At 65.5% G+C, this 47,205-nt stretch carries 43 protein-coding genes; 23 read left to right on the top strand and 20 right to left on the bottom strand.

Annotation, left to right across the window (positions count from 1 at the left end; all coding sequences use genetic code 11):
* The 4 genes from ACREB4_RS17930 to ACREB4_RS17915 form a co-directional block, all read right to left on the bottom strand.
* Window positions 1-1,317 (bottom strand): TonB-dependent receptor plug domain-containing protein (locus tag ACREB4_RS17930; RefSeq protein ID WP_431589606.1); only part of this gene is annotated, 1,317 nt, incomplete at its 3' end.
* A gap of 146 nt (window positions 1,318-1,463) precedes the next feature.
* Complete coding sequence (gene ybiB, locus ACREB4_RS17925) at window positions 1,464-2,399, bottom strand: DNA-binding protein YbiB (protein WP_431589605.1); 936 nt, start codon at window positions 2,397-2,399, stop codon at window positions 1,464-1,466.
* Window positions 2,400-2,447: 48 nt separating this feature from the next.
* Complete coding sequence (locus tag ACREB4_RS17920) at window positions 2,448-5,303, bottom strand: molybdopterin-dependent oxidoreductase (protein ID WP_431589604.1); 2,856 nt, start codon at window positions 5,301-5,303, stop codon at window positions 2,448-2,450.
* Window positions 5,304-5,381: 78 nt separating this feature from the next.
* On the bottom strand, window positions 5,382-6,122 hold the full coding sequence (locus ACREB4_RS17915; protein WP_431589603.1) for a type IV pili methyl-accepting chemotaxis transducer N-terminal domain-containing protein: 741 nt from the start codon (window positions 6,120-6,122) through the stop codon (window positions 5,382-5,384).
* Between the two features lie 305 nt (window positions 6,123-6,427).
* Between ACREB4_RS17915 and ACREB4_RS17910 the strand changes: the two genes are divergently transcribed.
* The 5 genes from ACREB4_RS17910 to ACREB4_RS17890 all read left to right on the top strand — a co-directional run bounded on the left by ACREB4_RS17910 (window position 6,428) and on the right by ACREB4_RS17890 (window position 10,970).
* Window positions 6,428-8,164 carry a protein kinase domain-containing protein gene (locus tag ACREB4_RS17910; RefSeq protein ID WP_431589602.1) on the top strand — a complete coding sequence of 579 codons (1,737 nt, stop codon included), beginning with the start codon at window positions 6,428-6,430 and terminating at the stop codon, window positions 8,162-8,164.
* Between the two features lie 63 nt (window positions 8,165-8,227).
* Window positions 8,228-8,797, top strand: a complete 570-nt coding sequence (gene dcd, locus ACREB4_RS17905; RefSeq protein WP_431589601.1) for a dCTP deaminase — start codon at window positions 8,228-8,230, stop codon at window positions 8,795-8,797.
* Window positions 8,798-9,023: 226 nt separating this feature from the next.
* Window positions 9,024-9,389, top strand: a complete 366-nt coding sequence (locus ACREB4_RS17900) for a DUF1801 domain-containing protein (RefSeq protein ID WP_431589600.1) — start codon at window positions 9,024-9,026, stop codon at window positions 9,387-9,389.
* A gap of 76 nt (window positions 9,390-9,465) precedes the next feature.
* Complete coding sequence (locus ACREB4_RS17895; protein ID WP_431589599.1) at window positions 9,466-10,323, top strand: 3',5'-nucleoside bisphosphate phosphatase; 858 nt, start codon at window positions 9,466-9,468, stop codon at window positions 10,321-10,323.
* Between the two features lie 11 nt (window positions 10,324-10,334).
* Window positions 10,335-10,970 carry an L-threonylcarbamoyladenylate synthase gene (locus ACREB4_RS17890; protein ID WP_431589598.1) on the top strand — a complete coding sequence of 212 codons (636 nt, stop codon included), beginning with the start codon at window positions 10,335-10,337 and terminating at the stop codon, window positions 10,968-10,970.
* On the opposite strand, the gene ACREB4_RS17885 is transcribed toward ACREB4_RS17890, so the two are convergent.
* A complete protein-coding gene (locus ACREB4_RS17885) occupies window positions 10,894-11,340 on the bottom strand; it encodes a glutaredoxin family protein (RefSeq protein WP_431589597.1) in 447 nt (148 codons plus the stop codon). The two genes, ACREB4_RS17890 and ACREB4_RS17885, sit on opposite strands and share 77 nt — an antisense overlap.
* A complete protein-coding gene (gene plsY / locus ACREB4_RS17880) occupies window positions 11,337-11,969 on the bottom strand; it encodes a glycerol-3-phosphate 1-O-acyltransferase PlsY (protein WP_431589596.1) in 633 nt (210 codons plus the stop codon). Before plsY ends, ACREB4_RS17885 begins: the two co-directional genes overlap by 4 nt.
* 140 nt (window positions 11,970-12,109) lie before the next feature.
* On the opposite strand from plsY, the gene ACREB4_RS17875 reads away from it, so the two are divergent.
* From ACREB4_RS17875 to ACREB4_RS17820, 12 genes are all read left to right on the top strand, one after another.
* Window positions 12,110-12,832, top strand: coding sequence for a hypothetical protein (locus tag ACREB4_RS17875; RefSeq protein WP_431589595.1), 723 nt, complete (start codon window positions 12,110-12,112; stop codon window positions 12,830-12,832).
* 95 nt (window positions 12,833-12,927) lie between these two features.
* Window positions 12,928-13,674: a hypothetical protein gene (locus tag ACREB4_RS17870; RefSeq protein ID WP_431589594.1), complete on the top strand. Its 747-nt coding sequence runs from the start codon at window positions 12,928-12,930 to the stop codon at window positions 13,672-13,674.
* A 44-nt stretch (window positions 13,675-13,718) separates the two neighbouring features.
* A complete protein-coding gene (locus ACREB4_RS17865; protein ID WP_431589593.1) occupies window positions 13,719-14,813 on the top strand; it encodes an AI-2E family transporter in 1,095 nt (364 codons plus the stop codon).
* Between the two features lies 1 nt (window position 14,814).
* The gene (locus ACREB4_RS17860) at window positions 14,815-15,549 is read left to right on the top strand and encodes an HdaA/DnaA family protein (RefSeq protein ID WP_431589592.1); all 735 of its coding nucleotides are present in this window, start codon (window positions 14,815-14,817) and stop codon (window positions 15,547-15,549) included.
* Window positions 15,546-16,214 (top strand): HAD family hydrolase, encoded by a 669-nt coding sequence (locus ACREB4_RS17855; RefSeq protein ID WP_431589591.1) that lies wholly within the window; start codon window positions 15,546-15,548, stop codon window positions 16,212-16,214. The genes ACREB4_RS17860 and ACREB4_RS17855 overlap by 4 nt, the downstream gene beginning before the upstream one ends.
* Entirely contained in the window at window positions 16,211-17,839 is a 1,629-nt protein-coding gene (gene pcnB / locus ACREB4_RS17850; RefSeq protein ID WP_431589590.1) for a polynucleotide adenylyltransferase PcnB, read from the top strand. Before ACREB4_RS17855 ends, pcnB begins: the two co-directional genes overlap by 4 nt.
* A complete protein-coding gene (folK, locus tag ACREB4_RS17845; RefSeq protein ID WP_431589589.1) occupies window positions 17,832-18,353 on the top strand; it encodes a 2-amino-4-hydroxy-6-hydroxymethyldihydropteridine diphosphokinase in 522 nt (173 codons plus the stop codon). The genes pcnB and folK overlap by 8 nt, the downstream gene beginning before the upstream one ends.
* A 130-nt stretch (window positions 18,354-18,483) precedes the next feature.
* Window positions 18,484-18,696 (top strand): 30S ribosomal protein S21, encoded by a 213-nt coding sequence (gene rpsU / locus ACREB4_RS17840; protein WP_012346814.1) that lies wholly within the window; start codon window positions 18,484-18,486, stop codon window positions 18,694-18,696.
* Window positions 18,697-18,832: 136 nt separating this feature from the next.
* Complete coding sequence (locus tag ACREB4_RS17835; protein WP_431589588.1) at window positions 18,833-19,279, top strand: GatB/YqeY domain-containing protein; 447 nt, start codon at window positions 18,833-18,835, stop codon at window positions 19,277-19,279.
* A gap of 47 nt (window positions 19,280-19,326) precedes the next feature.
* A complete protein-coding gene (locus ACREB4_RS17830) occupies window positions 19,327-19,677 on the top strand; it encodes a TIGR01244 family sulfur transferase (protein ID WP_431589587.1) in 351 nt (116 codons plus the stop codon).
* 13 nt (window positions 19,678-19,690) lie between these two features.
* Window positions 19,691-20,233 carry a TRAP transporter small permease subunit gene (locus ACREB4_RS17825; protein WP_431589586.1) on the top strand — a complete coding sequence of 181 codons (543 nt, stop codon included), beginning with the start codon at window positions 19,691-19,693 and terminating at the stop codon, window positions 20,231-20,233.
* Window positions 20,233-21,774 carry a TRAP transporter large permease gene (locus tag ACREB4_RS17820; protein ID WP_431589607.1) on the top strand — a complete coding sequence of 514 codons (1,542 nt, stop codon included), beginning with the start codon at window positions 20,233-20,235 and terminating at the stop codon, window positions 21,772-21,774. Before ACREB4_RS17825 ends, ACREB4_RS17820 begins: the two co-directional genes overlap by 1 nt.
* Before the next feature lie 10 nt (window positions 21,775-21,784).
* On the opposite strand, the gene ACREB4_RS17815 is transcribed toward ACREB4_RS17820, so the two are convergent.
* Window positions 21,785-22,867, bottom strand: a complete 1,083-nt coding sequence (locus ACREB4_RS17815; RefSeq protein WP_431589585.1) for a TRAP transporter substrate-binding protein — start codon at window positions 22,865-22,867, stop codon at window positions 21,785-21,787.
* A gap of 136 nt (window positions 22,868-23,003) precedes the next feature.
* Window positions 23,004-24,410 (bottom strand): metalloprotease PmbA, encoded by a 1,407-nt coding sequence (pmbA, locus tag ACREB4_RS17810; RefSeq protein WP_431589584.1) that lies wholly within the window; start codon window positions 24,408-24,410, stop codon window positions 23,004-23,006.
* Between the two features lie 50 nt (window positions 24,411-24,460).
* Between pmbA and yjgA the strand changes: the two genes are divergently transcribed.
* Window positions 24,461-25,054 (top strand): ribosome biogenesis factor YjgA, encoded by a 594-nt coding sequence (yjgA, locus tag ACREB4_RS17805; RefSeq protein ID WP_431589583.1) that lies wholly within the window; start codon window positions 24,461-24,463, stop codon window positions 25,052-25,054.
* Complete coding sequence (gene mog, locus ACREB4_RS17800) at window positions 25,051-25,665, top strand: molybdopterin adenylyltransferase (protein WP_431589582.1); 615 nt, start codon at window positions 25,051-25,053, stop codon at window positions 25,663-25,665. Before yjgA ends, mog begins: the two co-directional genes overlap by 4 nt.
* 15 nt (window positions 25,666-25,680) lie before the next feature.
* On the opposite strand, the gene ACREB4_RS17795 is transcribed toward mog, so the two are convergent.
* The 10 genes from ACREB4_RS17795 to cysE form a co-directional block, all read right to left on the bottom strand.
* A complete protein-coding gene (locus ACREB4_RS17795) occupies window positions 25,681-26,241 on the bottom strand; it encodes a DUF805 domain-containing protein (protein WP_431589581.1) in 561 nt (186 codons plus the stop codon).
* Between the two features lie 35 nt (window positions 26,242-26,276).
* Complete coding sequence (locus ACREB4_RS17790; protein WP_431589580.1) at window positions 26,277-27,635, bottom strand: DUF58 domain-containing protein; 1,359 nt, start codon at window positions 27,633-27,635, stop codon at window positions 26,277-26,279.
* A 16-nt stretch (window positions 27,636-27,651) separates the two neighbouring features.
* Window positions 27,652-28,650 (bottom strand): AAA family ATPase, encoded by a 999-nt coding sequence (locus ACREB4_RS17785; protein WP_431589579.1) that lies wholly within the window; start codon window positions 28,648-28,650, stop codon window positions 27,652-27,654.
* Between the two features lie 9 nt (window positions 28,651-28,659).
* Window positions 28,660-29,907 (bottom strand): DUF4350 domain-containing protein, encoded by a 1,248-nt coding sequence (locus tag ACREB4_RS17780; RefSeq protein ID WP_431589578.1) that lies wholly within the window; start codon window positions 29,905-29,907, stop codon window positions 28,660-28,662.
* Window positions 29,904-30,650, bottom strand: a complete 747-nt coding sequence (locus ACREB4_RS17775) for a DUF4129 domain-containing protein (protein WP_431589577.1) — start codon at window positions 30,648-30,650, stop codon at window positions 29,904-29,906. The genes ACREB4_RS17780 and ACREB4_RS17775 overlap by 4 nt, the downstream gene beginning before the upstream one ends.
* Window positions 30,651-30,657: 7 nt before the next feature.
* Window positions 30,658-31,392 carry a hypothetical protein gene (locus ACREB4_RS17770; protein ID WP_431589576.1) on the bottom strand — a complete coding sequence of 245 codons (735 nt, stop codon included), beginning with the start codon at window positions 31,390-31,392 and terminating at the stop codon, window positions 30,658-30,660.
* Window positions 31,382-32,395 (bottom strand): stage II sporulation protein M, encoded by a 1,014-nt coding sequence (locus ACREB4_RS17765; protein WP_431589575.1) that lies wholly within the window; start codon window positions 32,393-32,395, stop codon window positions 31,382-31,384. Before ACREB4_RS17765 ends, ACREB4_RS17770 begins: the two co-directional genes overlap by 11 nt.
* Window positions 32,392-33,111, bottom strand: a complete 720-nt coding sequence (locus ACREB4_RS17760) for an RDD family protein (RefSeq protein ID WP_431589574.1) — start codon at window positions 33,109-33,111, stop codon at window positions 32,392-32,394. Before ACREB4_RS17760 ends, ACREB4_RS17765 begins: the two co-directional genes overlap by 4 nt.
* Window positions 33,112-33,208: 97 nt before the next feature.
* Window positions 33,209-35,926, bottom strand: a complete 2,718-nt coding sequence (locus tag ACREB4_RS17755) for a putative bifunctional diguanylate cyclase/phosphodiesterase (protein ID WP_431589573.1) — start codon at window positions 35,924-35,926, stop codon at window positions 33,209-33,211.
* A 143-nt stretch (window positions 35,927-36,069) separates the two neighbouring features.
* A complete protein-coding gene (gene cysE, locus ACREB4_RS17750; RefSeq protein WP_431589572.1) occupies window positions 36,070-36,870 on the bottom strand; it encodes a serine O-acetyltransferase in 801 nt (266 codons plus the stop codon).
* A gap of 145 nt (window positions 36,871-37,015) precedes the next feature.
* On the opposite strand from cysE, the gene ACREB4_RS17745 reads away from it, so the two are divergent.
* Entirely contained in the window at window positions 37,016-39,580 is a 2,565-nt protein-coding gene (locus tag ACREB4_RS17745; protein WP_431589571.1) for a diguanylate cyclase, read from the top strand.
* Window positions 39,581-39,587: 7 nt separating this feature from the next.
* Here the strand turns inward: ACREB4_RS17745 and ACREB4_RS17740 are convergent, their stop codons facing one another.
* Window positions 39,588-40,364: an RNA methyltransferase gene (locus ACREB4_RS17740; protein WP_431589570.1), complete on the bottom strand. Its 777-nt coding sequence runs from the start codon at window positions 40,362-40,364 to the stop codon at window positions 39,588-39,590.
* A 194-nt stretch (window positions 40,365-40,558) separates the two neighbouring features.
* On the opposite strand from ACREB4_RS17740, the gene ACREB4_RS17735 reads away from it, so the two are divergent.
* Genes ACREB4_RS17735 through ACREB4_RS17725 form a run of 3 tightly spaced genes read left to right on the top strand, consistent with a single transcriptional unit; the run spans window position 40,559 to window position 45,121 of the window.
* Entirely contained in the window at window positions 40,559-41,548 is a 990-nt protein-coding gene (locus tag ACREB4_RS17735) for an inositol monophosphatase family protein (RefSeq protein ID WP_431589569.1), read from the top strand.
* Window positions 41,549-41,594: 46 nt separating this feature from the next.
* Window positions 41,595-44,297, top strand: a complete 2,703-nt coding sequence (mutS, locus tag ACREB4_RS17730; RefSeq protein ID WP_431589568.1) for a DNA mismatch repair protein MutS — start codon at window positions 41,595-41,597, stop codon at window positions 44,295-44,297.
* Window positions 44,294-45,121 carry a peptidase gene (locus ACREB4_RS17725; RefSeq protein WP_431589567.1) on the top strand — a complete coding sequence of 276 codons (828 nt, stop codon included), beginning with the start codon at window positions 44,294-44,296 and terminating at the stop codon, window positions 45,119-45,121. The genes mutS and ACREB4_RS17725 overlap by 4 nt, the downstream gene beginning before the upstream one ends.
* A gap of 73 nt (window positions 45,122-45,194) precedes the next feature.
* Here ACREB4_RS17725 and ACREB4_RS17720 read toward each other — a convergent pair whose 3' ends face one another.
* Entirely contained in the window at window positions 45,195-47,150 is a 1,956-nt protein-coding gene (locus ACREB4_RS17720) for a family 2A encapsulin nanocompartment cargo protein cysteine desulfurase (protein WP_431589566.1), read from the bottom strand.
* Window positions 47,151-47,205 lie beyond the last annotated feature (55 nt).

Below are 47,205 nucleotides of genomic sequence, written 5' to 3'. Positions count from 1 at the left end.
CCCCCCCACGGCCCGCGATGCGGCGATCCAGGTGGACGACTGCTCGTTCATCTTCCAAAGCAGCCGGGCGTTGGGCGCGGCCTGCGCGCCCGAGTAGGGATCGTGGTCGACCCGGGCACCATAGGTCAGCAACAGCTGGTTGGGCAGCAGGGCGTACTCGTCCTGGGCGAAGACGCGGCCGCTGACCAGTGTGCGGTTGGCCGGTTCCAGCGTGACCAGCGGAATGCTTTCGGTGCTGTCTTGGTACCAGGTCATGCCCGCTCCCCAGATCACATCGTGGCGTGAATCCGAAGGGTGCCACCGGTGTTGCACGTCCAGGTCGGCCGAGGTGAATCGGTGCGTCACGTAACCTTGCTGTTCGCTGCGCTGGTTCTGGAGGGAGGCTTGGACATGCAGTTCCGAAGCGTCGCTCAGCGGGGTGTCGAGCGAGCCCATCAGCGTGGCTTTCTCGATGCTTTGCACGGTGAGCGCCGGGGCCAGGCTGGTGAAGTCGGGCAAGGGCAGTTCGCCATTCTTGACGGACTTCAAAACCTGCCCTTGCACCGACAGCCGCGAGCCATTGCCTTGCGTTTGGTCCCAGCGCAGGCCGGCGGTCTCGGCGTGGGCACTGTTGTGCGCCCGGTTGCCCCGGGTGTCGATGGAGTCGGCTTGGCGGTCGGCCTGGCCGTACAGGCGCAGCCAGCTGTCGCGCCCGAGGGCGGTGCCGTGCTGCAACAGCACGCGGTGCGATCCGTCGCTGCCCGCACTGGCCACGGCCAGGTCGCCTTGGGTCCGTGCGGCGTCGCGGGTGATGATGTTGATCACGCCGTTCACGGCATTGGTGCCCCAGACGGCGCCCGCTGGACCACGGATGACTTCGATGCGTTCGATGTCTTCGAGGGGCACCCGCTCGGCTTCCCAGAGCACGCCGCTGTAAAGGGGCGAAAACACGCTGCGGCCATCGACCAGCACCTGGAGCTTGTTCGAGAAACGGCCCGCCTCGCCTCGCACGCCCACGGCCCAGCCCGACGGCGACAGTTGCGCCACGTCCACGCCCGGTGCCATGCGCAAGGCTTCCGGCAGGGAACGCACGCCGGAGCGCAGGATGTCGTCCCGGGTGATGACGTGCACGGCATCGGGCACGTCGCCGAGCGCCTGGGTGCGCCGGCTGGCCGAGACGATCTCGACCCGCATCAGCTCTTCGAGCGACAGGTCGGCCAGGGCTTCGGCCTCGGCTTTGGACTGAGCGTGGGCCACCCCCACCTGCGAACAGGTTGCCAGGAGCGCTGCGGTGGCGATGAACGTCAGAGACCAGGATTGAGGGGTGTCGGGCGTCATCCGGAGCGGCTGGAACAGGCAGGCTTTTGAGTCATTGATGGCGTCGCCCCATCATGCATGGGCTTGGCGGGACGGAGCATGGTCGGCAACCCTCGTTGGGTTGTCCGATATCCAAGGTCGTGATTTTAGCCTCCCGCCGGAGGTTTTCAGTTTTGCGTCAGCGCCTGGCGCAGACAACTCACCTGTGCTGCGATGGCCGCGGGCAGGGGCTGCTGTCCCGACATCAGTGATTCGATGTAGCGGGCGGTGGTGTCGGCCGCGAAACCATCGGGGAGTTCGGGCAGCTCGGTGAGCACGCCATCGACCGGGGCTCGCGACAGGCCTTCGTGGCGAAGGCCGTTGATGAAGACTTCGAAACGTGGCTGTCGGCGTGGGTCGGCCACCGGCTCGCCCTCGGTTCCGCGCATCAGCAAGGCATTGGCCGAGGCGTGCTTCAGGTAGGCGTTCAGGGACAGCGCGTATTCAGGGTGGGTGTGGTTGACCACCCGCATGGTGCGGACCCCATCCGTGGTCACGATCGGGTCCAGCAACTTGGCCACGGTGTGGCCGGGATTGCGCAGCCCGATGGTCCAGCGCACGTCCAGCAGGCGGGCCAGGGGAGGGCAGAGCGTGGCGATGTCCATGAAGGCCGGGCGGCCCGCCTGCCAGGCCTCTTGGACCTGTTCGGCATCTTGGGCGATGGGCAGCCCCAGGGCCTCGAACACCTGGAAGGTCGTCACGCGCGTGGGGTCGTGCCGTGGGCCGTGCACCAGCACGGCCACGCCCTGTCGGGCCAACTGCAAGGCCAACAGTGGGGTCAGGTTGGGCAGCTTGCGCGCGCCGTTGTACGAGGGCAGGACCACCACGCCCGAAGGCGCCGCGGGCAAGGGCAGGCAGTGAGCGAGGGTGGCGCGCACGAAGCCGTCAAGCTCGTTCACCTCTTCGCCCTTGATGCGCATGGCCAGGCAGAAGGCCCCCACTTCCAGGTCGGTGACTTGGCCGCCCAGCACCTGGGTCATCAGGTCGTGGGACTGCTCGGCCGTCAAGGGCCGGGCGCCGTCCTTGCCCCGGCCGATGACCTTGATGTATGCGCTGATGCTCATGCTGTTGGCCGTGAATGGCTGGTCCTGAAAGCCGCGATTATCGCGGGCTCAGGAAGGCGTGGCCACGGGCAGGGGATGCAGCTTGATCAACTTGCGCAACTCGGGGATGCAGGATCCACAGTTGGTGCCGCATTTCAGCTCGCCTTGCAAACCGGCCAGCCGTTCATCGGTGTTGCCCTGGCAGTGCCCCAAGGCTTCCACGATGGCCGGCTCGGTCACGTTGAAGCAGGTGCAGACTTGCCGGCCCTTGCTGGCCACGGCCACCGGTGGCTTGCTGCCTGGCGAGAGCAGGGCGCGCCCATACACATCGGCGGCCAACTCTTCCTGCAGCAAGGGGCGGATCCAGGCCTCGGCGCTGATGTCGCCCGCCAACAGGAAAGCTTCCAGCTTCAAGCCACTGTCGGTGCGGGCCATGCGCATCGCGCGGCGTTGGCCGCGCTGGCGATCCTGGTAACGCAGCACTTCGACGCCCTCGATGCCGAGCAGCGACTCGATCTGTTGAACGAGCCCGTCGTCGGCGGGCTCCAGCGCCGCCGCGCGGAACAGCACGCCTACCTTGCCTGCTTGCTGGCCCTTGGCCTGGCCTTCGCGGCCAAAGGGCACGCAACTGGTGAAAGCGAAGGCCGACATCAGCGGCTTGAGGGCTTCGCGCACCGCCAGCGCCTGTGCTTCGGGCAGCCAGGCCACCGCCAGCAGGCGCCAGGGCAGCTCGGCCTTGCCGATGCTGACCGCCGCGTGCTTGAGCTCGGGTTGCTTGGACTTGGGGCAAAACGCCGGCACGGTGAGGGCATTCACGCCGGTCATCGCATGGCCCTGGGCATCGGTGCCGCTGAGGTATTCCTCGCCCCAATGCATGGCGATGAACGCTTGCTTGGGGGCGATGCCTTCGCTGGCCATGGCGGAGATGACGACCGTGCCTCGGCGTGAACTGACCTGGACCAGGTCGCCGTCCGCCAGGGCCAACCGGGCCATGTCCTCAGGGTTCAGGTCGATGGCGGGTTCGCTGACGTGGCCGAACAGGCGGCCCAGCGTGCCAGTGCGGCTCATGCCGTGCCATTGGTCGCGCAGGCGGCCGGTGTTCAAGGCGTGGTCGAATTGGGTGTCGAGGGCCTCGGACACGGGCTCATAGACCACGGCCGCGAAGCTGGCGCGACCACTGGCAGTGGGGTAGAGGCCATCTTCGTACAAACGCACCTTGCCTTGAGGCGCGCCATCCGGCATGGGCCATTGCTGAGGTCCGGCCGTTTCCAGGATCTGGTAGCTCAGGCCGGTGATGTCCAGGTCGCGCCCGCGGGTGGACTCGCGGTGTTCGTTCCAGATGGACTCGGGGCTGTCGTAGGCGAACAGGGTGGTCATGCCCTCGCGGTAAACCTTGCGGCGCTCGGGCAGGCGGGCTTCCAGCCGGCGACCCAGGTCGGCGAAGATGGCCCAGTCGTGGCGTGCTTCGCCCGCGGCGGGGATGGCCGAGCGAACACGGCTGATGCGCCGCTCGCTGTTGGTGACCGTGCCTTCCTTTTCGCCCCAGGTGGTGGCGGGCAGGAGCAGGTCGGCATAGGCGCAGGTGGCGGTGGTGGCAAAGGCCTCCTGCACCACCACGAACTCGGCTTTCTCGAGCGCCTGGCGCACCAGGGCCTGGTTGGGCAGCGACTGGGCCGGGTTGGTGCAAGCGATCCACAGCGCCTTGATCTCGCCCCTGGCTGCGGCTTCGAACATCTCGACGGCGGTCTTGCCTGGCTTGGCGGGCACATCGGGCACGCCCCACAGCCGGGCCACCTCGGCGCGGTGTTCGGCATTGCCCAGGTCGCGGTGCGCGCTGAGCAGGTTGGCCATGCCGCCCACTTCACGTCCGCCCATGGCATTGGGCTGGCCGGTCAGCGAGAAGGGGCCCGCGCCCGCCTTGCCGATCTGGCCGGTGGCCAGGTGCAGATTGATGAGGGCGGCGTTTTTATCGGTGCCGCGGCTGCTCTGGTTCAGGCCTTGGCAGTACAGCGACAAGGTGGCGGTCGAGTCGCCAAACCAGCGCGCGGCCTGGAGCAGGTCGGCGACCTTGATGCCGCAGGTCCGGGCGACGACCTCGGGCGTGAAGTCACGCACGATGAGTTGCAAAGCGTCAAAGCCTTGCGTGTGGCGCGCGACGTAGCCCAGGTCTGCCAGGCCTTCGTTCAGCATGATGTGCAGCATGCCGTGGAACAGGGCCACGTCGGTGCCCGGCAGGATGGGCAGGAAGAGGTCGGCCATCTCGGCCGTCTCGGTCTTGCGCGGGTCGGCCACGATCATGCGCATCGCCGGATTGGCACGCTTGGCATCTTCGATGCGGCGGAACAGGATGGGATGGGCGTAGGCCGTGTTGGCCCCGACGATGAACAGCGTCTGTGCGTGCTGGAAATCGTCGTAGCAAGAAGGGGGCGCGTCGGAGCCCAGCGTGGCCTTGTAGCCGGCGACCGCACTGCTCATGCACAGGCGCGAGTTGGTGTCGACGTTGTTGGTGCCGATCAAGCCTTTGACCAGCTTGTTCATGACGTAATAGTCTTCGGTCAGCAACTGCCCCGAGCCATAAAAGCCGACGGCTTCCGGGCCATGCTCGCGGATGATGCTGGCCAGGCGGTCCGCCGCCTCGTCCATGGCCGCGTCCCAGGTGATGGCACCGGGCGCCGAGCCCCGCGCGTCGCGTCGCATGGGCGTCAGCAGTCGGGTCTGTTGCTGAACGGAACTGGCCGCGGTCAGGTGCAGGGTGCTGCCCTTGGTGCACAGGCGGCCGAAGTTGGCAGGGTGCGTGGGGTCGCCCTGCACATTGATGATCTTGCCTTGCACGGATTCGATCAACACACCACAGCCCGTGCCGCAATAAGGGCAGGTCGCGCGTGTCTGGGTGGTGGCACCGGCGGTGCTCGTGTCAACACTCATGGTCGTTCAACTTTCTAGGATCTTCTCAGCGGGAAGCCACCTCTTGCAGGCAAGGGCGGCTTTTCTTTTTGGGGTCGGTCAGGTCAGCCGGCTGTAAAGCCCCGTCACCCGGTCCATGATCTGCAAAATCTGTTCACTGGTCGAAAAAACATCCCGCGCCCGGCGAACGCCGCCGCTGCCTTCGCCCAGGCGGGACAAGGCGTGGTCGAAGAACACCCATTGCTGTTCGGCCAGGCCCAGTTGCTGCTGGATGGCCTCGGTGGCTTGCGGCGCGCTCATCAAGGTCTGCAAGGCGGTGACGAATTCGGTGCGGGCCTGCTTGAGTTCCTGGAGGGCATTGGGCACGGGCACGCCCCAGTTCTGGCTCAGGTAGAACTTGGCCGAGCGCTGGGACAGCATGCGTTGCCGCCCGGCCATGTTGACCAGTTTGCCAACGGCGCGCCCCGAGTAGTGCTCCAGCTGCGTGGTGCCCTGGTGCGCCAGCTTCAACACCTTGGCGTCCAGGGCCAACAAGTCGGGGGCTGATCCGCGCTCGGGGGTCTTGCCGATCAGGGCGCTTTTGTAATCGCTCCACAGGGGCTCCATGGCCAAGTAGGTGTTTCGGATTTCGGGCGACGGGGCATAGGCCTTGAGCTCCACGAACTGCCGGTCGAACAGGGACATCGACTCTAGCAAGATCTTCTCCGCTTGCGCGGCATCGATGCCTTGCCCCATCGCCAACCAGGCCTTGGCCATGCGCTGGGACAACATGCGCTGGCGTCCTGCCTTGTTGATCGCCTCGTTCAAGCTGCTGATCTCGGCCTGGGCCGGCACCAACATCCCTGCGCTTAAACCAATTGCCAACCCGCCTCGCAAAGCCATCTTCAGGCACGCACGACGGGACACGGGGAACTGGCACAACATACTTCTGACTTCCTGAATCAATGAACGCACTGCTTGTCCGCATTCAGAAGCAATATCAAGGCCATCTTTTTTTGGTGCGCACCAGCATGGGCCCCTGCACGGGAATGCCGGTCACGCACCGATGGCGGGCGTGAATCTTGCAAACAACGCGGAAAAGGCGGGCGATGTGTGCCTCATTGGTGCATTGGACAGGCTTGCCCTGATGAAATGAGACAAACACAATGAGCTTCGACATCGAGGTGGGACAGTCCACGCACCGTGGGCCGCGAGAAGGGCTGGAAGATTTCGCCGCCACCGCCAAGCCGGCGCCCCAAGATGAGGCATGGGGCGTGATCGCCGCCATCGCCGATGGCGTGTCCAGCGGAGGACGTGGGCTGGAGGCCGCCCAGACCACGGTGCTCGGCCTGGTCGCCGACTACTACGCCACGCCCGCCACATGGGACACGACGGTGGCCCTGGACCGGGTCATCGGTGCTCAGAATGCTTGGCTGGTCGACCACAACCGCCGTCGCCAGGGTGTCAAGACAGACGCAGGCAAAGGCACGGCTGCCATGACGACTTTGACCGCCCTGGTGCTGCGGGGCCATGGCTTCACCCTGGGCCACGTGGGCGACAGCCGTGCCTACCTGATCCGGGCCGGCGAATGCACGCAGTTGACACAAGACCATACCCTGGGACCGCTTGAGTTCCAGAATGGATTGACGCGTGCTGTCGGACTGGACGACGGTGTGCGCGTGGACTACATCGAAGGCGATCTGCAGATCGGCGACACCTTCGTGCTCACCACCGACGGTGTGCATGGCGCGCTGAAAGCCAAGCAATTGCGCGCCCTGTCGGAGCAGGGCACGGCCCAGGAGGCCAGCGACGCGTTGGTGTCCAGGGCGGTCAACGGTGGAGGGCGCGACAACGCCACGGCGCTGGTCATCCGCATCAAAGGCCTGGCCGCCGCATTGCTGGAAGACGCCGAGCGCCGAGGGCGCCTGCTGCCGGTGCCGCCGCGTTTGAAGGAAGGCGATCTGCTGGACGGATTGCGCGTGCAGGCCGACGTCTTCAGCAATGGTGTGCACCGCCTGTACCGCGTGCTGGATGAGCGCCATGGCCGGGTCATGGCCCTCAAAACGCTGCACGAAGCACGCGCCAGCGATCCTGAAGAACGGGCCATGCTGGCCCACGAGGCCTGGTTGGGCGCCCGCGTGACCGAGCGGGACGCGCGCGGCTGGGTCAAGGTGTTCGAGCCCGAGCAGCCCACGGCTTTCTATACTTTGTTCGAATGGCATTCGGGGGCCACCCTGGCCACGATGCTCGACAACAAGCAGCGCTTCAATGTCCTCGACATCATTGAAGGCGCGACCACGGTGGCGCGTTCGCTCGGCCGCTTGCACCAGCACGGCGTCATCCACCGCGACATCAAGCCCGACAACGTGCACCTGGGCGACGACGGCCTGTGGCGGGTCTTGGACCTGGGCGTGGCCTTGTCCGGCAAGGAGCCCAAGGCCCTGCGCGAATTGCACGCCGGCACTCCCAGCTACATGAACCCCGAGCAATGGAGCCAGGATCCCGCCGAATCCCAGGTCACGCCCCAAAGCGACCTGTTCGCCCTGGGCGTGACGCTTTACCAATGGCTCACCGGCCGCCTGCCCTACGGCGACATCGAGCCCTACCAGACCGCCCGTTACCGCCGCGACCCGGTGGCGCCTTCACGCATTCGTCCGGATGTGCCGATCTGGCTGGACCACATCGTGCTCAAGGCCGTGGCGCGCGAGCAGAAGCAGCGTTTCGAAACCGCCGAGGAACTGTTGCTGGCGCTGGAGCGTGGGGCTTCCCGGCCCCTGTCCGCGCGGCAGGCCACGCCGCTCATGGCCCGCGATCCCTTGGTGCTCTGGAAGATCGCCCTGGGGGTGTCCGTGCTCTTCAACCTGTTGCTGATTTACTGGCTGAGCTTCCTGCCACGGGGTTGACCAGGGCGAGGCTTTCGCGCAATCAGTGACAATCGCGCTAGTTGAGAGCAGGAGATCATCCCCATGAGCATCAAGTCAGACCGCTGGATCCGCCGCATGGCCGAAGAGCACGGCATGATCGAGCCCTTCGAACCCGGTCAGGTTCGCGCGTCGGCCGACGGCGAGCGCATCGTCAGTTATGGCACCAGCAGTTACGGGTACGACATCCGTTGTGCCAACGAATTCAAAATCTTCACCAACATCCATTCAACGGTGGTCGATCCCAAGAATTTCGACGAACGCAGTTTCGTGGATTTCAAAGGCGATTCCTGCATCATTCCGCCGAACAGTTTTGCCTTGGCGCGCACCGTGGAATATTTCCGCATTCCGCGCAGCGTGTTGACCATTTGCCTTGGCAAAAGCACGTATGCCCGTTGCGGCATCATCGTCAACGTCACGCCCTTCGAGCCTGAGTGGGAAGGCTACGTCACGCTTGAATTCAGCAATACCACGCCGCTGCCTGCCAAGATTTACGCGGGCGAAGGTTGCGCCCAGGTGCTGTTTTTCGAAAGCGATGAAGTATGCGAAACCAGTTACCGTGACAGGGGAGGCAAATACCAGGGCCAAACGGGGGTAACCCTTCCTAAAACTTGAAGCACTATTGCCGACATTCAGTCATGTCCCCCATCCAGAGGATGCGACAACTGATTACGACCAGTTACAATTGAATGCAATCGGCTTTGAGTGCGTTTGCACGCAGAGCACCAGATCCAGAGGTGTCCGTGCTTTACATCCACGCGAAGCTGTTCGTCGGCTTTCGAAAGGGGGTGGATGTGCGTCCATGCCACATGTTGTCTCCATTTATCAGGCCTTTGCCCCCATGCGCCGTCCGCTCCAGTCCCCCGCTTTGATCAGCGCGTTTTTCGACAGCCTTCGCCCAGAACAACGTGACACCGCGCAAGCCATGCAGCAGGCCATCCTGGAGGCCGCGCCGCACCTTCGCCAGGAAGTGAAATGGGGCAATCTTTGTTTCGTCAACGATCGTGACAACGTCATGGCCATCGTGTTGCACAAGGCCAATGCCCACCTGCAGGTCTTCAATGGCGTCTTGCTGATGGGCGAGTTTCCCGAGCTCGAAGGAGCCGGTCGTGGCATGCGCCACATCAAGACGCGCTACCGCATCCCCGTCAATGCGCAACTGGTGCGCGAGCTGACCCAGGCTTGTTTGCGCGCCTGGGGCCGGTAGCCGTTGTGGTTATTGCAATCCCGCATGGTTTGCATCGGCGGGGGTTCGTAAAATGGGAGCCACTCTGCGGACATCCATGCATTTGCTCAACGCCGATCTTCATTGTCATTCCAATGTGTCCGATGGCACATTGACCCCGGAAGCCCTGGCTGAACGGGCCAAGCGCAACGGGGTAGAGCTGTGGGCATTGACCGACCATGACGAAGTCGGCGGCCAGCACCGGGCCAGGGCCGCGGCCAATGCCCAGGGCCTGGCTTACCTCACCGGTTCGGAAATTTCGGTCACCTTTGCGCACAAGACCGTCCACATCGTTGGACTGGGATTCGATCCCGACCATCCCACCTTGCAGCAAGGGCTGGTGGAGACCCGTGGTGGCCGTGAACGTCGCGCGCGTGACATGGCCGAAGGGCTGGCCAAGGTCGGTATCCCCGATGCCTTCGACGGTGCCTTGCGCTATGTCGGCAATCCCGATCTGATCTCGCGCACGCATTTCGCCCGCTACCTGGTCGAGATCGGCGTCTGTGCTGATCCGCAAGAGGTATTCCGTCGTTACCTGACTGAAGGCAAGCCTGGCTACGTGGAGCACCGCTGGGCCAAGCTGTCGGATGCCATCCGCTGGATCACAGAAGCTGGCGGCGAGGCCGTCATCGCCCACCCCGGTCGCTACGGTTTCACCCCCAACGAAGAATTTGCCTTGTTCACCGAGTTCAAGGCCCATGGCGGGCGCGGCGTGGAGGTCGTCACGGGCAGCCACACCGTGCCTGAATACGCCAAGTACGCCGACATGGCGATTGAGTTCGACCTCCTGGCCTCCCGTGGCTCCGACTTCCACGATCCCGCCGAAAGCCACACCGACCTGGGCACGCTGCCCGATCTGCCTGGCCGTTTGACGCCAGTGTGGCAGGCCCTGGAGCACCGCATCTTCCAGCCCTGAAAGGGCGCGCGATGGCTCAATACTTCGAAGTCCATCCGGAGCATCCGCAAATGCGCTTGCTCAAGCAGGCTGCCGACATCCTCCAAAAAGGCGGGGTGGTGGCCTTGCCCACGGATTCCAGCTACGCCTTGGTTTGCCGCCTCGATGACAAAGATGCGGTGACGGCTTTGCGCCGCATCCGCGCGGTGGACGAGCGCCACCACCTGACCCTGCTGTGCCGCGACCTGTCCGAGTTGGCCAACTATGCGCGCGTGGACAACCGGCAGTACCGGCTGCTCAAGCAGGGCACGCCCGGGCCCTACACCTACATCCTGGAAGCCACCAAGGAGGTGCCGCGGCGCGTGTCCCACCCCTCTCGACGCACGGTGGGTTTGCGGGTGCCGGAGCACACCGTGGCCCAGGCCTTGTTGGAGATCCTGGGTCAGCCTTTGCTGGGCACGACCCTGATCATGCCGGGCGACGAGCTGGCCCTCAACGATGCGGGCGAGATCCGAGAACGCCTGCAGAAACAGGTGCAAGCGGTGATCGACTCAGGCGCCTGTCCGTTGGAGCCCACCACGGTGATCGACCTCAGTTCTGGCGAAGCGGTGCTGGTGCGGCAGGGGCGGGGCGATCTGGCCAGGGTGGGGCTGTCTTCGGCGGGTTGAGCGGGGGCATCTCGATGGCCCGGCTCAACCATTCGGCATTGAAGCCCAGTCCCCAACGGCCCTTGACGTGCATCAGCGGCGTGCCTGGCGCCCCTTGTGCCTCATAGGCTTGCCGGCATTCGGCGTTGCGCTCGACATCGCATTCCAGCCAAGGTACCTGGTGACTTTTCAGCCAGTCCCGGGCCTTGACGCAGTACGGGCAGCTTTCGGTGGTGTACATGGTGATGTCGCCTGGCCGGACATGCTGCCGAACCAAGGCCGCGGTGCGTTCCTGGCCCCACCAGGACACCAGTTTGCTGCCTCCCAAGGCCAGCACCACGATGCCAGCCAGCACCCACCATTGACGCCGTTGGGAGGCCTTGGCGTTCATGGCGGCGGAGGCGCGGCCTTCTGGCCCAGCTTGCTTTCTTGCCCGGCCAGCAGTTTCTTGATGTTGGCGGCATGCCGCCAGATCAACAGCACGCTCATGATCGCCACGCCCACCGTCATCGCGCCAGCGCCCATCAGTTGCCACTGGATGACCGGGGCGGCCAGCGAGGCGGTCAGCGCCGCCAGGGACGAGTAGCGGAACACGATCGCCATCAGCAGCCAGACGCCCAGCACCAGGCCGCCCAGGGACGGTTCGAAGGCCAGCAGCACGCCCGCGGCCGTGGCCACACCCTTGCCCCCTTCGAAGCGGAAGAAGACCGGCCACAGGTGACCCAGGAAGGCGGCCAGGCCAATCAAGGTCACGGCGGTTTGGCCCAGGCCCAGGCGGTGTGCGATGAACACCGGCACATAGCCTTTCAAGGCGTCGAATACCAGGGTGAGCACGGCCGCGCCCTTGTGGCCCGACCGCAGCACATTCGTGGCGCCCGGGTTGCCCGAGCCGTAGGTGCGTGGATCGTTGAGACCGAACAGGCGGCTCACGATCACGGCGAATGACAGGGATCCCACGAGGTAGGACAGCACGGCGGCCACCGCGGTGGTCAGCCTGGGATCAGTAGCGAGCGAATCCATGAATTCTGTGCGGCATCGACATTGAGAAACAGGCCGCCAGTGTAGTGGTTGCGTTTACACGATTCGTGGGTTTATGCCATGCTTGAGGACAGGGCAAATTGGCGACAATCTGCGCGTTTCTGACATTGCTTGTGGACAACATGATCTCTTACCAAACCAAAAACTCCTGGCAGCGGCCCTTGTTGATCGCGCTCATCGGCAGTGCCGTGGTGGGCACCGGCGTGTGGTGGTTTTCAGGCCATTCGGGCACGGACGCCACCACGCAGGTCGCGGCTCCGGCGTCCGAGTCCCAGGCGTCTTCGACTTTCGGCTCGGCTGGCGGCACGCCCGTCCCCACCGGCGCACCCGAGCCCGCCATCCTGTCCGATGGTCGGCCTGCCGATGTGGCGCCGGGTGTCTGGTCGGCGCTGGACAAGGCCGTCAAGAACAAGCCTGCCTTGAAGCCCGAGGTCGACAAGGTGCTGAGCTACATGCGCTTTCAAAAGCAGTTCGAACAATGGCAGGCCATGGAAGACACGCGCGACGCCCAGCAGCGTCGCCAGTTGGCCAAAAGTATCCTGGAGCAGATGCCGGATCGCCTGGCCCGTGGCGAGTTCTCGATGAGCGAGTCGCTGATGATGGCCACGGTGCTGATGTCGGACCTGGAACCCGACGAAAAAAAGCGCGAGCAGCAATTGGACGATTGGGGCAAGAGGATGGCGCTGGCCGTGCCTCAACCCACGGACGATGCTCAGATGCAAGCAGAGATCCAGCGTGTGGAAGACCTGCGCATGTTGCCGGGCACCATCCTGACGGGGGAGGCCAATCCGGACCCAGCGGTGGTGCAGAAGGCCCTGGAAGATCGCAGCCGCATCTCGCGTTGAGCCAGGTCCTGGACAGCGTGGGTTTGTCCCATGCCGTGGGTGCCTCGCTGGTGCCCACAATCCCCCCGTTTCCCTGACATTGGCCATTGACGTTCATGATCTCTTATCAAGAAAGTACCAAGTTCTGGCAACGGTCGTGGTTTGCGGCCCTGATCGGCGGCTTGGCGGTCGGCGGCGGTGTCTGGTGGTGGCAGGCGCATCAGGACGCCGAGCAGGCGGCCGAGGCGGCCTCGTCGACGCAGGCCTCCGCGCCGCAAAAACCGGTGTTCGCGACGCCCGTGCCGATGGATGCCGCCTCGTCGCCCACGGTCCTGGCCGACGGGCGCCCTTCCGACTTCACCCCCGAGGACTGGGCCGCCCTGAAGGCGGCCATGAACAGCCAGCCCAATGCCAAGTCCGAGATGGAGCGTGTCGTGGCCTACCTGCGTTTTCAACGCAGTTTCGAGCAATGGCAAGCCCTGGCCGATTCGCGCGAGGTGGCGAAGCGCCACCAACTGGCCGAAAGCTTGTTGGCGCAGGTGCCCGATCGCATGAGCAAGGGTGAAGTGACCGCTGGTGAAGCCCTGCTGCTGAGCACCGCCTTGCTCACGGACCTGCAGCCCGACGAGAACCTGCGGCAGCAACGCCTGGCCGAGATGCGCGCCAAGATCGAGGCCGCCGCCCCCCGGACCGATGCCGCGCAGGCCGCCCGGGACAAGGAAATTCAAGACGAGCTCACCCGCCGTGAGCGGGCCATCGTGGCGGACTGGCAGGCCAAACCCGAGGGCAGCCGTGACAACGCCGTGCTGCAGCGCGATCTGGAGGCGGCGCGGCAATCGGTCTACGCGGACAGCAAACGGTGATGCCGAAGCGTGGGTGGTGAGGAGGTCTATAGAATCCTCTTCACATGAGTTCGTTGAATGATTCCTCCAAATCCAGACTCGCCTGGGGCCTGCTGATCGCCGCCCTGGTGCTGTTCGTCTGGAAATTCGCCGCCGCCCTGGCGCCTTTCATCCTCAGCCTGGTCCTGGCTTACGGGGTCAAGCCGGCGGTGGATGGCATGGTCAAGCGCGGCGTGCCACGGGCGCTGGCCGTGAGCCTGTGCGTGATCCTGGCGCTCTTGATGGTGCTGACCCTGCTGGTCCTGCTGGTGCCCATCGTGTCCCAACTGGTGCCCATGCTGAAATCCCAGGTGCCCGACCTGTTTTCGCGCATCTGGACGAGTGTGCAGCCCTGGCTGTCGCAATTGGGCCTGGAGTTGCCCAGCCTGGACGAAGGCAAGGCGATGTTGGTGGAGTGGCTCAACTCGCACGCCTCGCAATGGGCTGGCGCGATCGTGAGTTCGGTGCTGATCGGCGGCAGCGGCTTGATGACCTTGCTGGGCTTCCTGCTGATGGTGCCCATGCTGGCGTTCTACTGGCTCATGGACTGGGATGACATCGTGGACCGGGCCTGGCGGCTGTTGCCCCCACGCTGGCGTCCTCCCGTGCACGACGTGCTGACCGAATGCGATGGCGTGCTCGGGCAGTTCCTGCGTGGCCAGGTGCTCGTCATGCTGATCATGGCGGTGTTCTACAGCGCGGCCTTGGGGCTGGCGGGCTTTCGGCTGGCCTTGCCGATCGGGGTGTTCACGGGGCTGGCCATGTGCATTCCTTACCTGGGCTTCGGGGTGGGCCTGGTGCTGGCCGTGCTGTCGGGTGTCTTGCAGTTCAGTCCGACTTCAGGCATGGCTTACCCACTCATCGCGGTGGCGGTGGTCTACGGTGCCGGGCAGGTCCTTGAGAGCTTTTTCCTCACGCCTCGACTGGTTGGGCGCCGCATCGGCTTGCACCCGCTCGCGGTGATCTTCGCGCTGCTGCTGTTTGGCCAGGCCCTGGGCTTTGTCGGCGTGTTGATCGCCTTGCCCTTGAGTGCCTTGCTGCTGGTGTTGGCGCGCAGGGCATTGGCCAGCTACCGTGGCAGCCGTGCCTTCCTGGGGTCACCTGGCCCGGAGCAGGGTTGACGTGTTGACCTCGCCCGGCCTGCCCATGCGGCAGATTCCGCTCGACCTGGGCCCCGTTTCCATGCCCGGGCTGGACGAATTCATCCTCGAAGATGGCGGGCAGCAGGCCCTGGAATGGCTGCGGGCCTGGCCTTCATCGACCAGCCAGGCCCGCGTGCCCGCGGCCTATTTCTGGGGGCCTTCCGGCAGCGGCAAGACCCACCTGCTGCGGGCCATGGTGCCGCGGGCCTTGGCGGCCGGCCACCACGTCATGTGGGTCAGTGCGCAGGGCTGCCAGATGTGGGATGCGGACTCCCCGGAGGCGCCCACCCTGGCGCTGATCGACGACTGCGAGCGCCTGGACGGCCACTTGCAGCACCTGGCTTTCAATCTTTTCATCGAATCGGCCAGCACTGGGGCCGAAGGGGCCGGGCCCTTGTCCATCATCGCCGCCGGATCCGTCCCGCCGGTGGACCTGCCCGTGCGCGACGACCTGAGAACGCGCCTGGGCTGGGGGCTGATCTTTGCCTTGTCGCCCTTGAGCGAGTCCGGGGTTCGCCAGGCCCTGCGCGACGAGGCCTCGCGGCGTGGCATCGACCTCGACGATGGCGTCGTGTCCTACCTGCTGGTGCGCTACAGCCGCGACCTGGCTTTCCTGGCGGGGCTGCTCGACCGACTCGATCGGTTTGCCCTGGCCGAACACCGAACCGTGACCGTGCCCCTTCTCAAGCAGATGCTGGTGCTGGAGACCGAATGAACCTGTGCCTGTTTGACCTCGACCACACCCTGTTGCCAATCGACTCCGACCACGAGTTTGGCGAGTTCCTCATCCGCATCGGCCTGGCCGACCCGGTGGAGTACCGTCGTCGCAATGATGGCTTCTACCAGCAGTACGTGGCCGGCACCTTGCAGCTGTCCGAGTACATCCGCTTTTCCACCAGCATCTGGCGCCAGTTGAACCATGGCGAGCAGGCCGCATTGCAGCAGCGCTTCATGACCGAGGTCGTGCTACCCGCCATCCAGCCTCAGGCCCTGCAACTGGTGCGCGAGCACGAAGCCCGGGGCGACCTGTTGGCCATCGTCACCGCGACCAATGAGTTCGTGACCCGACCCATCGCCGATGCCTTCGGCGTGCCCGATCTGTTGGCCGTTGGCCTCGCGCGGGACGATCAAGGCCGCGTGACGGGGGAAATCCAGGGTGTGCCGTCCTTCCGGGAGGGCAAAATCACGCGTGTGGAACAATGGCTGGCCGAACGCGGCCACAACTTGGCCGATTTCGATCGGGTCAGCTTCTACAGCGACTCCCCCAACGACCTGCCATTGCTGGACCTGGCCAGCGATCCTGTTGCCACCAACCCCAGTCCGGCCCTCGAGGCCGTGGCCCGTGAGCGCGGCTGGCGCATTCTTCGACTGTTTTCATGATCAAGAGATTGATAGACAAGATCCTGGGCAAAGACCCCAGCCAAGCTACTGGCGCGGCGGCAGGCGGGCGCAAGAAGCCCCGCGTTCCCACCGGCAAGCGGGTAGAGGTGCCGGCGTCCGAGCACGGCATCGACCCGACGCTGGTGGATGACCGCGCCGTCAAGGTGTGCACCACCCTCCAGGAAGCCGGCTTCGAGGCCTACATCGTGGGTGGTGCCGTGCGCGACCTGCTGGTCGGCCTGCGCCCCAAGGATTTCGACGTGGCCACCAATGCCACCCCCGAGCAGGTCAAGGGCCTGTTCCGCCGAGCCTTCATCATCGGGCGACGCTTCCGCATCGTCCACGTGGTCTTCGGCCGGGGCCGTGACAACGACGTGATCGAAGTGTCGACCTTCCGCGCCTACCTCGATGCCGACGCGGCCGAGCAGGTGGCGGGCAATGAGAAAACCTCGCGCTCAGAGCTCGCCGGCAAATCCCACGTGGTCGATGGCAGCGGACGCGTGCTGCGCGACAACGTCTGGGGCCCGCAGGACCAGGACTCCGCGCGCCGCGACTTCACCGTCAACGCCATGTACTACGACCCGAGCACGGGCGTGGTGGTCGACTACCACGGGGGCATCAAGGACATCAAGAAGAAAGTGTTGCGCATGATCGGTGTGCCCGATGTGCGCTACCGCGAAGACCCGGTGCGCATCATCCGCGTGGTGCGTTTCGCGGCCAAGCTGGGTTTCGAGATCGAAGCCAAGACCCGCGACCCATTGCAGTCCATGGCCGAACTGCTGAGCAATGTGCCGCAGTCGCGCCTGTTCGACGAGATGATCAAGCTGCTCCAGACCGGCCATGCCCAGGCCTCTCTGGACCAGCTGCGCAAGCTGGGTCTGGACCGCGGCGTGTTCCCCATCCTCGATGCCGTGTTCGACGAAACCCGCCGCCATCCCGGCCGCGAACAATTCGTCAAGCTGGCCCTGAACGACACCGACCGCCGTGTGTCCGAAGGCAAACCCGTGGCACCCAGCTTCCTGCTGGCCTGCCTGCTGTGGCATGACGTGCTCGACCACTGGAAGCGCAACCTGGCCAAAGGCGAGCCGCCATTCCCGGCTTTGCAGGCCGCCACCGATGCCGTGTTCGACGCGCGCATCGGCGACATTTCGGGCCGGGGCAAGCTGGCGTCCGACATGCGCGAGATCTGGACCATGCAGCCACGCTTCGACAAGCGCGTGGGCAGCGGCCCGCTGACCTTGGTCGAGCAACCACGTTTCCGCGCCGGTTTCGACTTCCTGCGCCTGCGGGCCCAGGCTGGCGAGGCCGATCAGCCACTGGCCACCTGGTGGGAAGACTTCTCGCTGGCCGACAACGACGAGCGCCGCGAACTGATGGACGTGGCGCGCCAGCAAGAGTCGGCCAAGCGCGCGGCTCAAGGCCCGAGGGGTGGTGGCCGCGCGGCATCGCATGCTGCCGCTGGCGCTGCATCGGGTGCTGAAAGCCCCAGCTCCGAAGACGACGGTGGCGAAGGGGCCGTGCCCGCGGCCAAGAAGCGTCGGCGGCGTCGCCGCAAGCCCAGCGAAGGCGAGGGCGGCGCGGTGAGCAACGGCCCGTCCGGCAATGACGGCGGCGCGGGTGACTGAAGACCTGCCCCGCTTCCGGGCGTTCGTGGCCTTGGGGGCGAACCTGGGCCCGACCCGGGAGAGCCTGCAGTCCGCGCTGGCTCGGATGCAAGACCTGCCCTGGACCAGCCTGGAAGGTGTGTCCTCGTTTTACGTGACCAAGGCCGTCGGCACCGAAGGCCCTGATTACCTCAACGCCGTCGCGGCCTTGAGCACCTCGCTGGCGCCCTTGGAACTGTTGAACGCCTTGCTGGGCATCGAATTGACGCTGGGCCGCGAGCGGCCCAAGCCTTTGGCGCCTCGCACACTGGACCTCGATCTGCTGTGGATGGAAGGCGTCAAGCGCGAGTCGCTGGCATTGAGCTTGCCGCACCCGCGCATGGACGAACGTGCCTTCGTCCAAGAGCCGTTGGCCGAACTTTTGGCCAAATTGCCCCCGAAATCCACCGACCCCCGACCTTTGAACCCTGCTGAAAGGGCCAAATTGGCGGCCGCACAAGGGATTTTTCTGGAACAAGTTGGAAATCCGCAGTAGAATATCGGGCTCTGCTAGTGGGTAAGTAATGCCTGCTAAGCAATCCCCGTGGGGCATGTCCGTTTCCTCCGCGGAAATTGGGAACGGGCCCAGGCCCTTTGAATGCATTCATACTGAAAGTGATCGATCAATGACGACCATCCGTGTCAAGGAAAACGAGCCGTTCGACGTGGCCCTGCGCCGCTTCAAGCGCACCATCGAAAAGCTGGGCTTGCTGACCGAACTGCGCGCCCGCGAGTTCTACGAAAAGCCCACCGCTGAGCGCAAGCGCAAGAAGGCCGCCGCCGTCAAGCGCCACTACAAGCGCGTGCGCAGCATGCAGCTGCCCAAGAAGCTGTACTAATCAGCAGCTTCCCTGTCCGACATTGGCGGTGGCGTTTGCTCCCCATGTCGTTGACTTGAAAAGCCCGCGCGGGGACGCCCATGCGGGCTTTGTTGTTTCTGAACAAGAACAAGCCTGAACCAAAAAGGACCGAGCCATGAGCCTGAAAGACCGCATCACCGACGACATGAAGAACGCCATGCGTGCCAAAGAGGCCGAGCGCCTGGGCGCCATCCGCATGTTGCTGGCGGCCATGAAGCAGAAGGAAGTCGACGAGCGCATCACGCTGGACGACGCGGCCACCGTGGCCATCGTCGACAAGCTCCTCAAGCAGCGCAAGGATTCGCACCAGCAGTTCCAGGCCGCTGGCCGCGTCGACCTGGCCGAGAAGGAAGCCTTCGAGATCGGCGTGCTGGAGGCCTACCTGCCCCAGCGTCTGTCGGCCGACGAAGTGGCCGACGAAGTCAAGGCCATCGTGACCGAGCTGGGCGCCTCCGGCCCCGGCGACATGGGCAAGGTCATGGGCGCGGTCAAGCAGCGCCTGGCCGGCAAGGCCGACATGGGCTTGGTGTCCGCTGCGGTCAAGGCCGCGCTGGCTGGCTGACAATCTGGCCGACAATCGCGTTCGAGCACACCCAAGGAGACACCGTCATGTCCGACAACCTGCCCGTTCAGCCCGTGAGCGAAGACGTTTGCGTGGCCCCCCAGCTGACGCCAGAAGCCATGGCTTCGGTGGCGGCCGCTGGCTTCAAGAGCGTGATCAACAACCGCCCCGACTTCGAGGGCGGCCCCGACCAGCCCACCACCAGCGCCATCGAGGCGGCGGCCAAGGCCGCGGGCCTGACCTACGCCTACTTGCCCGTGCAAGGCGGCTACCAGTCGCCCGAGGAAATCGCCCAGGCGGCCGAGCTGCTCAAGACCTTGCCCCGTCCCACCTTGATGTTCTGCCGCAGCGGCGCGCGTTCCTCGCGCCTGTTCAGCCAGGCCGTTGCCCTCGGCTGAGGCGCGTCACGGCATGGGCCAGGCCGGTCTTTTCTTCGTCCGTGCGGTCGATGCGTTGTCGGTGCGCCTGGGGCAACTGGCCGCATGGCTGCTCGCCCTGGCCTGCGCCATCAGCGCCGGCAATGCCTTGATCCGCTACACCTTCAACCTGGGCTCTAACGCCTGGCTGGAGGCGCAATGGTATTTGTTCGGCGCGGCGGTCTTCCTGGGTGCGCCGGCTTTGCTCAAACTCAACGAGCATGTTCGTGTCGACGTGATCTATGGCGGCCGCTCTCCGCGCACCCGGGCCTGGATCGACCTGCTGGGCATGGTCTTCGTGCTGTTGCCGGTTTGCGTGATCACCGGCTGGCTGAGCATCCACATGGTCCATGACGCCTATGTGCAGCAAGAGGTGTCACCCAGCGCCGGTGGGCTGCTGCGCTGGCCCATCAAGGCAATGATCCCCCTGGGTTTCGCCTTGCTGGCCTTGCAGACGCTGGCCGAAGTTGTCAAACGCGTCGGCTACCTGCGCGGCAGCTACAACATGGACACCCACTACGAAAGACCGCTGCAGTGATCACCCTGGAACACATGGCGCCGCTCATGTTCGGCGCGCTGGTGCTGGTCATGCTTTTCGGTTTCCCGGTGGCGTTTTCGCTGGCGGGCCTGGGATTGGCCTTCGGTTATGGCGCGGTGGGGCTGGGCATCCTGCCGGCCGAGTTCATGGGCAACCTGCCGCTGCGCTTGTTCGGCATCGTGTCGAACGAGCTGCTGCTGTCCATCCCCTTCTTCACCTTCATGGGCGCGGTGCTGGAACGCTGCGGCCTGGCCGAAGACCTGCTGGAAGGCACGGGCCAACTGTTCGGCCGCCGGCCTGGCGGCTTGGGCTTCGCCGTGATCATCGTGGGGGCCATCCTGGGCGCCATCACGGGCACGGTCGCGGCCAGCGTCATCGCCATGGGGGTGATTTCGCTGCCGATCATGGTGCGCTATGGCTACAGCATGCGTTTCGCCACCGGCGTGATCGCGGCCTCGGGCACCATCACGCAGTTGATCCCGCCTTCGCTGGTGCTGGTGGTGTTGGCCGACCAGTTGGGCCGCTCGGTGGGCGACATGTACAAGGGGGCCATCGGCCCTTCCATGATGCAGACCGGACTGTTCCTGGCCTACACCGCTTTCATCGCCTTGTTCTACCCTAAGCTGGTGCCGCCGCTGCCACCGGAAGCCCGCGTGGAGCGTGGCTGGGTGCTGTGGAAAAAGGTGCTGTGGGGCATGGTGCCGTCCGTCATCCTGATCTTCATGGTGCTGGGCACGATCTTCATGGGCTTGGCCACCCCGACCGAAGCCGGTGCCTTGGGCGCCCTGGGTGCCATCATCCTGGCCGCCATCCACAAGCGCCTGACGGTGAGCCTGCTGTGGCAGGCCATGGACACCACCATGCGCGTCACGGCCATGGTCATCTTCATCCTGGTGGGCTCCAGCGTGTTCTCGCTGGTGTTTCAGGGGCTGGATGGCAACCGCTGGGTCGAAGAGATGCTGGCGCACTTGCCAGGCGGTCAGTTGGGCTTCCTGATCGCGGTGAACATCTTCGTGTTCTTCCTGGCCTTCTTCCTCGATTTCTTCGAGATCGCCTTCATCATCATTCCGTTGCTGGCGCCCGTGGCCCAGAAGCTGGGCATCGACCTGGTGTGGTTCGGCGTGCTGCTGTGCGTGAACATGCAGACCAGCTTCATGCACCCGCCTTTCGGCTTCGCGCTGTTCTACCTGCGCGGCATCGCCGACCAGATCTTCAAGAACGGGGCCATCGCCAAGCCCATCCAGTCGCGCGACATCTACCTGGGCGCGGTACCGTGGGTGGTGATGCAGTTGATGCTGGTGGCCGTGGTGATCTTCTGGCCTCAGTCCGTCACGTACTGGCTGGACAAGGAGGCCGTGGTCGATGTGGACAAGGTCCAGATCGAGATGCCGGCGGACCTGACGGCGCCAGCGGATGAGGGCGCTTCGGCGCCGACCGAGGATTCGGTGCCGCCGCCCGACGTGCCGCCGGAAGAAGACCCAGGCAAGGCCATGCAAGATGCCTTGAAGAAGCAGGGCGACCCCGCAGCGTCGCCGCCCTGACAGCCAAGCCTCAGAGCTTGGCGGCCTGCATGTAGCGGTCGAAGGTGGCCTCGGTGAAACGGAACCACAGGTTCTGGTCGGCCCGGAACTTGGCGTAGTCGGCGTAAACCTTCTTCCAGTTCTTGTTCTTCTCGTTCAGCTCGCTGTAGATTTCCATCGAGGCCTTGAAGGCGCCGTCCATGACGGACTTGGGCATCTGCACCAGCTGTGCCTTGGCGGCGACCAACTGCTTGAGCGCGAGCGGATTGGCGGCGTCGTAGCGGGCCTGCATCTCGACGTGGGCATGCGAGGCGGCAGCTTCCACCATGGCCTTGTACTCCGGGCTCAATGCGGCAAACGCCTTGGTGTTGATGTAGAAGTCGAGCTGCGGGCCGCCTTCCCACCAGCCAGGGTAGTGGTAGAAGGGCGCCACTTTGTAGAAGCCGAGCTTCTGGTCGTCGTAGGGGCCCACCCACTCGGCCGCGTCGATCGTGCCTTTTTCAAGCGCCTGGTAGATCTCGCCGCCGGGCAGGTTTTGGGGGATGGAGCCCAGTCGCTCGATGACCTTGCCTGCAAAGCCGCCAATGCGCATCTTCAGGCCCTTCATGTCTTCCAGCGACTTGATGGGTTTGCGGTACCACCCGCCCATTTGCGCGCCCGTGTTGCCGCCAGGGAAGTTGATGATGTTGTACTGCGCATAGAACTCGCGCATGAGTTTCAGGCCATTGCCTTCGTACATCCAGGCGCTCATCTGGCGTGAGTTCAGGCCAAAGGGGATGGCGCTGCCGATGGCGAAGGTCTCGTCCTTGCCCACGAAATAGTAGGGCGCGGTGTGGGCCATTTCGACCGTGGCATTCTGCACGCCATCGACCACGCCAAAGGCGGGCATGAGCTCGCCGGCCGCGTGCACCGAGATCACGAACTTGCCGCCCGACATCTCGCTGATCTTCTTGGTGAAGACTTCGGCGGCGCCGAAGATGGTGTCGAGCGACTTGGGGAAGCTGGAGGCCAGGCGCCAGCGCACATTGGCTTCCGCGCGGACGATGGCGGGCGCGGCACCCGCCGCCAAAACACCGGCCAGGCCAGCGTGGTGGATGAAGGAACGACGTTGCATGGCGGGGTCTCCTGGGAATGGTCCGAAGCTTCAAGCCGAGCTTGAATTCGGACATTCTAGGAGCGCTTGGCGCGCCTGAGGCGGCGAGGCAGGCGGGGGCTTTCCCGCGTTGTCTGCCCACATCAAGGGCTTGGTCTCAATGCCCGGCGATCTTCATCTTCTCGATGAGGATGGAGCCCACGGTCTTGCTGCCGTAGGTGTATTCATCGGCCCCCACGGCCACGATCTGCTTGAACATCTCGCCCAAGTGACCGGCGATGGTGATCTCTTCGACCGGGTAGGCGATCTTGCCGTTTTCGACCCAGTAGCCGGCTGCACCGCGCGAGTAGTCGCCGGTCACGTAGTTGACGCCCTGGCCCATCAGCTCGGTCACGAAGAGGCCGCGGTGCAGCTTCTTGAGCATGGCCTTGAGGTTGTCCTTGGGGTCGGTCAGCTTGCTGGTCAGGACCAGGTTCTGCGAGCCGCCCGCATGGCCCGTGGTCTTCATGCCCAGCTTGCGCGCCGAATAGCTCGACAGGAAATAGCTCTGCACCACGCCGTTCTTCAAGATGTGACGCTTGCGGGTCAGCACGCCTTCGTCGTCGAAAGGCGCGCTGCCCTTGCCCTTGAGGATGTGCGGGTCTTCGAGGATGTTGATGTGCTTGGGCAGCACCTGCTGGCCCAGGCTGTCGAGCAGGAAGGTGGATTTGCGGTACAGCGCGCCGCCACTGGTGGCCTGCACGTAGGCGCCCAGCAGGCCAGCAGCCAGCGGCGATTCGAACAGCACCGGCACTTCGCACGTGGCGATCTTGCGGGACTTCAGGCGGGCCAGGGCGCGCTCGGCGGCGTAGCGGCCGATGACCTCGGGGCGGGCCAGGTCGCGGGCATCACGTTCGGACGAATACCAGAAGTCGCGCTGCATGTCGTTGCCACGGCCAGCGATGGGCGAGACCGACAGCGAGTGGCGCGAGCTGGCGTAACCACCGCGGAAGCCGCGCGTGTTGCCGGCCAGGAAATGCGATTGCTGGGCCGAGACGCCACCGCCTTCGGAGTTGGTGATGCGCGGATCGAGCGTCAGGGCCGCGTCTTCACAGCGGCGGGCCAGCTCGGCGGCTTGCTCGGCATCGATGGACCAGGGGTGGAAGAGTTCCAGGTCGCGCTTGGCGGCCTTGCCCAGCGCCAGGTCTTCGGCATCGGGCAGGCCGGCGGCCACGTCCTCGGCGGTGAAGCGTGCGATGTCGTAGGCGGCGCGCACGGTTTGTTCGAGCGCGGCGGGCGAGAAGTCGGAGGTGCTGGCGTTGCCACGGCGCTGGCCCAGGTAGACCGACACGCCGATGGATTTGTCGCGGTTGCGCTCGACGTTCTCCAGCTTGCCCTTGCGCACCGACACCGACAGGCCCATGCCCTCGGACACCTCGGCTGCCGCGTCGGAAGCCCCCAGCTTCGTCGCCAAGTTCAAAGCGTCTTCGATCAACTGCTGGAACTGGTCGCGCGAGTAGGCGAAGCCGGACTGGGCAGGCTGTTGGGCGTTGGGCGAAGACTTGGAGGATTTGTTGGCGGCCATGTATGCGGTTCGCGGCTGTGAGGGGTGTGACCTCGTATCATAGCGACCACATGAATCAAGAACAGTTTCCCCCTTCCGACGACGACGAAGTCGATGAAAACGGCTATCGGCGGCCCAGCAAATCGCAGCTAAAAAGGGACAGCCACGAGCTGCAGACCCTGGGCGAAGCCCTGGTGACGATGCCCAAGGACCGCCTGGCCGACATCGGCCTGCCCGAATTGCTGGACGACGCGATCGCCGACTACAAGCGCACCAAGTCCTTCGAAGGCAAGCGCCGGCAGATGCAGTACATCGGCAAGCTGCTGCGCGGTGTCGACCCCGAACCCATCAAGGAAGCCGTGGCCTCGTTCCAGCTGGGCCATGCGCGCAATGCCCTGGCCTTGCACGACGCCGAGCGTTGGCGCGCCGAGTTGGTGGCCGATGACGGCGCTCTGACGCGCTGGGTGGCCGAGTACCCCGAGTCGGACGTGCAGAAGATGCGCGCCTTGATCCGCAATGCGCGCAAGGATGCCGCCGCGGCGCCCGAAAAGCGCAGCGGCAAGGGATTCCGGGAGCTGTTCCAGTTCGTCAAGCAAGCCCTGGAGGGCCAGGGTCGCGCCGACGACGACGGCCTGCCGTCTGATGAGGACGAGGGCGAAGCGTGAGCGCTCAGTCGCCCAACACCCTGGACGAGGTCCGGATCGGCGTCGTGTCGATTTCGGACCGGGCGAGCACAGGCGTCTATGAAGACAAGGGGCTGCCGGCCCTGCAGGATTGGCTGGGACGCGCGGTGCGCAATCCGATCAGTTGGGTGCCCAGGCTGATCCCCGACGAGCGCGAGGGCATCGCCGCCGCGCTGCGCGAACTGGTGGATGTGCAGCGCTGCCACCTGGTGCTGACCACTGGCGGAACCGGCCCGGCGCCCCGCGATGTGACGCCCGAGGCCACGCTGGACGTGGCCGACAAGGAAATGCCCGGCTTTGGCGAACAGATGCGCCAGATCAGCCTGCGCTTCGTGCCCACGGCGATCTTGTCGCGCCAGACGGCGGTGATCCGTGGCCAGGCCTTGATCCTGAACCTGCCTGGCCAGCCCAAGTCCATCGCCGAAACGCTGGAAGGGCTGCGCGATGCCGAGGGGCGCGCCATCGTCCCGGGCATCTTTGCGGCCGTGCCTTATTGCATCGACCTGATCGGCGGGCCTTACATCGAAACCGATGCCACGGTGTGCGAGGCGTTCAGGCCGAAGTCAGCACGGCGGACCGTGCTGACGACCTGAGCACGTCGTCTTGGATCAAGGGGCCGGGGCTGGCTGCTGGAGGGGGGCTTGAGCCGCCTTGGCACGCAGCGCATAGCCTTGGTAAGCCGGCAAGGCGATGGCCGCCAGGATGCCAATGATGGCGATGACGGGCATCAGCAGCGCCAGGATCTTGACCTTGGTGGTGTTGGGAGGCGGTGGTGCGCCGAAGCGGTTGTCGCCCGGCGTGCCCGCCTTGAAGATCCACACGAATGCCACGAAGGGGATCAAGGTGAGCAGGCTGGTCCAGCCCGACCAGTCCATGTCGTGTGCCCGCTGGATCGACAGCAGGATGGACAAGACCATGTACGGGATGGCCACGATCGCGCCAAGCGCGGAAGCGGATTTGCCCAGGCCTGCCGCCGCGGCGATGGCGCCCACGACAGCCGCTCCAAGGATGACCAACAGGTAGCCCCCCATGAGGTAGCCCAGGTACTGGAGGCGGCTGACGCGGCCCTTGGCGGACCAGATTCGAACAGCTTGGTAGGCTCCGGAGCCGCCTCGGACATCTTCGACCTTGGCGCGGGGGGGCTGGTAGGGGTTGGCAACACTCATCATGGTCCTCTTCTGGGTTGAAAAAACGGGGCGGTGGCTCAGAGCAAGCCGGATCGTTTGACGGCGTGGTAGCGGTTGACCAGGGCCACGGCCAACTGGCCAGGCTCCACGTCGACCGACAGGGCGTCGTTGCCCACCACGCGGCGGAAGGCATCGCGGCGGGCTTGTTCGAACAGGTGGGCCCCGGCAACCTCGGTGGCCTGGGCTGGGGTGCCGATGGGTTGCTCGGCCACCTCGCGCAGCACCCGTTCGCGCAGGCTGGCCACCAGCACCAGGTGCCGGCCGCGCAACAGCTTCAAGGCCGGTTGCAGTTCGGCGGAATCCTCGTCCCGGAAGTTGGTCAATAGCACCACCAGGGCGCGCTTGTGCTGCCGGCGCAGCAGGTCTTGCGCGGCCAGCAGGTAGTCGGAGTGCGTGGCGTCGGGTTCGATGTCGTGCAGGCGGGCCATCAGCGCATTGAGGGTGGATGATCCTTTGCGCGGCGCAAAGTGGCGTTGCTGGCCAGGCGCCGTGCCGAAGGTCATCGCACCGACTTCGTCGCCGTCCTTCAGGGCCACGTAGCTCATCAGCATCAATGCATTGAGCGCCTGGTCGAAGTGGCTGCCATCGGCGCTGACGACACCTTCGTCGGCCCGCATGCGGCGGCCGCAATCCATCAGGAAGAGCACACACTGGTCACGTTCATCCTGGAACTCGCGCACGATGGGCCGGCCATGGCGCATGGTGGCTTTCCAGTCGATGTGGCGAATGGGATCGCCGACCTTGTAGTCCGTGAGTTGCTTGAAGTCGGTGCCCATGCCGCGCTGGGCGTAGGTCTTGATGCCGATCTGCGCCAGGCGCCGGTCCCCGGCCAGCCAGGCGTAGCCGGCCACGGCGGCGAAGTTGGGGTAGACCTGCAGGCTTTGGGACTGGCCGAGCGTGCGCAGGGTCTCGAAGCTGCCCCACAGGCTGCTCATCCTCACTTGGGTGAGGCCGAAGTGCACGGTGCCGCGCCGTCGGGGAGTGACGGCGTACTGGAGGTCGATCTGGCTGTGGGCGGGCACGTCCGCCCATTGCGGCAGGCCCTGGAAATCGAGCTTGGGATCGACTTCGTCGAACACCGCCACCCGCCAGGGCCGCGGGCCCTCGTTGACCAAGGTCAGGCTCAAGGGGCGTTGGACGCCGAGGGCCAGGGCGTGGGGCAGGGTTCGTTCGACGCGCACCGGCGATCGACGCCAGGCGCGTTCGCTGCGCCACAGGTCGAGGATGGCCCAACTGGCGGCGACCACCGTGAACGTGCCAGAGGCCAGGCCCACGGCGCCCAGCGGCACGCCGGCCACCAGAGCCACGGCGCTGGCCAGTGCGGCGCCGGTCAGCGCGATCACGGCCGGGCGACTGGGGATCAGGGTCCAGCTCATCGGCAATCCAGCGCCATCACAGGCGAGGGGCTTCGACGCTGTCGAGCGCGTCGGTCAGCAGTTCATCGACGCGGCGCCCTTCGAGCTGGGCATCCGGGGCCAGCATGACGCGATGGCGCAGGGCCGGCAGCACGTGGCCCTTGATGTCGTCGGGGGTGACGAAGTCGCGGGCTTGCAGCAGGGCCGAGGCGCGGGCCGCGCGCACGAGGGCGATCGCGCCGCGCGGACCGGCGCCCGACGAGAGGCCGGGCCATTGGCGGGTGGCGCGCATGATGCGCACGGCGTAGTCGGCCACGCGCTCGTCGGTCCGCACGAAGGAGGCCATCTCCTGCAAGGTCAAGACCAGCCGTTCGTCCAGGCGCGCTTCGATGCCGTCCAGCGAGAGCTGGTCGCCGATCTGGCGTTCGGTGGCGCGGCGGATGATGGCGGTTTCTTCCTCATGGGTGGGGTAGCCGATGTCGATCTTGAACAGGAAGCGGTCGAGCTGGGCTTCGGGCAAGGGGTAGGTGCCTTCGGTGTCGATCGGGTTCTGCGTGGCCATGACCATGAAGGGCCGTGGCAGCTTGAGGGTCTGGCCTTCCAGCGTGACCTGGTACTCCTGCATCACTTCGAGCAAGGCGCTTTGGGTCTTGGCAGGCGCGCGGTTGATTTCGTCGGCCAGCAGCAGGTTGGTGAACACCGGGCCGCGGTGCACCCTCAGCGCGCCGATGCCATTGGCCGATTCGCCACGCGCGGCCGTGTCGAACACCGAGTGGCCGGTGATGTCGGAGGGCATCAGGTCGGGCGTGAACTGCACCCGGGCGTACTTCAGGGTCATGGCCTTGGCCAAGGTGCGGGCCAGCAGCGTCTTGCCGAGGCCGGGCACGCCTTCGATCAGGACATGGCCGGAAGCGACGAGGGCGACCAGGGTCTGGTCCACGGCCTCGCGCTGTCCCACCACGGCCTTGGACAATTCGGTTCGCAGGCCACCCAGCAGTTCGGCGGCGCGGCTCAGGTCTTCAGGTTTGATCTGCATGTCGGGCTTTCATCGGCTGAGTGGGTTGTTCAGGCTCCGGCGTGCTGTTTCCAGCAGCTCGAGCGTGGGCGGCAGTTCGCGGTCGGATCGTTTGAGTCGGCGGTCCAGGGCCCGGGCCAGCGTGTCGGCGTCGAGTCCCGTCGCGTGGGCGATGGCCTGGGCGCGGGCGCTGCGCTCCAGTCGGGCGTAGTGGTGCAGGCGGCCTTGCGCGGCTTCGTCCAACGCGCGAACCTGTGCTGCGTGCAAGGCATCGGCGCCGTGGTGCGTCAAGAAACGGGCGGTGCCCTTGACCTGTTCGGCCATGGAGCGGCGTCCCGGCATGGCGGGTGTGGCGAGGGGGCCGAAACGCACGGCGCCACGCCACAGCGCGGCGGCCAGCGCCAGCAGACCCATGAGCACGGCCACCCAACCCTGGTCCCAGATCCAGGCCAGCAAAGGAGGCCGGGCTTCTTCGGAGACGAACCAAACCTCGCCGCCGCGGTGGACTTGCAGTGCGGCCATGGCCAGCAAGGTGTTGTCGCCTTCAAGGACATGGTCGTTGAAGAAGAGCTTCGAACTGGTGATGACCGTGACCTGGCCTTTGCCCAGCGCCACCCGCACGGCGTCGGGGCCGCGCTGGTGCTTGAGTGCCCACTCGGCTTGGACGGCCCACGTCACGGCGGCGGGCATCTTGATCCGTGGATAGCCCCGGCCACCGCACAGCTTGTAGGCACGCCGCACGCCGTAGGCTGGCGCCACGCCTTCGGGTTCGATGACCTCTTCGCACGCCGGGGTCTTGCGCTTCTTGTCGGCAGGTGGGGCGGAGGAGGCGGGAACGCTGGCCGCTTCCTTGGCGCTCTCCGGTGCGGTCCCACCTTCTTCCTCGTCATCCTCGTCCTCGTCGTCGATCCGCCGGATGGGCAACCAGGCCTCCAGGCGTTCGCTGTAAAGCATGTCGGCACCGATGACGAGGTGTCCGCCGTTCTTCACCCATTCGCGCAGCATCCGTTCGCGCTCCGGGAACAGGTCCCAATGCCAGGAACTGAGCATGAGTGTGGCGTGGCGTGGCGGCATGGCGGCCAGTTCCTTGGGGCGGACCACCTTGCCGCCCAACTGGCGAACCACCTGTTGGGTGGCGTAGAGCTCATTGGTCAGCGCTTCGCCCTGGCGGGGCGTGGGCACATCTTCTGCGACCCATTCGGTGCTGTTGGCCACCCAGGCGCCCAGGGCCAGCAGCAACGCCAGCAGCAAGACCTTCAGCAAGTGTTCGAACTTCAAGGCGCGGCCTCCGTCGAGGGGCCTTGGCCGAGGTGCTGGTCGAAGTCATCGCACAACGCCAGGACCTTGGCCGACTCGGGCATGCGCGCACCATAGACCGCGAGTTGCCACGCGGCCACCAGCCTGGCGAAGAAGTCACCGTGGCGGGGTGCCAGGTAGCGGGCGGTCAGTCGAACGCATTCGCCTTCGGTGCTGGCAGCGCGGATGGGCACGGCATGGTCGTGAACCAGCCTGGACAAGGCGCCCCGGTACAGCAGGGACAATGCCCGGTGGTGTTCGCCACCTTCCCACAAGGCCCGAGCCGTGGCGCCGATCTGATCGGGCAGGCTTTCAGGCCGGATGTCCAGTTCGCGCACATGGCTGGGCAGGTGACGCAGGGTCTTGGCCGCCACCGTGTCAGCGCGCACCCGGATCCAATGCCTCAACCCCACGATGAACAAAGCCACCGCCAGGGCCCCCAAGGCCCAGATCACGAGTCGCCCGGCTTCGGCGACCCAGCGCGCCAGCCCGACCAGCCACGAGGGCGGCGGCTCGGACTTGGCGGGCTTGGCCTTCCAGGGTTCGAAGTCCTTGAAGCGCAGCTTCTGTTCCTTCTTGGTGCCCCCGAGGTTCGGGTCTTTCTGAACCTGGTCGTGGGCGGCTTGCACTTCATCGCGCGACGGTGTGGGGGCGTTCTGGCTGAAAGACGACCCAGCCCCTGCCGACAAGGCCAAGGCCAACAGGGCGGCGCGCAGGGTGTTCATGGCTGGCTCAGGCACTGAACGCACGCCGGAACTCCTGTTCGATGTCCCAGGCTTCGAGTTCGACCCGGCGGTTGAGGTACATGGCGAAGCCCGCGGCCACGTAGAACGGTTCGAGCACGAACACGACGCTGGCATAGCTCAGCGTGCCCAGCAAGGATGCCAGGAGGTGGTCGGATCCGGCCATCCACTGGAACAGCCCCAGGCCCCCGCCATTGGGCACCAGCCACACGAGCACGCCCACGAGGCCGATGTTCAGCACCATCTCGGCGGTGGAGAACATGCTGTGCATCAGGCTCGCCTCCCAGCGCTGGCCAGACAGCAACTGCTCGCTTCTTTGGCGCAAGGCCTTGCCCGACTGGCCTTCAAGCTGGTAGATGGGTTGGGTGAACGATCGCCAGGGCGACAACCGGCGGAAAGTCAGGGTGCGGGGCAACTGTTGCCACCAGACGCTGGAGCGGGCTTGCCACAAATCACTGAAGCTGGTGGCCTGGCCGAACAAGGCGCGCGACAGCACGAACAGCACGCTGCGGTCCAGCCAGGGCTTGAGCCAGAAAATCATGACGCCGGGAAGCCAGGAGGCGATCTCGACCGTTGACAGCGCCAACAGCAGGACCACGGCCATGACCGGCCCGCAAGTGCGCCACACGGAGCGCGCGTGGGTCTGGACCATGAGCACGCCCAGGTCGGCGGCCTCGGACATGGCACGTGGGCGCAGTTCGACTGTGAGGGCGTCAATCCGCATGAACGCTCCTGGCGGGGCGGCCTTGCCAGCCCAGGTAAGCGATCACCAGGGCCCAGCACGCGGCACCCACGCCGTACTTGACGCCGGGCGCCACCCATCGGGCCGATGACCAGAAAGCCTCGACCGCCGCGGCGATCAGCAGCAGGCCCATCACGCCGTACACCACGGTGATGGCATCCTTGGCCGCCAGCTTGAGCGATTCGAGGCGCGTGTGGCGGCCCGGCGAAAGCAAGGCGTGGCCAAGCCGAAGCCCCGCAGCCCCGGCCAGCACGATGGCCGTGAGTTCGAAGGCCGAATGCGTCACCACGAAGGAATAGAACGTTTCTGAATGGCCACGCGCGGTGAGGTAGCCCGCCACCGCGCCAATGGATTGGCCGTTGAAGACCAGGAAGAACAAGCTGCCCAAACCCCAGAACAGCCCGCTCGCGAAGCACTGGAAGCCGATGCCGATGTTGTGCTGGATGTAGTAGCCGAACATCTGCCAGTCGGTGGAGGCGCGCCGCTGGTGGCCGATGCCCCGGTCGCTGTCGCCGTACATGCTGTCGAAGTTCTGGACTTCGTTGGCGTCCATCAGGTGAAGCACGAAGCCTGGGTCGCGGTAGGTGGCCCAGCCGATGGCCAGCAGCGGCACCACGAACAGCAAGGTGGCGGCCAGCAGGTACCAGCGGTGGCCCCGCACGCTTTGCGGAAAGTCCACCAGCACCAGTTGCTTGAGCCGCGCCACGCCATAGTCGTGCTGGCGGTAAATGAGCCGGTGGCCCCGCTGGGTCAGCGTCTCCAAACGGTGGGTCAGGTGGATGGGGTAGGCGCGGGCCTGGGCCAGCGCCAGGTGTTCGCAACTGCGGCGGTACAGCGTGGCCACGCGGGCGCCGTTGGCGACGGGTGGCGGAGGCTGGCCTTGTTTGGCTTTCTGGGGCTTGCGCTTGCCTTCGAGCAGGTCGAGCGCGGTCTCCAGTTCGGTCCACGCGGCCGCGTGCATCTTCTCAAACTGAAGCGGCGTCATGGCGTGCCTCCGGGGCGGTGGCCCAACAACCACTGGGCCACGCCTTGCAAGCGCCGAGTGGCATCGTGCTCGCCACGGGCATGGGGGCTCGCGTCCCGGCCGGTCACGGTGTCGGCGATCATCGCCAGTTCATCCAGCCGGGCAGGGGTCAGGCGGGCGGAACGACCGGCCCAGGACACGATGGCGGCCTGCTCGCGGGGCGACAGTTGGCGGGCGGGGGGCATGGCCGGTGCCGCCAGCGGCGTGCCATGCAGCTGGACCGTGTGGTGGTAGACCACCAGGGTGCCGGCCGCCAGGTCGCCCAGTCGCTTGAAGTCGCGCCGCGTCAGCATGGAGAGCATGGCGGCGGCGTAGGCCAGGGGCAGGAAGTCGGCGGCGCGCAGCAGGTTGCGGGTGATCGACGCTGCGGGCGTGACCGGCAGGCCGGAGTCCATCACGACTTGCAGGTTCATCATGCGCTTGCCTGGCGTGGCCCCGGCCTTGGTCAGTTCGAAGACCACCGGGTAGAACCATTCCAGCGCGAAGTACAGCACCATGAGGAAGGCCGAGCCCACGCCACCCATGGGCCTGGCCAGCAGGGCCGCGAAGAAGAAGATGACCAGGCGGATGCCGGCGTCGGCCAGGTAGGCCCATGAGCGTGCCATGACCCCGGCAGGGCGCAGGGACAGGGCGATGCCTTCTGGCGTCTCGGCGGTGTAAAGCGTGTCCAGCGACATCAGGCCTTGATCACGGTGTTGTCGGTGCGCCCACTGGCCATGAATTGCCCCTCCCGAGCATTGCTTTGTGGATTGATCTTAGCAGTCGTCGGTGTGGTCAAGCCGTCACAGTCAGCGTCCGTGTTGCGTACCAATGCTCGAAGTCTTCGGCGGGCATGGGCCTGGCGAAATGGTATCCCTGGCCAAAGTCGCAACCGGCCTGGGTCAGCAAGCTTCTCTGCTCGTCGGTCTCCACCCCTTCGGCGATGACCTGCATGCCCAGTTCGTGCGCCATCAGGATGATGGCCTTGCACAGCGCCAGGTTCTTGGACGCCGGAGCGAGGCCGCGCACGAAGGCCTGGTCGATCTTGAGGAAGTCGATGTCGAACTTCTGCAGGTAGGACAGCGAGGAGTAGCCGGTGCCGAAGTCGTCCAGCGAGACCCCGATGCCGGCCTGGCGCAGTTCCACCAGTTGTTGGCTCACCTCGGAGCTGGCGTCCAGCAGCAGGCCCTCTGTGATCTCGACCACCATGCTGCGGCCAGGCAGGCCGAGCTTGCGCAAGTGCTCGAACCAGTCCTGCAAGGTGTTGTCCTGGCTGCGGAACTGCACGGGTGATTTGTTGACGCTGATCTGGAAGTCGGCTTGGTGGCGTGCGCGCCAGTCCCTGGCCTGAGCGGCGGATTGGCGGAACACCCAGTCGCCGATCTCGTTGATCAGGCCGCTGGACTCCGCGATGGGGATGAAGATGGCGGGACTGACCAGGCCGCGCGTCGGGTGTTGCCAGCGGATCAGGGCTTCGGCCTTGTGGACGCGGCCGGTCTGCAGGTCGACGATGGGTTGGTAGAAGACCTTGAACTCTTCGTTGGTCAGGGCTTGGCGCAAGTCGTTCGTCAGGCGCACGCGGGTCTGGGCGGCCTCTTGCAGCGCTGGCGTGAAGTAGCTGAAGCGGCTGCGCCCGGCGTCCTTGGCCACGTACATGGCCTGGTCGGCCTGCTTGAACAGGTCGTCGATGTCGGTGGCATCGTCCGGGTAGAAGGTGATGCCGATGCTGGCCGACACGTAGGCGCGTTCGTGGCCGAGCTGAAAGACTTCGGCCAGCACGGCGATGATGTCCTGGGCAATTTGCTCCACGCGGGGCAGGCTGTCCAATTCGGGCAGGACGACCGTGAACTCGTCGCCCCCCAGTCGGGCCACGGTGTCCGAGTCGCGGATGCAATGGCGGATGCGGTGGGCGGCTTCCACCAGCAACAGGTCGCCATGGTCGTGGCCCAGCGTGTCGTTGACTTCTTTGAAGTGGTCCAGGTCGATGAACATCACGGCCACGGACTGGCCATCGCGTTTGCACTTCTTGATGTCTTGCTCGAGCCGGTCGCGCAGCATCTGGCGGTTGGGCAGGCCGGTCAGGCCGTCGTAGTTGGCCTGCTGCCAGATCAGCGCTTCGGTCTGCTTGCGGCCACTGATGTCGGTGTGGGTGCCGATCATGCGCAGCGGCGTGCCGTCCGCTTCGCGGCTGATCACCAGGCCGCGCGTCAGGAACCATTTCCAGCTGCCGTCCATGCAGCGCACCCGGTGTTCGTTGACGAAGGTCGGGGTGGCGCCGGCCAGGTGGGCGTCGCGGTCCTGGTTCAGGCAGGGCACGTCGTCGGGATGGACGAACTGGAGCATCCGGTCGAGCTCGTCGGGAAACTCATCGGCAGCGTAACCGCACATTTCCTTGAAGCGGGCAGACAGCAGGACCTGGCGGGTCTTCAGATCCCAGTCCCAGACGCCGTCGCCCGTGCTTTCGAGGGCGAGCTTCCAGCGGGCCTCATTGGCCCGCAGCGCCTCTTCCGACAGCTTGCGCTCGGTGATGTCGACGATGACGCCATTGCGGACGGAGCCGGCGGCGGGGTCCGTCACCCGCGACGAACTCAGGTGCAGCCATTTCTGGGTGCCGTCCGCCAGCACCACCCGGTATTCGATGTTGACCGGCGCGTGGTCCTGGCGGGTGCTTTTCTGGACGGCCTTGATGCGTTCCAAGTCGTCGGGGTGGATGAAAGAATGCAGCAGGTCGGGGTCGGCCAACACGGCTTCGGGGTCGACGCCATACAGGCTCCGGACACCCGGGCTGATGAAGCGGTACTGGCGTTCGCCACTCGGCGTCACCAGCACCCGGAACACCGCGCCGGGCACCTGCGAGGTGATCTGGCGGAAGCTTTCCTCGCTGGCCCGCAGCAAGGCTTCGGTTTTCTTGCGCTCGGCGATGTCGCGCCCCACGCGTTCCAGCGATTTTTCAAGGCCCCGGAGCAGGGCGGCGCAGGAGATCGCGATCAGCGAGTCGACGAACATGAAGTTCGCCGTGATGATGGCCCACTTGGTCAGGGACTGGCCTTGGAAGCCAGGCACCTGGAAATCGGCATTGGCCAGGTAGCCCACGACCAGCAGCGTGACGCCATCCACCGCCAGGGCGAACAAGGCGGCGCGCAGGCCCAGCAGCAGGGCGGCCATCACGGGGAAGGCCATCAGGTAGATCTGGCTGACCGGCCCGATGGTGACCAGCAGCACCAGGCCAACCGCGTACAGCACAGCCAGCAGGCTCCAGGCCCGGGTATGAAAACTGAGTGAGCGTTGCCGCCAGACGAACACCACCCAGGCCAGCGCAAGGAAATCGACCAGCGCGATGGCGGCCTGGCCTTCTTTCCAGGCTTGCAGGATGCTGGGCACCGCCGTCAGCGTGCCCATGACCAGGGCCACCATCAGGATCGCGGTGAGCAAGCGATCGCGCCAATCGTGGATGTCCAGCGGGGCTGTGTCAGCTCCGAGGAATTTCCGGCGGATGGTTTGGCATGCGCTCACTGGATGGGCCCTTGGACGTGGTGATCGGCGGGGCGTGCCTGCGCGCATGGAAGCGAGGCCCGTGCCAGCCCTGACTTTTTCTTCGGGCCGTGCGGTATTTCGGTCAAGGGGCGCGGAACTTGAGCCAGGCGGCCACGTTGGCCTTATTTCACCAGGCGATTGAATTCATCCGCGTTGAATTGCTCGGTTTTCTGGGCATCGCAGGGCAGGCAGTCGCGGCCGGCTTCGGTCTTGGCCTCGCCCGCGAGCTTTTCGATGGCCTGCCAAAGGAGGGCGATCTGGTGTTCGTGCCCGGAGGCGTGGTCGATCAGGCCACGCATCGCCTGCGACAAGGGGTCGTCGCCCTCGGTGACGCCATAGGCCGAAAAGCCGAGGCGCGCGGCCAGGGCTTCACGTTCGGCCTGCCTGGCGTCGAGCACGGTGGCCTTGGCCACGATGATGCGGGCAGGGTTGCCCACCGCGGTCGCGCCGGGCGGCACCGCCTTGGTCACCACGGCGTTCGAGCCCACGCGGGCGCCGTCGCCCACCATGAATCCACCCAGAACCTGCGCATTGGCGCCAATGATCACGCCCTTGCCCAGCGTGGGGTGGCGTTTGGTGTCCTTGTTCAGCGAGGTGCCCCCCAGGGTCACGCCCTGGTAGATGGTGCAGTCGTCGCCGATCTCGGCGGTTTCGCCCACCACGACACCCATCCCGTGGTCGATGAAGACGCGGCGGCCGATGCGGGCCCCAGGGTGGATCTCGATGCCCGTGAGAAAGCGGTTGTAGTTGGAAATGAAGCGGCCTAACCACTTCAAGCCATGCGCCCAGCACCAATGGGCCGACCGGTGCATGACCAAGGCGTGAAGGCCGGGATAGCAGGTCAGGACCTCCCAGGCCGTGCGGGCGGCAGGATCGCGTTCAAGGATGCATTGGATGTCTTCTCGCAGACGGGAAAAGAGCATGGGGGGCTTTTCTTATGATTTATTCAACTGAGGTCAGCAGTTTAGCGTTCCAGCCCAAAGTCCGCTTGACGGGCAAGGCTTCAGTTGTCCGGCAAATCGCCGATAAAGGCTGACGTGCCATGCATTGGCCGGGACCCCCCTTGGAATGGCCTTGCACGACCCCGCACCACCGACGATCCGCCCGTTTCGCGAACCCGAGCGCGCCAGCCATGGTGCGGCGGCGGCCTCCGGCTTGGCGCTGGAAGAGGTGATCGGACGAGGGCAGCGACGTTTGAATTTCCCCCCGGCGTTGGAAGCCGAATTCGAAGCCGACACGGTGGGCTCTCGCAGGCGCTTGCTGATCATCTGCGGGATGATCGGCATGGCAGGCATTTGGTTCGGCACCGACATCGTCGTCAAGATGGTGCCCGAAACCGCCGAACTGACGATCCTGACGCAATACCTGCTGCTGGCCATGGCGGTCGTGTCGCAGGCGGTCTCGTGGTCGATCCCAAAGACACGCTGGAAAAGCCAGTACTTCGAATTCATCACCACCTTGAACACCATGGTGGTGGGGGCGGTCGCGGTGTGGGGCACGTCCATGAGTCAGCGCGACGGCATCTTCACGCATTCGGCCGTGGTGATCGGCGTCGTCATGTACGCAGGCATCGCGGCGCGCCAGCGCTTTCGCTGGACGTTCGCCTCGTCCACGCTCACTTTCATCGGCTATTGCCTTTTCACCAAGGCGAACACGCCGCTGCAGCAACTCATCGTGCACGGCAACATCCTGATGCTGGCATTGGGCCTGGCGTTGACCTTGGCGGCCAGCTATGGCTTCGAGTTCCGCGAGCGCCGTGCCTGGCTGCTGCGCCAACAATCCAGGGTGACGCAGGCCAGCTTGACCCAGGCCAGCGAGCAGTTGCGCGAACTCTCGGTGCGGGACCCGCTGACTGGTTTGCACAACCGCCGGCATTTCGACACCGCGCTCGACCAGGCCTTTGTTCAGGCCAAGGCCCCGGATCAAGCCGTGGCCATGCTGATGATCGATGTCGATTTCTTCAAGCGTTACAACGACTGCCATGGGCATCCGGCCGGCGACGCCTGTTTGAAGGCCGTGGCCAAGGTCCTGTACGACATCGCGCTGGCGCACGATGGCGTGGTGGGGCGCCTGGGCGGTGAAGAATTCGGCATGCTTTTGCCGGGCCGTTCGACAGAACAGGCCCTGACCGTGGGCCAACAGGTGTGCGAAGCCGTCCGGGCCGCAGGCATCGAACACCGAGGCTCCCCCGTCGCATCACGGGTGACGGTGAGCGTGGGCGCGGCGGCCGTTGGTGCTGGCCAGGGGGCATCGCCCCATGGCCTGGTGCAGGCGACGGACCGGGCCTTGTACCGGGCCAAGGACGAGGGACGAGACCGGGTGCTGGCGTGCGCCGAGGGCGTGCCACTTCAGGTGGAGGCGCCGGTGGTGCAGCCTCCTTCACGCCAGGTCGACGTCCCTTCCTCGGTCCAGGGCGCTGAGGAGATCAAGGCCCTGAACCGGGTGCTGGCGCGGGGCTTGCGCTGGTTGTTCTTCCCCAAGAGCCTGGAAGCCATCTACCAGCGCCAGAACCTGGAGGAGCGCAAACGCCACCTCATCATGGCCTCGGTGCTGGGGGTGTTGACCTTGAATGCCTACACCTTCGCCAGCCAGGCCATGTACCCGGACGTGGCTTCGGAAGTGATCGAGGCGGTGTTCGTGCTGGGCCTGGTCATCATCGTGGCCGTGGGTGGCAGCGCTTTCATCACGATGAAGGCCTGGGTGCGCGAATCGCTGTACGCCCTCGGCACCTCGGTGGTGAGCGTGATCCTGGTGAAAGCCTTGGCGCAGAGCCAGGCGTTTACCGTGTTTGGCTACGCGGTGGCACTGTTCCTGGTGCCCATGTTCGCCTGCGTGGTGGCCCGCCAACCGTTCTGGTTCGCCTTGGTGCCGACGCTGGTGACCATCGGCAGCCTTGCGCTGTTCAAGCCGGGGACCGAGCTCGAACGCCTGGTCATGGAGGACACGGCCACCATCGTGATCAACGCGACCATCTACACCTTGATCGCGGCCTACACCTTGGAACACGGTGCCCGAAAGGAATGGCTGCTCAACCGGATCAGCCTGCGCCAGCATGAGGAACTGGAAGCCACGACCCGGCACTTGCACGAGTTGTCGGTGAGCGATCCATTGACCGGCCTGTCCAACCGCCGCCAGTTCGAGGTCGACTTCGGTCGAATCTGGGCGGAGCGTGCGGCCACCCACCAGTCCGTGGGACTGCTCATCGTGGACGTGGATTTCTTCAAGAACTACAACGACCGCCACGGCCACCCCGCCGGTGACCGGTGCCTGCAGCAGATCGCCCGGATCCTGTCCGAGCTGGCGACGCGGGAGCGGGGCTCGGCCGCGCGCCTGGGCGGCGAAGAGTTCGCCATCCTGCTGCCAGGCCGCACCTTGGCGCAGACCCTGCGGGTTGGACAACAGGCTTGCGAAGATTTGCGGCACGCCCGCATCGAGCATGGCTTTTCAGCGTCGGTGCCCTGGGTGACGCTCAGCGCAGGGGCCGCCAGCCTGGAGGCGGGCGCGTCCGACGGCTTGCACGGTTTGCTGAAGTCGGCAGACTGTGCGCTTTACCAGGCCAAAAGCGCGGGCCGCAACCGCGTGGGACCGGTGGATTCGGCGCGCCAGGCGCAGGCGCTGGCGCCGGCTGGCTGATCCCATTTCAACGGGGCGGGGCGGCGGGGACGCCGTGCTTGGGCGGCGTGCTGTCCAGCATGGCCTTGGCCACGCCACGCAGGATGTGGACTTCTTCCTGGCGCACCTGCGCCCGGTTGAACAGCTGGTTCAGCCGGGGCATCAGCTTCTTCGGGGCCGCCGGGTCCAGGAAGCCGAGGTGGACCAGCGCTTTTTCCCAATGTGAAAGCAGGCCCTGCACCGCGGCACCGTCGGCCAGTTCGGGATCGGGCGTGCGCGCCTCGACCTCAAACCCGCCCAGCGCCTGCCGCCATTCATAAGACAGCAACTGCACCGCCTGCGCCAGGTTGAGCGAGCCATAGCCGGGGTTGGTGGGGATGCTCATCACCGCGTGGCAGCGGTAGATGTCTTCGTTGGACATGCCATGGCGTTCACTGCCGAACACCAGGCCCAGACGATGCTGGGGCGTGTTGGCCGCCAAGGTCGCGAAACCTTCGCGGGGCGTCAAGGTGGGTGGGCCGAAGTCGCGCGGCGTCATGGCCGTGCCGATGGTGAAGGTGACCCCATCCAGGGCTTCTTCCAGTGTGTCGACCACGCGGGCCCGCACCAGGATGTCGGCCGCGCCGCTGGCCAGGGCCACGGTGTCCTCCTGGATCAGCACGTCTTTGAACCGAGGCCGCACCAGCACCAGGTCGTGGAAGCCCATCACCTTCATCGCCCGCGCCGTCGCCCCCACATTGCCGGGATGGCTGGTGCCGATCAGGATGAATCGGGTCGGATCAAGGCGGTCTGGGATTGAATTCATGGCTTCAAGAAAGTGCACCAAGTCCTTCATTCAATGGGGATTTCGCTTGAAGAGGGGGTGCAAAACGCGAGAGGGATCGATACAATGGAGGATTGTCCATCGTTCTTTGATCACTGCTGCGCGTCTTCTGCCATCGCCTGTCCGGATTTTGCCGGGTGGGTGGCCATTGTCTTTTTGGTTATCAAGGTCTGTCCATGTCCCAAGCCCTGCATCCCATGCTCAACATCGCCATCAAAGCTGCACGTGCGGCCGGGGCGATCATCAACCGGGCATCGCTCGATGTGGAGCGCCTGACGGTCACCTCCAAGGCGCACAACGACTTCGTCACCGAGGTCGACCAAGCGGCAGAACACGCGATCATTGAAACGCTCCTTGAAGCGTATCCGGGCCATGGCATCCTGGCCGAAGAATCCGGCAGCCAGCACGGCGCCAAGGACAGCGATTACGTCTGGATCATCGATCCGCTCGATGGCACCACCAATTTCATCCACGGCCTGCCCATGTACGCCGTGTCGATCGCGCTGAGCTTCCGTGGCCAGATCCAGCAGGCCGTGGTCTACGACCCGAGCCGCAACGACATGTTCTACGCCTCCAAGGGCCGGGGCGCCTTCCTGAACGACCGCCGCCTGCGCGTGTCCAAGCGCACCCGCATGCTCGACAGCCTGATCGGCACGGGCTTCCCCTTCCGCAAAGGCGACAACTTCCAGCGCTACCTGAAGATGTTCGAAGAGGTGATGGCCGCTTGCGCGGGCGTGCGTCGTCCGGGCGCCGCCTCGCTCGACCTGTGCTACGTGGCCGCCGGCTGGTACGACGGCTTCTTCGAGACCGGCCTGAGCCCCTGGGACGCCGCCGCGGGTGCCCTGATGATCACCGAGGCTGGTGGCCTGATCGGCAATTTCACGGGCGAGTCCGACTTTTTGTACCGCCGCGAAGTGGTGGCCGGCAGCCCGCGCATCTATGGTCAACTGGTCAAGATCCTGGCGCCTTACAGCACCATCCCCGAGCAATTGGCCAAGGAAGCCGCCGCGCTGGCGGGCGAAGAAGGCGAGGCCGCGGCCAGCGAGGCCGTGCTCGGCGTTCTGAAGCAGTCGGCCAACGAAGCCCCCCCCACCCGCACGCGCATCAAGGCCACGCCCCGGACCTTCGACCGCTTGCGCGAAGAAGGCGGTTCCGGCAACCGCTGAAAGGCGTTGCCACATCGATTGAATCTTGCAGGGTGGGCAGGGAAGCATGACTGACAGCAGCAAGGACTTCAGCGGCCACACGCCGATGATGGCGCAGTACTTTCGCCTGAAAGCGGAGCAGCCCGAGACGCTGCTGTTCTACCGCATGGGTGATTTCTACGAGCTGTTCTTCGACGACGCTCGCAAGGCCAACCGCCTGATCGACATCACCCTGACCACGCGCGGGCAGTCGGGTGGCGAGCCCGTCGTCATGGCGGGCGTGCCCGTCAGTGCGCTCGACGCCTACCTGGCCAAGCTGATCAAGCTGGGCGAATCGGTGGCCATCGCCGAGCAGGTGGGCGAGGTCGGCGTCAGCAAGGGGCCCGTCGAGCGCAAGGTGGTGCGCGTCGTCACCCCCGGCACACTGACCGACACCGAACTGCTGAACGAACGCGCCGACGCCTTGCTGGTCGCCGTGGTGCTTGAAAAGCGTGGCCGCGCCAACGGCCCGGTGCGTTGTGGCCTGGCCTGGCTGGGCCTGTCCAGCGGCAATTTGGGCCTGAGCGAATGCGCCGAGCGTGAACTGCCCGGCTGGTTGGCTCGCCTGCAGCCGGCCGAGCTGCTCTACGACCGCGACCGCACCCCCGCCGGCTTGCAGACGTTGTTGAGCCAGACCCGCACCACGCTCACCTCGCGCCCCACTTGGCAGTTCGACAGCGCCCTGGGCCAGCGCAAGCTGTGCGAGCAGCTCAAAGTGGCCAGCCTGCAGGCCTTCAACGCGCAAGACCTGACGCTGGCCCACGCCGCCGCCGCCGGCTTGCTGAGCTACGCCGAACACACGCAAGGCAGGGCACTGGCCCACGTCGCCAGCCTGGACGTGGCCCGCGCCAGCGACCTGCTGGAGCTGCCGCCCGCCACCTTGCGCAACCTGGAATTGACCCAGACCTTGCGCGGCGAAGACTCTCCCACGCTGCTCTCTCTGCTCGATACCTGCCGCACCGGCATGGGCAGCCGCACCCTGCGCCACTGGCTGACGCACCCGCCGCGCGACCGCGCCATCGCCCGTGAACGTCACGATGCCGTGGCCTGCCTGCTGCAGCCCGTGTCGGCGGAACAGGGCCACGAGCCCCTGCGCGAATCCCTGCGCAGCCTGAGCGATGTCGAGCGCATCACCGCCCGCGTGGCCCTGCGCCAGGTGCGCCCGCGCGAACTGGCCGGCCTGCGAGACACCCTGCTGGTGCTGCCCGAACTGCGCCAACGCGTCCCCGGCATTGCCGAAGGCGAGGGCGCCTGTTCCGCCCTGCTGCAAAAGCTCCACGCCGCGCTGCAACCCGATCGCGGCATCGCCGAAGTCCTGCAGCACACCTTGGCCGAAACCCCCGCCGTGTTGCTGCGCGACGGCGGCGTCATCGCCACGGGCGTCGACCCCGACCTGGACGAACTGCGCGCCATCTCGCAAAACTGCGATGCCTTCCTGCTCGACCTGGAAGCCCGCGAACGCGCCCGCACCGGCATCGGCAACCTGCGCGTGCAGTACAACAAGGTGCACGGCTTCTACATTGAAGTCACCCAAGGCCAGGTGGACAAGGTGCCCCTGGACTACCAGCGCCGCCAAACGCTCAAGAACGCCGAGCGCTTCATCACGCCCGAGCTGAAAGCGTTCGAAGACAAGGCCCTGTCCGCGCAAGACCGTTCCCTGGCCCGCGAAAAGTGGCTCTACGACCAGTTGCTGGACACCCTGCAGCCGCACCTCGGCGCCCTGAGCGCCCTGGCCCGCGCCTTGGCCTCGCTCGACGCCCTGGCCGCCCTGGCCGAACGCGCCGGCACCCTGAACTGGACCCGCCCCGAGTTCGTCAACCACCCCTGCATCGAGATCGAGAAAGGCCGCCACCCCGTGGTCGAGGCGCGGCTGATGGAAACCAGCGGCGTCACCTTCATCCCCAACGACTGCCGCCTGGACGCCAACCACCGCATGCTGGTCATCACCGGCCCCAACATGGGCGGCAAATCGACCTTCATGCGCCAGATCGCGCTGATCGCCTTGCTGGCCGCCATGGGCTCCTACGTGCCGGCCTCCAGCTGCCGCCTGGGCCCGGTCGATGCCATCCACACCCGCATCGGCGCCGCCGACGACCTGGCCAATGCCCAGTCCACCTTCATGATGGAGATGACCGAGGCCGCGGCCATCGTGCATGGCGCCACCGAGCACTCGCTGGTGCTGATGGACGAAATCGGCCGCGGCACCTCCACCTTCGACGGCCTGGCCCTGGCCGGTGCCATCGCCAGCCAGTTGCACGACAAGAACAAGGCCTTCACCTTGTTCGCCACGCACTATTTCGAGTTGACGGCGCTGCCCGAAAAGCACCCGCGCGCCGTGAATGTGCACGTGGGCGTGGCCGAGTCGGGCGACGACATCGTCTTCCTCCACGAACTGCAGCCCGGCCCGGCCAGCCGCAGTTACGGTGTGCAAGTGGCCCGCCTGGCGGGCATGCCACATGCTTTGATACGTCAGGCCCGCGCCACGCTGGAAGCATTGGAAGCCCAGCAACGCCATGCTGATGACCAGATCGACCTGTTTGCCGTCTCGGTAGCATCGGACCCCATACTCGATGCACACGATGGATTGGCCCTCGCGCCTTCACCGGGCGAGGCTTTGACCCCTGCAGAAGCCGAGACTTTGACCATGCTCGCCAGCATCGATCCTGATACGCTCACCCCACGCGAGGCGCTCGACGCCTTGTACCGACTCAAATCCGTCAGTTCATCATGACCTACTGTGTTGCCATGCGGCTCAATGCCGGGCTGGTTTTCCTCTCCGACTCGCGCACCAACGCGGGGCTGGACCAGATCAGCACCTTCCGAAAAATGACGGTCTACGAGCAGCCCGAGGACCGGGTCATCGTGATGCTGTCCGCGGGCAACCTGGCCATCACCCAGGCCGTCAAGCAATTGCTGGGCACCGAACAGATCGAGGGGCCGGATGGCAAGGCCGTCACCCTGTGGAATGCCAAAAGCATGTTCGACGTGGCCCGCATCGTGGGCAGCGCCATCCGCAAGGTCTACGCGCGCGACGCCGAGGCCTTGAACGATCACGGCATCGACTTCAACTGCAACCTCATCATCGGTGGGCAGATCAAGGGCGAGACCATGCGCCTGTTCAACGTCTACGCGGCCGGCAATTTCGTCGAAGCCGGCATTGATGGCGTGTGCTACTTCCAGATCGGCGAGTCCAAGTACGGCAAGCCGGTGATCGACCGCGTGGTCACGCCACACACGCCTTTGCAAGAGGCGGCCAAGTGCGCCCTGATTTCGATGGACTCGACCCTGAAGTCGAACCTGTCGGTGGGCTTGCCGCTGGACCTGATGGTCTACGAGGCCGATGCCTTGAAGGTCGACAAGCTCATCAACATCGACGACACCAACGCCTATTTCCGCATGATCCGCAGTTCATGGGGGCAGCGCCTGCGCCAGGTCTTCGATTCGATCCCCGATCCCAGCTGGAGCGGCGACCAGCCTGACCTGTCGACGCACACCAGCCCGTCGTCGCAGCTTCAGGCCATGAACCCGCTGACCAAGATCCAGGCGCCGGGTTAAAAAAAAAGCCAGCCCCTTGCAAAACGAGGCTGGCTTTTTCCATGGGCGCCGGTGAAGGCGCTTCACAGGAACATCACACCCGGCGATGCGCACCCGACAAACGGTGCAGTGTGTTCACCAGCGTGTCGACTTCACCCGTGGTGTTGTAGAACGCCAGCGAAGGCCGCACCGTGGCTTCCAGCCCGAAACGACGCAGGATGGGCTGCGCGCAATGGTGACCTGAACGCACGGCAATGCCCTCCTTGTTCAAGGCCGCGCCGACCTCTTCGGTCTTGTAGCCCTGCAAGGTGAAAGACATCACCGAAGCCTTGTCCTTGGCGGTGCCAATCAAACGCAAGCCTGGCACGTCCTTCAGCAGGCGCGTGGCATAGACCAGCAACTCGTGCTCATAGGCGCCAATGGCATCGATGCCCAGGCGCATCACATACTCCAGCGCCGCACCCAGGCCCACCGCGTCCGCGATGTTGCCCGTGCCCGCTTCGAAGCGGCCCGGGGCATCGTGGTACTCGGTGTGCTCGAAGGTCACGTCCTTGATCATGTTGCCGCCGCCTTGCCATGGCGGCGTCTCGTTCAGCAAGGCCTCCTTGCCGTACAGGGCGCCAATGCCTGTCGGCCCGAAGATCTTGTGGCCCGAAAACACGAACCAATCGCAATCCAGCTCGATGACATCGGAGCGCATGTGCGACACCGATTGCGCGCCATCCACCAACACCCGCGCGCCAGCACTGTGCGCCATCGCCACCATCTGCTTGGCCGGCGTCACCGTGCCCAGGGCATTGGACACCTGCGTGAACGACACCAGCTTGGTCCGAGGGTTCAGCAGCTTGGCGTATTCGTCGAGCAGGATTTGGCCATCGTCGTCCACCGGGATCACGCGCAGCTTGGCCCCCGTGAAGGCGCACAGTTGCTGCCAAGGCACGATGTTGGCGTGGTGTTCCAGGTGGCTGACGATGATCTCGTCGCTCTGCTTGATGTTGGCCCGGCCCCAGCTTTTGGCCACCAGGTTGATGGCCTCGGTGGTGCCCCGCACGAACACGATTTCGTTCACCGAACGGGCGTTCAGGAACTGGCGCGTGGTCTCTCGGGCGCCTTCGTAGGCATCGGTGGCGCGGGCCGCCAGCTCATGCGCCGCGCGGTGGATGTTCGAATTCTCGTGCTCGTAGAAGTACGAGACCCGGTCGATCACCGACTGCGGCTTCTGCGTCGTGGCCGCGTTGTCCAGCCAGATCAAAGGCCGGCCATTGACACGCTCCTTGAAGATCGGGAAATCCCGGCGCACCAGGTTCACGTCGAAGCCATTCGACAGGCCCAGTGAGGGCTGCGCCACCATCGGCTCGGGGCTGAGCCCCGGCACATTGAGGCCTGCCGGCTGCTTGAAACCCGCGTGCTCCAGGAAGTAGTACGCAGGGCCACCCGATGAAGGTGGCGCCGACAGCGCCGCACCCGGTGAACGTGGCGACAGCAAAGCCTTCAACTCCGCGTCCGTCGGCAGACCGAAGTCCGTCGGGTTGGCCACGGGCAGGCTGTAGCTTTGGCCGTGCGAGCTGGCCAGCGGGTTGTTCAGGCTGGGCGACGCGGGCACGGCGGCCGCCGACACGCCCTGTGCGCTGGGCTGACCGACACCATGCGCCGACGCACCCAGCGGAACATCGCCGGTCAGGTGCGGTGGCACGGTCGGGGCCGGCGTCACGGGCAGCGAGCGTGGGATCGACGGTGAAATCGCAGGCGTTTCGGGCAAAGGCGTCCCCACCGTGGCGGCTGCTGCACTGGGCAGGGCCGAGGTGGCGCTGGGCACCAGCCCCGGCGAGAAGCCGAAGTCCGGCGAGCCCGTGGGCACGGAGCCGTCTGCCGGGATGCCCGGCACCTTGGGTTGATGAGCTTGGGCCGCGCTCAGGTGCGACAAGCCGGAGGGCAGACCGTTCGTCCCCGGCACGCCGCTGGGCAGCGCCGAGAAAAACTGGTTCGCCAGCTTCGAGAGTAGCTCTACATCCGGCAGGCCCAAGCCGGCGACAGGATCACTTGTACTCATGGTACTTGCCGATCTCGACGTCTTCCAGCACGGCGATCGAGTCATCGGTCAGCAC

It is taken from the genome of Aquabacterium sp. (assembly GCF_050725395.1).
Classification (GTDB): domain Bacteria; phylum Pseudomonadota; class Gammaproteobacteria; order Burkholderiales; family Burkholderiaceae_C; genus Aquabacterium.
The sequence above is the reverse complement of the archived record's forward strand: the minus strand, read 5'-3'. Positions and strand labels throughout refer to the sequence as shown.

Coding starts and splice junctions, on each gene's coding strand:
- cysE (WP_431589572.1), bottom strand. CDS start 36,870: ATGCTCTTTTCCCGTCTGCGAGAAGACATCCAATGCATCCTTGAACGC.
- plsY (WP_431589596.1), bottom strand. CDS start 11,969: ATGGATTCGCTCGCTACTGATCCCAGGCTGACCACCGCGGTGGCCGCC.
- ACREB4_RS17870 (WP_431589594.1), top strand. CDS start 12,928: ATGATCTCTTATCAAGAAAGTACCAAGTTCTGGCAACGGTCGTGGTTT.
- mutS (WP_431589568.1), top strand. CDS start 41,595: ATGACTGACAGCAGCAAGGACTTCAGCGGCCACACGCCGATGATGGCG.
- rpsU (WP_012346814.1), top strand. CDS start 18,484: ATGACGACCATCCGTGTCAAGGAAAACGAGCCGTTCGACGTGGCCCTG.
- ACREB4_RS17910 (WP_431589602.1), top strand. CDS start 6,428: ATGAGCTTCGACATCGAGGTGGGACAGTCCACGCACCGTGGGCCGCGA.
- ACREB4_RS17770 (WP_431589576.1), bottom strand. CDS start 31,392: ATGCGGATTGACGCCCTCACAGTCGAACTGCGCCCACGTGCCATGTCC.
- ACREB4_RS17735 (WP_431589569.1), top strand. CDS start 40,559: ATGTCCCAAGCCCTGCATCCCATGCTCAACATCGCCATCAAAGCTGCA.
- ACREB4_RS17760 (WP_431589574.1), bottom strand. CDS start 33,111: ATGTCGCTGGACACGCTTTACACCGCCGAGACGCCAGAAGGCATCGCC.
- ACREB4_RS17815 (WP_431589585.1), bottom strand. CDS start 22,867: ATGCAACGTCGTTCCTTCATCCACCACGCTGGCCTGGCCGGTGTTTTG.
- pcnB (WP_431589590.1), top strand. CDS start 16,211: ATGATCAAGAGATTGATAGACAAGATCCTGGGCAAAGACCCCAGCCAA.
- ACREB4_RS17775 (WP_431589577.1), bottom strand. CDS start 30,650: ATGAACACCCTGCGCGCCGCCCTGTTGGCCTTGGCCTTGTCGGCAGGG.
- ACREB4_RS17720 (WP_431589566.1), bottom strand. CDS start 47,150: ATGAGTACAAGTGATCCTGTCGCCGGCTTGGGCCTGCCGGATGTAGAG.
- ACREB4_RS17785 (WP_431589579.1), bottom strand. CDS start 28,650: ATGCAGATCAAACCTGAAGACCTGAGCCGCGCCGCCGAACTGCTGGGT.
- ACREB4_RS17920 (WP_431589604.1), bottom strand. CDS start 5,303: ATGAGTGTTGACACGAGCACCGCCGGTGCCACCACCCAGACACGCGCG.
- ACREB4_RS17900 (WP_431589600.1), top strand. CDS start 9,024: ATGCGCCGTCCGCTCCAGTCCCCCGCTTTGATCAGCGCGTTTTTCGAC.
- pmbA (WP_431589584.1), bottom strand. CDS start 24,410: ATGGCCGCCAACAAATCCTCCAAGTCTTCGCCCAACGCCCAACAGCCT.
- ACREB4_RS17765 (WP_431589575.1), bottom strand. CDS start 32,395: ATGACGCCGCTTCAGTTTGAGAAGATGCACGCGGCCGCGTGGACCGAA.
- ACREB4_RS17830 (WP_431589587.1), top strand. CDS start 19,327: ATGTCCGACAACCTGCCCGTTCAGCCCGTGAGCGAAGACGTTTGCGTG.
- ACREB4_RS17790 (WP_431589580.1), bottom strand. CDS start 27,635: ATGAGCTGGACCCTGATCCCCAGTCGCCCGGCCGTGATCGCGCTGACC.
- ACREB4_RS17865 (WP_431589593.1), top strand. CDS start 13,719: ATGAGTTCGTTGAATGATTCCTCCAAATCCAGACTCGCCTGGGGCCTG.
- ACREB4_RS17890 (WP_431589598.1), top strand. CDS start 10,335: ATGGCTCAATACTTCGAAGTCCATCCGGAGCATCCGCAAATGCGCTTG.
- yjgA (WP_431589583.1), top strand. CDS start 24,461: ATGAATCAAGAACAGTTTCCCCCTTCCGACGACGACGAAGTCGATGAA.
- ACREB4_RS17895 (WP_431589599.1), top strand. CDS start 9,466: ATGCATTTGCTCAACGCCGATCTTCATTGTCATTCCAATGTGTCCGAT.
- ACREB4_RS17725 (WP_431589567.1), top strand. CDS start 44,294: ATGACCTACTGTGTTGCCATGCGGCTCAATGCCGGGCTGGTTTTCCTC.
- ybiB (WP_431589605.1), bottom strand. CDS start 2,399: ATGAGCATCAGCGCATACATCAAGGTCATCGGCCGGGGCAAGGACGGC.
- ACREB4_RS17795 (WP_431589581.1), bottom strand. CDS start 26,241: ATGATGAGTGTTGCCAACCCCTACCAGCCCCCCCGCGCCAAGGTCGAA.
- ACREB4_RS17740 (WP_431589570.1), bottom strand. CDS start 40,364: ATGAATTCAATCCCAGACCGCCTTGATCCGACCCGATTCATCCTGATC.
- ACREB4_RS17835 (WP_431589588.1), top strand. CDS start 18,833: ATGAGCCTGAAAGACCGCATCACCGACGACATGAAGAACGCCATGCGT.
- ACREB4_RS17825 (WP_431589586.1), top strand. CDS start 19,691: ATGGGCCAGGCCGGTCTTTTCTTCGTCCGTGCGGTCGATGCGTTGTCG.
- ACREB4_RS17885 (WP_431589597.1), bottom strand. CDS start 11,340: ATGAACGCCAAGGCCTCCCAACGGCGTCAATGGTGGGTGCTGGCTGGC.
- dcd (WP_431589601.1), top strand. CDS start 8,228: ATGAGCATCAAGTCAGACCGCTGGATCCGCCGCATGGCCGAAGAGCAC.
- ACREB4_RS17915 (WP_431589603.1), bottom strand. CDS start 6,122: ATGTTGGTGCCGGCCCAGGCCGAGATCAGCAGCTTGAACGAGGCGATC.
- ACREB4_RS17855 (WP_431589591.1), top strand. CDS start 15,546: ATGAACCTGTGCCTGTTTGACCTCGACCACACCCTGTTGCCAATCGAC.
- ACREB4_RS17875 (WP_431589595.1), top strand. CDS start 12,110: ATGATCTCTTACCAAACCAAAAACTCCTGGCAGCGGCCCTTGTTGATC.
- ACREB4_RS17745 (WP_431589571.1), top strand. CDS start 37,016: ATGGCCTTGCACGACCCCGCACCACCGACGATCCGCCCGTTTCGCGAA.